The 57,671-nt window shown below is 40.8% G+C and carries 57 protein-coding genes (2 of these 57 running past the window's edge); 21 read left to right on the forward strand and 36 right to left on the reverse strand.

Going from position 1 to position 57,671, the window contains the following annotated elements; genetic code table 11:
* Positions 1-43: the end of a DNA internalization-related competence protein ComEC/Rec2 gene (locus AY606_RS01535; RefSeq protein ID WP_067863653.1), read on the forward strand. The gene continues 2,384 nt to the left of window position 1, outside the view; the window shows 43 of its 2,427 coding nt (coding positions 2,385-2,427); the start codon falls outside the window, past its left edge; it ends in the stop codon at positions 41-43.
* On the opposite strand, the gene AY606_RS01540 is transcribed toward AY606_RS01535, so the two are convergent.
* Positions 40-996: a lysophospholipid acyltransferase family protein gene (locus tag AY606_RS01540; protein WP_067863656.1), complete on the reverse strand. Its 957-nt coding sequence runs from the start codon at positions 994-996 to the stop codon at positions 40-42. The genes AY606_RS01535 and AY606_RS01540 overlap by 4 nt on opposite strands.
* Positions 997-1,126: 130 nt before the next feature.
* On the opposite strand from AY606_RS01540, the gene sppA reads away from it, so the two are divergent.
* Complete coding sequence (gene sppA / locus AY606_RS01545; protein ID WP_067863659.1) at positions 1,127-2,152, forward strand: signal peptide peptidase SppA; 1,026 nt, start codon at positions 1,127-1,129, stop codon at positions 2,150-2,152.
* Entirely contained in the window at positions 2,149-2,955 is an 807-nt protein-coding gene (locus AY606_RS01550) for an alpha/beta fold hydrolase (RefSeq protein WP_067863662.1), read from the forward strand. Before sppA ends, AY606_RS01550 begins: the two co-directional genes overlap by 4 nt.
* A 117-nt stretch (positions 2,956-3,072) precedes the next feature.
* Here AY606_RS01550 and purN read toward each other — a convergent pair whose 3' ends face one another.
* Positions 3,073-3,702 (reverse strand): phosphoribosylglycinamide formyltransferase, encoded by a 630-nt coding sequence (gene purN / locus AY606_RS01555; protein ID WP_067863665.1) that lies wholly within the window; start codon positions 3,700-3,702, stop codon positions 3,073-3,075.
* A 10-nt stretch (positions 3,703-3,712) separates the two neighbouring features.
* Positions 3,713-4,780, reverse strand: coding sequence for a phosphoribosylformylglycinamidine cyclo-ligase (gene purM, locus AY606_RS01560; RefSeq protein ID WP_067863668.1), 1,068 nt, complete (start codon positions 4,778-4,780; stop codon positions 3,713-3,715).
* A 134-nt stretch (positions 4,781-4,914) separates the two neighbouring features.
* Here purM and cxpE point away from each other — a divergent pair, with 134 nt between their 5' ends.
* From cxpE to AY606_RS01580, 4 genes are all read left to right on the forward strand, one after another.
* Entirely contained in the window at positions 4,915-6,135 is a 1,221-nt protein-coding gene (gene cxpE, locus AY606_RS01565) for a chloramphenicol efflux transporter CxpE (protein WP_067863671.1), read from the forward strand.
* 15 nt (positions 6,136-6,150) lie between these two features.
* Positions 6,151-6,855, forward strand: a complete 705-nt coding sequence (gene hda / locus AY606_RS01570; RefSeq protein WP_067863674.1) for a DnaA regulatory inactivator Hda — start codon at positions 6,151-6,153, stop codon at positions 6,853-6,855.
* Between the two features lie 119 nt (positions 6,856-6,974).
* Complete coding sequence (gene rbtA, locus AY606_RS01575) at positions 6,975-8,774, forward strand: rhombotarget A (RefSeq protein WP_067863677.1); 1,800 nt, start codon at positions 6,975-6,977, stop codon at positions 8,772-8,774.
* 16 nt (positions 8,775-8,790) lie between these two features.
* Positions 8,791-11,220: a CSLREA domain-containing protein gene (locus AY606_RS01580; protein WP_067863680.1), complete on the forward strand. Its 2,430-nt coding sequence runs from the start codon at positions 8,791-8,793 to the stop codon at positions 11,218-11,220.
* A 58-nt stretch (positions 11,221-11,278) separates the two neighbouring features.
* On the opposite strand, the gene AY606_RS01585 is transcribed toward AY606_RS01580, so the two are convergent.
* The 5 genes from AY606_RS01585 to AY606_RS01605 all read right to left on the reverse strand — a co-directional run bounded on the left by AY606_RS01585 (position 11,279) and on the right by AY606_RS01605 (position 14,579).
* Positions 11,279-11,686 (reverse strand): DUF3106 domain-containing protein, encoded by a 408-nt coding sequence (locus AY606_RS01585; protein ID WP_067863683.1) that lies wholly within the window; start codon positions 11,684-11,686, stop codon positions 11,279-11,281.
* Positions 11,676-11,996 carry a hypothetical protein gene (locus tag AY606_RS01590; RefSeq protein WP_067863685.1) on the reverse strand — a complete coding sequence of 107 codons (321 nt, stop codon included), beginning with the start codon at positions 11,994-11,996 and terminating at the stop codon, positions 11,676-11,678. The genes AY606_RS01585 and AY606_RS01590 overlap by 11 nt, the downstream gene beginning before the upstream one ends.
* Positions 11,993-12,607, reverse strand: a complete 615-nt coding sequence (locus AY606_RS01595) for an RNA polymerase sigma factor (RefSeq protein ID WP_067863688.1) — start codon at positions 12,605-12,607, stop codon at positions 11,993-11,995. Before AY606_RS01595 ends, AY606_RS01590 begins: the two co-directional genes overlap by 4 nt.
* 167 nt (positions 12,608-12,774) lie before the next feature.
* Complete coding sequence (locus AY606_RS01600) at positions 12,775-13,551, reverse strand: TrmH family RNA methyltransferase (protein ID WP_067863691.1); 777 nt, start codon at positions 13,549-13,551, stop codon at positions 12,775-12,777.
* Between the two features lie 53 nt (positions 13,552-13,604).
* Positions 13,605-14,579 carry a class 1 fructose-bisphosphatase gene (locus AY606_RS01605; RefSeq protein WP_067863694.1) on the reverse strand — a complete coding sequence of 325 codons (975 nt, stop codon included), beginning with the start codon at positions 14,577-14,579 and terminating at the stop codon, positions 13,605-13,607.
* A 187-nt stretch (positions 14,580-14,766) separates the two neighbouring features.
* Here AY606_RS01605 and AY606_RS01610 point away from each other — a divergent pair, with 187 nt between their 5' ends.
* Complete coding sequence (locus tag AY606_RS01610) at positions 14,767-14,961, forward strand: NF038105 family protein (protein ID WP_067863697.1); 195 nt, start codon at positions 14,767-14,769, stop codon at positions 14,959-14,961.
* A gap of 53 nt (positions 14,962-15,014) precedes the next feature.
* Here the strand turns inward: AY606_RS01610 and pal are convergent, their stop codons facing one another.
* The 7 genes from pal to AY606_RS01645 all read right to left on the reverse strand — a co-directional run bounded on the left by pal (position 15,015) and on the right by AY606_RS01645 (position 21,735).
* Entirely contained in the window at positions 15,015-15,584 is a 570-nt protein-coding gene (pal, locus tag AY606_RS01615) for a peptidoglycan-associated lipoprotein Pal (protein ID WP_067863700.1), read from the reverse strand.
* A gap of 38 nt (positions 15,585-15,622) precedes the next feature.
* Positions 15,623-16,906, reverse strand: coding sequence for a Tol-Pal system beta propeller repeat protein TolB (gene tolB, locus AY606_RS01620; protein WP_171255335.1), 1,284 nt, complete (start codon positions 16,904-16,906; stop codon positions 15,623-15,625).
* Between the two features lie 206 nt (positions 16,907-17,112).
* Positions 17,113-18,552, reverse strand: a complete 1,440-nt coding sequence (gene tolA / locus AY606_RS01625) for a cell envelope integrity protein TolA (RefSeq protein ID WP_067863707.1) — start codon at positions 18,550-18,552, stop codon at positions 17,113-17,115.
* Between the two features lie 3 nt (positions 18,553-18,555).
* The gene (gene tolR / locus AY606_RS01630) at positions 18,556-19,005 is read right to left on the reverse strand and encodes a protein TolR (RefSeq protein ID WP_067863710.1); all 450 of its coding nucleotides are present in this window, start codon (positions 19,003-19,005) and stop codon (positions 18,556-18,558) included.
* The gene (gene tolQ / locus AY606_RS01635) at positions 19,005-19,703 is read right to left on the reverse strand and encodes a protein TolQ (RefSeq protein ID WP_067863712.1); all 699 of its coding nucleotides are present in this window, start codon (positions 19,701-19,703) and stop codon (positions 19,005-19,007) included. Before tolQ ends, tolR begins: the two co-directional genes overlap by 1 nt.
* A gap of 23 nt (positions 19,704-19,726) precedes the next feature.
* Positions 19,727-20,134 (reverse strand): tol-pal system-associated acyl-CoA thioesterase, encoded by a 408-nt coding sequence (gene ybgC, locus AY606_RS01640; RefSeq protein ID WP_067863715.1) that lies wholly within the window; start codon positions 20,132-20,134, stop codon positions 19,727-19,729.
* 245 nt (positions 20,135-20,379) lie between these two features.
* Positions 20,380-21,735, reverse strand: coding sequence for an amidohydrolase (locus AY606_RS01645; protein ID WP_067863718.1), 1,356 nt, complete (start codon positions 21,733-21,735; stop codon positions 20,380-20,382).
* A 303-nt stretch (positions 21,736-22,038) separates the two neighbouring features.
* Here AY606_RS01645 and AY606_RS01650 point away from each other — a divergent pair, with 303 nt between their 5' ends.
* Together AY606_RS01650 and AY606_RS16355 are read left to right on the forward strand one after the other, a co-directional pair.
* Complete coding sequence (locus AY606_RS01650) at positions 22,039-22,620, forward strand: hypothetical protein (protein ID WP_067863721.1); 582 nt, start codon at positions 22,039-22,041, stop codon at positions 22,618-22,620.
* A 79-nt stretch (positions 22,621-22,699) separates the two neighbouring features.
* Entirely contained in the window at positions 22,700-23,455 is a 756-nt protein-coding gene (locus tag AY606_RS16355; protein ID WP_067863724.1) for a hypothetical protein, read from the forward strand.
* A gap of 14 nt (positions 23,456-23,469) precedes the next feature.
* Here the strand turns inward: AY606_RS16355 and ruvB are convergent, their stop codons facing one another.
* The 3 genes from ruvB to AY606_RS01670 all read right to left on the reverse strand — a co-directional run bounded on the left by ruvB (position 23,470) and on the right by AY606_RS01670 (position 26,759).
* Complete coding sequence (gene ruvB / locus AY606_RS01660; protein WP_067863727.1) at positions 23,470-24,477, reverse strand: Holliday junction branch migration DNA helicase RuvB; 1,008 nt, start codon at positions 24,475-24,477, stop codon at positions 23,470-23,472.
* A 218-nt stretch (positions 24,478-24,695) separates the two neighbouring features.
* Complete coding sequence (gene ruvA, locus AY606_RS01665) at positions 24,696-25,298, reverse strand: Holliday junction branch migration protein RuvA (RefSeq protein WP_067863730.1); 603 nt, start codon at positions 25,296-25,298, stop codon at positions 24,696-24,698.
* Positions 25,299-25,418: 120 nt separating this feature from the next.
* Entirely contained in the window at positions 25,419-26,759 is a 1,341-nt protein-coding gene (locus AY606_RS01670) for a deoxyguanosinetriphosphate triphosphohydrolase (RefSeq protein ID WP_067863733.1), read from the reverse strand.
* Between the two features lie 580 nt (positions 26,760-27,339).
* Here AY606_RS01670 and purL point away from each other — a divergent pair.
* Both purL and AY606_RS16735 read left to right on the forward strand, forming a co-directional pair.
* On the forward strand, positions 27,340-31,173 hold the full coding sequence (gene purL, locus AY606_RS01675; RefSeq protein ID WP_067863736.1) for a phosphoribosylformylglycinamidine synthase: 3,834 nt from the start codon (positions 27,340-27,342) through the stop codon (positions 31,171-31,173).
* A 221-nt stretch (positions 31,174-31,394) separates the two neighbouring features.
* On the forward strand, positions 31,395-31,526 hold the full coding sequence (locus AY606_RS16735) for a KGW motif small protein (RefSeq protein WP_283234607.1): 132 nt from the start codon (positions 31,395-31,397) through the stop codon (positions 31,524-31,526).
* A 51-nt stretch (positions 31,527-31,577) separates the two neighbouring features.
* Here the strand turns inward: AY606_RS16735 and AY606_RS01680 are convergent, their stop codons facing one another.
* Positions 31,578-32,390 carry a hypothetical protein gene (locus AY606_RS01680; protein ID WP_067863739.1) on the reverse strand — a complete coding sequence of 271 codons (813 nt, stop codon included), beginning with the start codon at positions 32,388-32,390 and terminating at the stop codon, positions 31,578-31,580.
* A 102-nt stretch (positions 32,391-32,492) separates the two neighbouring features.
* Positions 32,493-34,997 (reverse strand): acyl-CoA dehydrogenase, encoded by a 2,505-nt coding sequence (locus tag AY606_RS01685; protein ID WP_067863742.1) that lies wholly within the window; start codon positions 34,995-34,997, stop codon positions 32,493-32,495.
* 370 nt (positions 34,998-35,367) lie between these two features.
* On the opposite strand from AY606_RS01685, the gene AY606_RS01690 reads away from it, so the two are divergent.
* Positions 35,368-35,685: a YqfO family protein gene (locus tag AY606_RS01690; RefSeq protein WP_067863745.1), complete on the forward strand. Its 318-nt coding sequence runs from the start codon at positions 35,368-35,370 to the stop codon at positions 35,683-35,685.
* 217 nt (positions 35,686-35,902) lie between these two features.
* Here the strand turns inward: AY606_RS01690 and AY606_RS01695 are convergent, their stop codons facing one another.
* Both AY606_RS01695 and AY606_RS01700 read right to left on the reverse strand, forming a co-directional pair.
* Positions 35,903-36,670: a nitroreductase family protein gene (locus tag AY606_RS01695; protein ID WP_067863748.1), complete on the reverse strand. Its 768-nt coding sequence runs from the start codon at positions 36,668-36,670 to the stop codon at positions 35,903-35,905.
* 106 nt (positions 36,671-36,776) lie between these two features.
* Positions 36,777-37,577 (reverse strand): enoyl-CoA hydratase, encoded by an 801-nt coding sequence (locus AY606_RS01700; protein ID WP_067863751.1) that lies wholly within the window; start codon positions 37,575-37,577, stop codon positions 36,777-36,779.
* Positions 37,578-37,682: 105 nt separating this feature from the next.
* On the opposite strand from AY606_RS01700, the gene AY606_RS01705 reads away from it, so the two are divergent.
* The 3 genes from AY606_RS01705 to AY606_RS01715 all read left to right on the forward strand — a co-directional run bounded on the left by AY606_RS01705 (position 37,683) and on the right by AY606_RS01715 (position 39,852).
* Positions 37,683-38,252 (forward strand): nicotinate-nicotinamide nucleotide adenylyltransferase, encoded by a 570-nt coding sequence (locus AY606_RS01705; protein WP_067863754.1) that lies wholly within the window; start codon positions 37,683-37,685, stop codon positions 38,250-38,252.
* Between the two features lie 57 nt (positions 38,253-38,309).
* On the forward strand, positions 38,310-38,879 hold the full coding sequence (locus AY606_RS01710) for a YceI family protein (RefSeq protein WP_067863757.1): 570 nt from the start codon (positions 38,310-38,312) through the stop codon (positions 38,877-38,879).
* A 409-nt stretch (positions 38,880-39,288) separates the two neighbouring features.
* On the forward strand, positions 39,289-39,852 hold the full coding sequence (locus AY606_RS01715; RefSeq protein ID WP_067864501.1) for a YceI family protein: 564 nt from the start codon (positions 39,289-39,291) through the stop codon (positions 39,850-39,852).
* Between the two features lie 199 nt (positions 39,853-40,051).
* Here AY606_RS01715 and AY606_RS01720 read toward each other — a convergent pair whose 3' ends face one another.
* From AY606_RS01720 to dapD, 5 genes are all read right to left on the reverse strand, one after another.
* Positions 40,052-40,510, reverse strand: a complete 459-nt coding sequence (locus AY606_RS01720; RefSeq protein WP_067863760.1) for a peroxiredoxin — start codon at positions 40,508-40,510, stop codon at positions 40,052-40,054.
* 154 nt (positions 40,511-40,664) lie between these two features.
* The gene (locus tag AY606_RS01725; protein ID WP_067863763.1) at positions 40,665-41,078 is read right to left on the reverse strand and encodes a hypothetical protein; all 414 of its coding nucleotides are present in this window, start codon (positions 41,076-41,078) and stop codon (positions 40,665-40,667) included.
* A gap of 14 nt (positions 41,079-41,092) precedes the next feature.
* On the reverse strand, positions 41,093-41,764 hold the full coding sequence (queC, locus tag AY606_RS01730; RefSeq protein WP_067863766.1) for a 7-cyano-7-deazaguanine synthase QueC: 672 nt from the start codon (positions 41,762-41,764) through the stop codon (positions 41,093-41,095).
* 45 nt (positions 41,765-41,809) lie between these two features.
* Positions 41,810-42,520: a 7-carboxy-7-deazaguanine synthase QueE gene (gene queE / locus AY606_RS01735; RefSeq protein ID WP_067863769.1), complete on the reverse strand. Its 711-nt coding sequence runs from the start codon at positions 42,518-42,520 to the stop codon at positions 41,810-41,812.
* Positions 42,521-42,648: 128 nt separating this feature from the next.
* Positions 42,649-43,470, reverse strand: coding sequence for a 2,3,4,5-tetrahydropyridine-2,6-dicarboxylate N-succinyltransferase (gene dapD, locus AY606_RS01740; protein WP_067863772.1), 822 nt, complete (start codon positions 43,468-43,470; stop codon positions 42,649-42,651).
* Positions 43,471-43,877: 407 nt separating this feature from the next.
* Between dapD and carO the strand changes: the two genes are divergently transcribed.
* On the forward strand, positions 43,878-44,630 hold the full coding sequence (gene carO, locus AY606_RS01745) for an ornithine uptake porin CarO (protein ID WP_067863775.1): 753 nt from the start codon (positions 43,878-43,880) through the stop codon (positions 44,628-44,630).
* A gap of 73 nt (positions 44,631-44,703) precedes the next feature.
* Here carO and AY606_RS01750 read toward each other — a convergent pair whose 3' ends face one another.
* From AY606_RS01750 to AY606_RS01785, 8 genes are all read right to left on the reverse strand, one after another.
* The gene (locus AY606_RS01750; RefSeq protein WP_067863778.1) at positions 44,704-45,900 is read right to left on the reverse strand and encodes an OmpP1/FadL family transporter; all 1,197 of its coding nucleotides are present in this window, start codon (positions 45,898-45,900) and stop codon (positions 44,704-44,706) included.
* A gap of 268 nt (positions 45,901-46,168) precedes the next feature.
* Entirely contained in the window at positions 46,169-47,092 is a 924-nt protein-coding gene (locus AY606_RS01755) for a CysB family HTH-type transcriptional regulator (RefSeq protein WP_067863781.1), read from the reverse strand.
* Between the two features lie 53 nt (positions 47,093-47,145).
* Positions 47,146-48,207: a sulfate/molybdate ABC transporter ATP-binding protein gene (locus AY606_RS01760; protein ID WP_067863783.1), complete on the reverse strand. Its 1,062-nt coding sequence runs from the start codon at positions 48,205-48,207 to the stop codon at positions 47,146-47,148.
* Between the two features lie 11 nt (positions 48,208-48,218).
* Positions 48,219-49,112 (reverse strand): sulfate ABC transporter permease subunit CysW, encoded by an 894-nt coding sequence (gene cysW, locus AY606_RS01765; protein WP_067863798.1) that lies wholly within the window; start codon positions 49,110-49,112, stop codon positions 48,219-48,221.
* Positions 49,109-49,942 carry a sulfate ABC transporter permease subunit CysT gene (cysT, locus tag AY606_RS01770; protein ID WP_067863800.1) on the reverse strand — a complete coding sequence of 278 codons (834 nt, stop codon included), beginning with the start codon at positions 49,940-49,942 and terminating at the stop codon, positions 49,109-49,111. The genes cysW and cysT overlap by 4 nt, the downstream gene beginning before the upstream one ends.
* 84 nt (positions 49,943-50,026) lie before the next feature.
* A complete protein-coding gene (locus AY606_RS01775) occupies positions 50,027-50,632 on the reverse strand; it encodes an alpha/beta hydrolase (RefSeq protein WP_067863802.1) in 606 nt (201 codons plus the stop codon).
* Positions 50,633-50,661: 29 nt separating this feature from the next.
* Positions 50,662-51,675: a sulfate ABC transporter substrate-binding protein gene (locus AY606_RS01780; RefSeq protein WP_067863805.1), complete on the reverse strand. Its 1,014-nt coding sequence runs from the start codon at positions 51,673-51,675 to the stop codon at positions 50,662-50,664.
* A gap of 177 nt (positions 51,676-51,852) precedes the next feature.
* Entirely contained in the window at positions 51,853-52,857 is a 1,005-nt protein-coding gene (locus AY606_RS01785) for a sulfate ABC transporter substrate-binding protein (RefSeq protein ID WP_067863808.1), read from the reverse strand.
* Positions 52,858-53,023: 166 nt separating this feature from the next.
* Between AY606_RS01785 and pabC the strand changes: the two genes are divergently transcribed.
* The 4 genes from pabC (at position 53,024) to AY606_RS01805 (ending at position 56,001) form a co-directional block, all read left to right on the forward strand.
* The gene (gene pabC, locus AY606_RS01790) at positions 53,024-53,836 is read left to right on the forward strand and encodes an aminodeoxychorismate lyase (protein ID WP_067863811.1); all 813 of its coding nucleotides are present in this window, start codon (positions 53,024-53,026) and stop codon (positions 53,834-53,836) included.
* 1 nt (position 53,837) lies between these two features.
* On the forward strand, positions 53,838-54,887 hold the full coding sequence (gene mltG / locus AY606_RS01795) for an endolytic transglycosylase MltG (RefSeq protein ID WP_067863814.1): 1,050 nt from the start codon (positions 53,838-53,840) through the stop codon (positions 54,885-54,887).
* A 3-nt stretch (positions 54,888-54,890) separates the two neighbouring features.
* Positions 54,891-55,490 carry a dTMP kinase gene (tmk, locus tag AY606_RS01800; protein WP_067863817.1) on the forward strand — a complete coding sequence of 200 codons (600 nt, stop codon included), beginning with the start codon at positions 54,891-54,893 and terminating at the stop codon, positions 55,488-55,490.
* Between the two features lie 94 nt (positions 55,491-55,584).
* Positions 55,585-56,001 carry a PaaI family thioesterase gene (locus AY606_RS01805; protein WP_067863820.1) on the forward strand — a complete coding sequence of 139 codons (417 nt, stop codon included), beginning with the start codon at positions 55,585-55,587 and terminating at the stop codon, positions 55,999-56,001.
* 78 nt (positions 56,002-56,079) lie between these two features.
* On the opposite strand, the gene nadB is transcribed toward AY606_RS01805, so the two are convergent.
* A protein-coding gene (gene nadB, locus AY606_RS01810) for an L-aspartate oxidase (RefSeq protein ID WP_171255336.1) crosses the window boundary here: on the reverse strand, positions 56,080-57,671 show its 3' portion. Its footprint extends 46 nt past the window's final position; 1,592 of the gene's 1,638 nt are visible here — the last part of the coding sequence; the start codon falls outside the window, past its right edge; the stop codon is at positions 56,080-56,082.

Consider the following 57,671-nt stretch of genomic DNA (forward strand, 5'->3'; position numbering starts at 1 on the left):
TATTGAATTTGAACGTGATTCCCAGCAATGGTTAAGACCCTAAACGATTTCGGCCGGAATTGCTTTGGCTCGAATTTCTGTAACCAGTTTTAGTGCATCATCTGTATTTAAATGATAAACCTGATCTAGTTCAGGATTGGCTTTAAAACGCTTATAACTCCAGTGATAATGTTCCGGATAACGACGAATTAAATTCTCGATGGCTTCGAAAATGACACCAGTACCCTCATTGGCATTGCCCTGATAAATACGCTCGTCAAGCGCCTCAATGTGCATATCAAAACCTTGATTTTCATTACGCAGCGCATATAAAAATAAAGTTTTGGCCTTGGTTTTTTGAATCAGTTTGGCACTCAAATTACTGCTGGCCAGCGGAATTCCAAAATAAGGAATCATCTCACCGCCCACATTCGGGGTATGGTCTGGCAGAATCACCGTGGTACCGCCTTGTTTTAAGGCCTTAAAAATTTGCCTTACCCCGGATTCATCGGTAGGCACTAAATTGGCTTGTTCACGGCTGCGGGCTGCACGAACAAATTGATTGGCAGATTCATTTTTGACCGGTTTATATAGGATGGTCATTTGGGTGAATTGAGCCAGATAGGCATTCATGATTTCCCATGTGCCAAAATGCGGGACAATCAGTACCAAACCTTCAGGTGCTTTCAACGCATCATGAAGTATGTGTTCACCGCTAATGGAGTGAATACGTGCAATATTCTTTTTGTTATCTGCACCCCAGATGCTAAAAAATTCGAAATATGAAGTCAGCTCATTATGAATCGCTTTTGGAATAATCTTCTCATGTTGTTGGGCGGTCAATTCTGGCAAAGCAATTTGAAGATTAAGACGAATCGTATTTGAGGTTTTTGACATTTTTAAAAAATTGACGAACCCAGCTAACATTCGAGCGATAAATCTGGAAATTTGAATCGGTTGTCGACTTAGGAATTTCAGTAAGCGGTATGTTGTATCCGTTGGGGTATGATCAGTCATTGCCTATCGTCAATGTATGTAAAGAGTCAAAAAGAGCAAATATTATAGGCGAAAATAGATGGTTTAGGCAGATTTCTCTGATGCAGTGTATATAATGAGTTCAATTTAACTGATCCTTGGATTATTTTGTATGTCCGATTGGCCACCAAAACCAGAAAATGAAATTCAAAATACGCCACATAATTCGCAAAATATCACGGGCAAAGAATGGCATATTTTAGAAAAAGCCGTTTTAGCTTCTGTAGAAGAACAACGACGTGCACGCCGTTGGGGCATCTTTTTTAAATTTTTAACTTTTGCTTATATCCTGTTTGTTTTAGTGGTGTTGGGGAAAAGTTGCAGCACATCTTCTACAGATCCAACGGCAACAACCAGTTCGCATATTGCTGTAGTGGATATTATCGGAACCATTGCTGCAGACAAGCAAAGTGTCAATAGCACCGATACGGTTAAAGCGCTAAAGAAAGCTTTTGAAAACAAACAAAGTAAAGCTGTGGTTTTAAATATTAACTCACCTGGCGGATCGCCGGTTCAGTCTGATGAAATCTGGCAAGAAATTCAGTATTTGAAAAAAGCCCATGCCGATAAAAAACTGTACGCCGTAATTGGTGATACAGGTGCTTCAGGTGCGTATTACATCGCTTCTGCTGCCGATGAAATTATTGTCAATCCATCTAGCTTGGTCGGGTCTATTGGCGTGATCATGCCAAACTATGGTGTGACGGGCTTAATGCAAAAGTTAGGCGTAGAAGACCGCACCATGACTTCCGGTGAAAATAAGGCTTTGCTTTCAATGACCCAACCAGTTGATGCTGCCCAAAAAGCCCATGTACAAGCTGTACTTGATAATGTACATGATCATTTTATCAATGCAGTCAAACAGGGACGTGGGAAGAAGCTGAAATCTCAAGATCCGGCAATATTCTCTGGTTTATTCTGGACAGGTGATCAGGCAGTGAAATTGGGTATTGCAGATCGTACCGGTAGCTTGAATACGCTGAAGCGTGAATTGAAACTGGAAAAAGCAGTGAATTACACCATTGAATATAGTCCTTTTGATTCTGTACTTGGCCGTATGGGAAGTTCTATTGGGCAGGGTTTCGCAAGCTCACTTTCACAACAAGTGCAATCTGAACAAACGACCAAATTACAATGAAGCCGATAATCCATTTTGCGCATGCCAATGGCGTGCCATCAAAAGTCTATCAAAAGCTGTTTGATTTGCTGAAAGATGAATATGACGTTATTTATGTACCCTTGCTGGGGCCAGACAAGCGTTATCCAATTGATAATCATTGGCAAAGCCTAACCCAGCAAGTGATTGATAGTATCATCCGTCAAGCGAAAGGCCGTCCTGTAATCGGTTTGGGACACTCTTTGGGTTCTGTACTGACCTTTCAGGCGGCATTAAAGCGCCCTGAATTATTTAGTCAGGTCATTATGCTTGATCCGCCACTGATCATGGGTAAAGAGGCTCTTGCATTACATATCGCGAAACTGTTTAAGCTCAAAGCACTGGACAAAATGTCTCCGGCCGGTTTGTCCAAGCGCCGTCGCGATCATTGGCAATCTCGTGAACAGGCTGCCGAGTTATTAAGACCTAAAGGTTTCTATCAACATTTTGAGGCAGACTGTTTTCAGGCCTATATTGATCATGCCTTGATGGATGATCCATTACGTGGTGGCGTAGAGCTAACCATTCCGAAAATGGACGAGGTGGAGATTTTTAGAACCAATCCATCTCTGTGGTGGTTGCCACAAACCAAACCTAAAATGCCAATCCATTTGGTGGTTGCTGAGCAGAGTCCTTTTTTACCCCATCAATTTCCACAGCAGGTGAAGAAGAAGTTTGGAATTCCTTTTACTGTCACACCCGGTGGTCACATGTTCCCGTTAGAGCATCCGGTTGAAGTGGTGAAATTGGTTAAACAGCTTATTAAGTCACAACAGTTTAATTAAAAGGCTTTTGGTTGATACCTACATCTTCAATTTCTTGCTGAAAAAGCAATAATCACAGTCTGATAGCCATAAAAAAACGCATCCTGAGATGCGTTTTTTTATGGTATTAAATTCGGTTTAAAACTTACAAAATTGAACAGGTTGCTGCATCGCTTGACCACGGTACAACACACCTTGTTCAGTATGTTGAACTGTTGCTGTACAGATCCATTCCACCACTTGCGGGTAAATGACATGTTCAAGTACATGGACGCGATTCGCTAAAGAACTTAAATCATCATGCTCATTGACTTTGAGCACGCCTTGAGCAAGCGCCTGACCGGCATCCAGCTCAGCAGTCACATAGTGAACGGTACAGCCATGCAAAATATCGCCCGTGTTAAGTACACGTTGATGAGTATGCATGCCTTTGTAATTCGGCAACAGAGAAGGGTGGATGTTGAGCATTTTCCCTTCCCAGGCTTTGACAAACTTGGCACTTAAAATGCGCATAAAGCCTGCAAGAACCACCAAATCCACATTCCAATCCAGCAATTGTTGATGCATCACATCATCAAAGGCCTCACGGTTTGGATACTGTTTATGTTCAATAATAGCAGTTTGAATATCTGCTTTTTTAGCACGTTCCAAAGCATAAGCTTCAGGCTTATTGGAAATGACCCCAACAATTTGACCTGACAGATTGGCATCAATCAGGGCTTGCAAGTTACTTCCACTGCCTGAAACAAGGACAGCAATTTTGATCATGGGCTGTTCTTTATGCAAAAATTACGCGAATTTTTTCATCAGCACCGGCAACAGATTCAGCATTGTCTTGGATATGACCCATCGTCCATGCTTTTTCGCCAAGGCTTGTCAACAATTCAACAGTTTTGTCAGCATCCTGAGCATCAACAACAATCACCATGCCTACGCCACAGTTAAATGTACGATACATTTCATGTTGTTCAACACCGCCTTCACGTTGAAGAAGTTTGAACAATTCTGGCCATTCCCAAGAAGACTCATTAACCACTGCTTGAGCACCATTTGGCAATACGCGAGGTAAGTTACCAGGTAAGCCGCCACCCGTAATGTGTGCCATCGCATGAACATCAACTTGTTTGCAAAGTTCAAGTAACGGTTTTACGTAAATGCGTGTAGGTTCCATTGCAACATCTGCAAGTGGGCGACCGTCTACGATTTGGGTAAGATCGACGTTTTTCACGTCTAAAATTTTACGAAGTAAAGAGTAACCGTTTGAATGAGCACCTGAAGATGCAACACCAATCAAAACGTCACCCGCTTTAACTTTGGTTCCATCAATAATTTTGCTTTGCTCAACCACACCTACGCAGAAGCCTGCAAGGTCGTAATCTTCACCTTCATACATGCCTGGCATCTCAGCAGTTTCACCGCCAACCAATGCACAGCCTGCAAGCTCACAACCTGCACCAATACCTGTCACGACATTTGCTGCAACGTCGACATTTAAGTGTCCAGTTGCATAATAGTCGAGGAAGAATAATGGTTCAGCACCACATACAATAAGATCGTTTACACACATTGCAACCAAGTCTTGACCAATCGTGTCATGACGGTTCAAATTGAGTGCTAAACGTAATTTTGTACCAACACCATCTGTGCCAGATACGAGAACAGGTTCTTCATAACCTTTAGGGATTTTACAAAGAGCGCCGAAGCCGCCTAATCCGCCCATAACTTCAGGACGTGAGGTACGCTTAGCCACAGATTTGATTCGATCGACAAGTGCGTCGCCCGCTTCAATGTCGACACCCGCATCTTTATAGCTTAAACCAGTGTTTGGGGAAGTTGAGTTGCTCATAATGAAGTCTCCGCATTCGCGCGGCGATTATACCCGAATATACGAAACTCTTATGCTATTTATGCGCTAAAATGCTATCTTTATTGAAATATTTTACTTTCTATAACGAATAAACCGAAAAAAGGCGAATTTGCATGGTGGATCGTACCTTACGTCGCATTTTTATATTCTCAGGAATTGCATTCATTCTTTGGGTTTTGTATCTGCTTAAACCTGTGGTATTGCCTTTTGTGGCCGCATTCTTGGTGGCTTATTTATTTAGCCCGTTAGTGGATAAACTTCATAAGATCGGTTTGCCGCGTTGGGTGGCTATTAGTCTTGTTTTTATTGGCATTGGTGTGGTTCTCACCTTGGCGATGTGGTATTTGGTACCACTGGTCTGGCAGCAGCTGATGTATGCGCGGGACAGTATTCCAGCAGGAATTCATTGGTTAAATTACACCTTTTTACCTTGGGTATCGCAAACTTTTAGTGTCGAGCCGATGGAGATCGATACGCAGCAAATGTCGACTGTGGTCATGGAATATATTCAGACCAATTATAGTGCTGATAGTATTCAGGCCATGGTGTTAAAAGTCGCTCAATCGGGTCTGAATTTCATCCAAATTGGCGGAACAGTTGTTCTGATTCCGATTATTGCGTTCTATTTCCTGTTAGATTGGGATCGTATGCTCGACAGTTTTCGTCGTTTAATTCCTCGTCCTTATGAGAAAAGTACTTTACATATTGTCGGTGAATGTCACAGCGTATTAGGGGCCTTTGTGAAAGGTCAATTTTTGGTGATGTTCCTACTCGGTACGGTTTACGCAGTCGGCTTGCAAGTTATTGGTCTTGAAGTTGGACTCATTATTGGGATGGTTGCGGGACTGGCCAGTATTATTCCCTATTTAGGATTTGCGGTTGGGATTATTGCAGCTGTCATTGCAACGCTATTTCAGTTTGGTATTGATTGGATGCAACTGGTTTTGGTGGGTGTTGTCTTCATGATTGGTCAGGCAATTGAAGGTTATGTTCTGCAACCTTTCTTGCTCGGTGATAAAATTGGTTTGTCCCCTGTAGCTGTGGTATTTGCCGTATTGGCAGGTGCACAACTTGCTGGTTTCTTGGGCATGTTGATTGCTTTGCCAGTTGCAGCAGTTATTGTGGTGCTGCTACGTCATGCGCGAGATTGTTACGAGAAGAGTCGCATATATAGGCACTCGGCTATAGTCATACAAGAGACAGGATCAGGATCAATTTCAATTGAATCGGATCAAGTAGATGTAGATATCGAATTGAGAAATACAGAGTCAAAAAATCTGCAAGATACTGAAAAATCGAGTAAGATTGATTTGATACAAAATAAAGAACCCTAAGGGCAAAACATATATATGCGTCAACTGCAATTAGATATAGAGCCTCAACTGGATGCCCGGATTAGTGATTTTTCGGGTCCAAGTTGGGGGCATGTTATTGATGCAGTTCGACAACTTCATGCCGGTTTAATAAACCGTTTCTATATATATGGTGGTGCAGGTTCAGGTAAGAGTCACTTGCTTTCTGCTATTTGCGATTCTTATTTAGAAGTCGGCAAGTCTGCAATTCAAGTCTCATTACTGGAATTGCTTGATGCGCCCACTGAAGCGATTACGTCATTAGATCAATATGATCTGGTTGCTTTGGATGATATCGAAGCCATTAGCGGTGTTCCACATTGGCAAAAAGCAGTATTCCATTTAATTAATTATAATAACGAAGGTGGAGGACAGCTAGTTTTCTCTTCTCGGGTTGCACCCATTGAATTGAAACTTGAACTTCCGGATTTACAATCACGTTTGACTCAGGCGGTGAGCGTTAGAGTGCCGACGGGAAGTTTGTATGCAGACCGCTATGCGCTAGTAACGTCGGTATTAACACGTCGGGGAATTCACATTGATCAACAAATTATCGATTATTTGTTGCTACATGGGCCTCATCAGACCTCTATTTTATTACAAACTTTAGAACAATTAATTCAGTTGTTAAAAGGTGAAAAAACAAAAATAAGTCATGCGAATTTAAGACAAATTTATGCATTAATTGATGAATATCGGTAAACAATAAAAAATCTTGAGAAATTATTCAAGCTGTGACAAAGTACAGCAAAATAGTTCAATGTTGCAGGGAATTTGCAACTATAGAATAAAAATATATAGAAGAATACAAGGAGAAATGTATGCTCAAACGGAGCATAGGCATAGGGATGCTGTGTCTAGCAGGACATGCTTATAGTGCACCAATCACTGTCACTATTACAGATGATATTACCAAAGATGATCGTGAATGTTCATTGCGTGAAGCCATTGAATATGTCAATAAAGGCATGCCTGAAGCAGGCTACATGGGCTGCGGTGGTAAAGATGCTTTTTCGACGATTTTGTTAGATAAACAAAAAACCTATATCCTCAACACTAAAATTGATGTGAAAGCAAGTCTTGCCCTAAAAACCTATTATGACATCGCAGTGACTGATGAAGCTATTCCCGGCTTGAATAATGCTGTAATCAAAATGGCGGGCAAAGATCAAATTTTCAATATTGATAATGATCCTAGTGATTTAGCTTTGATTACCATCAGAGAAGTCAGTTTTGAAGGCTGTAATAAAAATGTTTGTGCCGACAAAGGCGGGATTTTCTATAACAATGAAAGTTTAGTCTTGCAATATGTCAAACTCTCTGGCGGTAACGCACGTTTAGGTGGGGCAATTTATAATGTAGGTGAGAGTAGTGCAACGCAAAACTATATTAGCCAAGTTTCTATCACTGACAGTATTGTAGAAAACAATACCGCCATGACTGGCGCTGTTTTGTATGGTCAACGACCAGCATTTACACTGAGGAGTGTTGTCCTTAAAAATAATAATACGACCTCGGGTGCGGCTAATATTTTTAGTGAAAAAGCCATTCAAGATGTCAGTCTGCTGACCAATAAAAATATGAATAAGCTTAGCAATAGTACATTCTTAAATAACAGCGGATATGCCATTAATATTCGTGATGGGGTTGCAGTCAATAACGTTACGATTGTAGGCAATAATGCGGGTGTGCAATTTGATTCTGCAGAAGGCTATGGCTATCTTACCAATAGTATCGTGGTGGGGAATGGAACGGGTACCAGTAATTGCCAATTTAGTGCAGATGATAAGACACTGATGCAAAACAATTTGGTCAGTACTGAATGTAAGAGTGGCGATGCTAAATATCCAAATGAATTTTGGACGGGCACAAAACTATTTGCTGGGAATAGTAGTGAAGGCACTTGTAAATCGTTGGTGGAAGATCCAGATGCTTTACTGTGTCCATACAGCACGCCGAAAAATACGTTCTTGGGTTATATCCGCCCGCGTATTTTACTTAGCGCTAAAAATATGTTTGATACCTTGATCTTGAATAAAGGTCGTGTGGATTTGTCATCCGACAGTACACAATTGATTTGTGAAACCATGGATCAGCGTAATAAGAATCGAACTACGGATAATAGATGGTGTGACCGTGGCGCGATTGAGATTGTTGTACCGAGCTCTAAATCGCGTATTGGACAAGATTTAAAAGTGGGTGAAGTTGCTAAGCTAAACATTTTAGAATATTTAGGTGACAGTGATCTGTATCCGAAAGAACAATGTGAAAGCTTATTAAAAATGAAAAACCCTGCGGGCGGTGAGTGGCAAGACGGTTGTGCTTATATCGATCAAACGCTGACAAAGTCGAAAGGAACATTGACTTTGGATATAGATGGTAATTTGGTTTATACCCCAAATGGCAATTGGCATGGTGCAGATATTTTTAACCTTCAAATTGTTACCTCATCGACACATTTCAATGAAAATAAAAAATATATGGTACTTGAAGCCTATATGGTGCAAGAACCAAATAATGAATTTGAAGATAAATCTGTAAAAACATCAGGTGGGGCGTTCGGATTCTTCGGCTTATTTGCTGTATTAGGACTGGTGGGTATACGCCGCTTTAAAAAATAAGAAAAAGGGAAATGTGATGCACACTTATAAAAAAGGATTGCTCTGTGTCATGGTTTTGTCTGCCATGTCGCTCATGGCAGCAGAAGATAGAACCATTTATGTCACGACATTTACAGATGAAAATGGCGAAAATGCTAATGCTTGTTCATTACGTGAAGCTATTATCACTGCAAAGAAAAATATAGCCTATGGTGGCTGTACGCCCGGTAATACGGTTTTTGGACAAACCGATTATATTCAACTAGAAACCGGTACCTATGAGTTAAATTCAGAGTTGGCGCCAGAATCGACCGTCATTATTAGTGGTGCAAAGCGTCTTAATTATGCTGAAAAAAACAAGCTAACTCAGAAATATCCAGCTTTGGAGGACATTAAAACCATCATTAGTGGAAAAGATCGTTCACGTATTTTTAACACCAGTAAAACAGAAAGCAGTTTAACCCTGAATGATATTCAGCTTGAAAAGGGCTATGCGGAAAATCAGGGGGGGCAAAATGGACGTGGCGGTGCGCTACTCATTGGCGGTGATTTTGAGCTAAATAGAGGGGCTATTCTGAAGTCTAAAGCAGATGTGGCTGGCGGTGCAATTTATAATATTGCCTTAAATACCGAAAAGAAAATATCGATAAATGGTAGCTTAATTCAAGATAATAATGCTGTAAAAGGCAGCGTGATTGCCATGGATTGCTTTGGCAACCTAGATGATAGTAAACCGGCGGTTAATATAGAACAAAGCAGTATCATTAATAATGGGTCAAGCAGCAGCTTAAGTACCTTAGATTTTTGTGGTGCCGCAAAGGTTAATTTAATGACCAATACCATTGCACAAAACATAGCCAGCACAACCAATGGTAGTATTTTGCGCGCAGTCACAGATGGTTTAAATCGTTTGAGTCCTGATTCAGATATAACAATAACCAGTAATACCATCGTAGAGAATGAAGCGCATAGTACGTTGCTATACGATGAGAATGGCAGAAAATATCTAGCATTTAATGTTCTAGCATTTAACCAAGGTGGTAAATCTTGTCGTTATTATTCTGATACAGGGATACCCAAGGAAAATATCCGCTTTACTCTTGCGAAGAATGCATTAAAGTTAGGTATAGGTGCAGACCAATGTGATTTACCTGAAAGCAGTTTAAAATCAACAGCAGAAGTGGCGAATAATATCGATGTTTCGACTAGTAGTTTTTCTACATTGCTTTCTGAGCTGACAGTGGCATCTGCATATAACAAATTCCTGCCTTTATACTATCCACGAAATAATCAGACAGCGACTGACTTGGTAGATGTAAATAGCAGGGGGTGTAGTGATTATGACCAACGTGGATTGGAACGTGTGACCGATGCGGTTTTACAATTAACCCCAAGCTTGCAAAACAGTTGTGAAATTGGCTCTGTTGAACAAATTAACTTAGCAGCGGCTGATGTAACTGATCTTAAAAATTCATCTTTAGTAACCCTGTTAGACTACTACCAGACCAACATTGACGCTCTTAAAAAGCTGATTGCGGATAGTCCTAAAAATAAAGAAGATGTGGCTGATTTTAAAGAAGAGTTAACGAACTACCAAGACCTTCTCAAATATACCAAGCAGTATCAGAAATATCGTGCGATTTATTTTGATCCTTTTACTCTAGCCGTTGCTGCAGAAGAGCGTGTTCCAGATAGTACAGGTGAAGATTACCGTATTAAGGCTTTGGATACTGAGCATTACAGTATTTCAGTAGAAACTTTCGGCATTGGTTCGCTAAAAGTCATAGATGGCACTCCGGTATTAACGGGTTCATTGGATGACTTGAAATGTGAATGGAAAGAAGATTTAAAACGTGTGTTGATCTACCGTACAAGCGGTGAATTACTTAAAAATGGTGACTATGCATTCTGCAAATACACCATCAAAGAAAAAGCTGGTAAAGGTCAAGAATCATCGGGAATTTTACAAACCAGCTTTACTAATATCGTACCTGTTGCTGTAGATGATGTTTATGTCTTAGAGGCAAGTCAGAATTTAACCGTAAGTGTGAATCCTCTAGAAAATGATCATGATGATGGTGATGGGCCTATTTCTACACTTGCTAAAAATAAAGCGCTGTATCATCAAAATGATGCAGGTCAAGATATTCCGATTCGATTTACTACATTGCCAGCGGGTTTAATTATGAAAGCTGAACACGAAGGTCCCTGCCCAGAGGCCTATATTCGTGATACCTGTTACGGTGGTAAGATTCAATTTACGGTGAAAAATAGTTTCAGTCAGTTCGACTACCCAATTGAATATACGATTTTTGATTCTGATAACGGTATGTCAAATATTGCTAAAATTACATTGAAAAATACAGCGAAGGATACAAACTCAAGCAGTGGTGGTGGTTCACTCGGTCTTTATAGCCTATTGGCTGTTGCTGGACTTGGCTTATATCGACGTTATAAAATGAAATAAATATCAAAAAAGCCTCATAAGAGGCTTTTTTAATGAGGAGTATTTACTATTTCGAGCATTAATGATTGGTAATATTGGTCTGCTGCAAATATTTAGTGATGTATTCCTCGCGAATAGCAGGTCTTTCTTCAGCTGTCGCTTTTTGCATACGGTTGCCTAAATCTTTACGTTCTTGGCTACTCATTTTTTGCCAAGTTTCTCGCATTTTTTGCTTTTCTTGCTCGGGTAATTGGGTAAACCAATCCATACGCTGATGCAAAGCTGTACTTTGCGCTTCAGGTAATTCTTTTAGCGATTGATAACGTTGAATAAGTGCACGTTGTTCAGCATCTGACAGAGTTTCCCAGGTTTCTGCCACTTGAGTGTCCGCATCTTTGGAAAAAATCCAAAAACGTTCAAAACCAGCGAAACTGGTTTGTAGAAATGCGAGTGCACAAAAAGCAAATGCTAATCTTTTAGCTGCCATGTGGAACTTTGTCCTCACCTAAAACCATTAACATCTCCAAATCTTCAACCATTTGTGGTGATAATTTTGGAGTAACTATGACCTGATTCTGAGGCTTCGCAGCCATTTCAATAGAATTTGGGAAGACCACAAAACCTGCAATTGCAGCAGCAAGTGCAAATCCTGACATTTTCCACAGTCCGTAACGGGAAGTTTCTCGATCTTGAATTTCTTCAATGACCAGATTCATCACAACAGGTTTATCTTTATGATGTTGTGCGAGTCCATCGAGTTTGGAAGTAACTTGTTTTAAGAAATCATCTTGTTTCATTCGGATGACCCTCCAGAATATGGATTCAAATGTGCCAGCGAGTTCCTAAGACCTTGAATAGCACGGTGATAATGCGTTTTCACACTACCTTCACTGCATTCCATGATTTGTGCAGTGGTGTGTGTATCAAAACCTTCCCAAGCACGTAGCATAAAAGCTTGTTGCTGACGAACGGGAAGTTGAGAAATGGCTTCCTGTATTTCTTCGGCAGTTACAGCTTGATCAAGAAAATCGAATGGGCTAGGGGTATTTTCATCAACAATATCATTCAGTTCAATATCATCGTCATCTAGGCTAACTTTTTTAAAAAAAGAAAAAGGTTGCGCTCGACGGACTTCTTTCCTGCGCCAGTCTTGTAGCTTATGGTTCAAAATGGTGTAAAACAGGGGATACCATTCATCAGTCGGCTTTTCGGCATATGCTTTATGTAAGGAAATAAATGCTTCTTGCACCAAATCCATTGCAATGCCTTGTTGACCTTGAGTAGCACTTTCCATCATCACTAAAGCACGCCCTGTCACATCCTGCATGAAAATTTTTAGGCGCTGTTCAGCCGTACTCTTCAGAATACTCAAATTTTCCGCTTGAGACTGTTTTGGTGCTGAATCCATAGATATGGAAAATCCTGTCATTGGACACCCACCATTATTCCTATTTTCATACATATATAACGCTAGGAATAATGGTTTGGTTGACAACAAATTTATTATTTTTCTAGTGTAGTCTATTTTTAAACATCAGCAGGTGATGTTTAAAATAAAGTAACGAAACAACAGGCTTATAAACGTTGACGAACCATCTCAAAGAAACAAATCGAACCTGCAACGGCAACATTTAATGATTCTTGTCCACCAGGCTGTGGAATAGAAACAGCTTCGGCATGCTTAAGTGCATAATCAGAGACACCTTGACCTTCATTGCCCAGAATCCAGACACACTGTTTTCTTAAGTTCTTTGAGTAAAGGCTTTCAGACTGGTGCGAGCTGGTAACATAGACTGGTATGGTGAATTTTTCTAACAGATCTTCTAATACAATATTTTCATAGGTGTGTAGAGAAAAATGCGCCCCCATACCTGCACGCAAAACGCGCGGTGACCAGATTGAGGCTGAACCTTTAGTGCATACAACTTGCTCAATGCCGGCAGCGGCAGCGGAACGGAGCAAAGTTCCGACATTACCCGGATCCTGGATATTGTCCAGAATTAGAGTATCTTCCTTAAAGTTCAAGGCTTGACTTGAACTAGGTAAATCAACAATTGCCAAACATGCCAAAGAAGTGCCTAGGGTACTTAAGTCGTTGTATAAAGCTTCACTCAGTACAAAAACATTACCGTCGTATAAGGATACGATTTTTTCTAAATCAGGATGACTATAGGCAGCTTCGGTAGTGAATATAGAATTAATGCTTCGACCCTGTTCTAACCAGGCAAGGCTTAAATGGGTACCTTCGAGTACCGTTTGACGATTCTTTTTACGGAATGAGCTTTGTTCAATCAATCCACGTAGGTGTTTGATTTTTGTATTGTCTTTTGATTCGAGAAAAAAAGCTGGCATGGGAGAATTATCCGTGGAAGTAAGCGACAAAACACTTACTTCCATTTTTTAAATTAATGGTGGTAGTGAGTAACTAGGTCAACTTCGTTTTTAGATCCAATCACGACAGGAACCCGTTGATGTAATTCAGTCGGTTGAATTTCTAAGATACGAACACGGCCCGTGGTAGATGCACCACCCGCTTGTTCCATCAGCATACTCATCGGATTTGCTTCATACATCAAGCGAAGACGACCAGCTTTTTGAGGATCTTTGGTGTCATATGGATATAGGAAAATACCGCTGCGGCAAAGAATACGGTGGATATCACCTACCATACACGCCACCCAGCGCATGTTGAAGTCTTTACCACGTACTGACGTTTTACCATCTTGAAGTTCAGCAATATAGCGTTTTACCGGTTCTTCCCAATGACGTTGATTGGATGCATTGATGGCATATTCTTTGGTATCGGCAGCAACTTGAATATTTTCAGAAGTTAATAAAAATTCTTGAGTTTCAGGATCGAAAGTGAAGAATGCAACCCCTGCACCTACGGTAAGCGCCATCATAGTAGATGGGCCATATAATACATAACCTGCAGCAGCCTGGTTTGTACCTGGCTGCATGAAATCCTCAGCTTTGGTCACGGCATTTTTAGCCGGCAAAATAGAGAAAATTGTGCCGACACACATATTGATGTCGATATTGCTGGAACCATCAAGTGGATCGAACAATACTAGGAATTCACCATTTTCTTGTGCAGGGGTAAATTCATCGAGTTCTTCAGAAGCCAAACCGCCGACATGGGGATGAACTTTTAAGGCATCGATCAAGTAATCATTCGAAATAACATCAAGTTTCTTTTGTTCTTCGCCTTGTACGTTTTCGTGTTGTGCACTACCCAATACACCTGCCAAGGCTCCTTTTTGTAATAACTGATCAATGGCTTTACATGTATTACCAATTGTTTCAATTACTTGAGCAAGTTCAGGTGTTAAGTTCCCTGATTTTTGTTCTAGAAATTGGGAAAGGGTGAGGTATGACATGTCAGGAAAACTCCAATTAGAAAATGATAAAAAATTATCAAAAGAATATAGGCAGTCATTTTAGATGAGAACGCGGCAAAAGAACAATTAAACTCGACTATTTGTCGTGATTTTACTCTTGTAAGTTCTGTGGAAAATGCTATGTTGAGGAACGAAGGGTATTAAAAATCGTGATAGGAGCCCAGTTATGACAACGCAAAAGTTTGATGCGACTCCAACGCCAAATGAAGCTATGAATTTAGATGATATTTCTGCGGAAAAAGTGAAAGAAGCCTGGAAGGCTTATGAAGCAAAACCAGAATATAAAAAATTCAATAAGCATGATTTAATCGAATCCATGCAAAGCTCCACTGATGAAGTTGAAAACTCTGAACAAGCTTAAAATATAAAAAAGCGCTCAATCAAAAGATTAAGCGCTTTTCTTTATTTAAGCCATTATTTTAATAAGGGCGGAACAGCTTCGTAGTTCAGTTCTACGCGGCGGTTTTCTTTCCATGCATTTTCATCATGGCCAGCATTAATGGGCATTTCTTTACCATAGCTTACGGCTTCTAATTGCGTAGCAGCAACACCATTGGTAATCAGGAAGCTTTCTACCGCTTTCGCACGACGCTCACCCAAAGCGATGTTGTATTCACGTGTACCACGTTCATCGGTATGGCCGGTTAAAGCCACTTTCGAATTTGCATTGGCCATAAGGAATTGTGCATGTGCTTGAAGGGTTTGATAGTCTTCGTTAGAAAGATCGCTGCTGTCATAGTCAAAGTGAACTACACGTTTTGCCAAGAATGCTTTATTTGCTGCAGTCACACCTTTAGAAGAAGCACCTGCCAGGTTTTGCGCATTTAGGGCAGCATCTTCACTTAAGCCTTCAGTATTTACTGTACCTGCTTGAGATGGGTTTTGTCCTGCTTGAATTTCAGCTGCAGGTTTACGGCTGGCACAACCGGTCATTACTAACGCTGTTGCAAGAACAGGAAGGACCAATAGTTTAATTGCTTTCATCTTTATCTCCATAATCATCATTGATTTAAATTAAATTCTTATTTCGGTGCCCAAGCAGGTTCACGAACCTCACCTTGTTCACTGGGTAAATTCATGCGGAAACGCCCATCAAGCGACATGATGGACAATAATCCACGATTCCCTTCACGTGTTGCATAAACCACCATTTGTCCATTTGGCGAAAAACTTGGTGATTCATCCAGACTGGTTGGGGTCAGAATATTGGTAATGCCGGTATTGATATCCTGAATAGCCACTTTGTAATTGCTGCCACTTGGACGATGGACTAAAGCAATTTTTTTACCATCTGCACTTAAACTACCGCGTGCATTAAATGCCCCACGGAAAGTTAGGCGCTTAGTTGAAGTATTGGCAAAATCATAAGTATAAATTTGTGGTGAACCGCCGCGGTCCGAGGTGAAAATAAATGATTTACCGTCTGGGGCATACCGTGCTTCTGTATCAATGGCACTATCATTGGTCATACGCTGTAACTGACGTGTTTCCAGATTCATTTGATAGATTTCAGGGTTGCCATGCAGAGATGCAGTAAACAGCATGCTTTTACCATCTGGCGAGAAGCTGGGTGCACCATTTAAACCACGGAAGCTTGCCAGTTTTTCACGTTGACCTGTCCCCAAGTCTTGTACATAAATGGCAGGACGTTTGGTTTCAAATGAAACATAGGCAATTTTTTTCGCGTCCGGTGTCCAGGCAGGGGACAAAATGGGATCACGGGAGGTGAGAATTGTTTTTGGCTGTTCGCCATCCGTGTCGGCAATTTGCAGGGTATAACGCTGTTCAGGTGTAGCGGGGTTGCGCAGTACATAGGCAATGCGTCCGCTAAAGTCACCTGCAATACCCGTTAATGCCTGATAAATTGCATCACTGATGGTGTGTCCCGCTTGGCGAATACGTGAAGCAGGAACCGTCAGTAATTCATTTAATAAGTATTGCTGTTTTTCTACATCATAGAGCTGATAATGAACTTCATACGCACCATTTTCTAATGTTTTTACTGTGCCTGTCACCACATACGGAACACCTGCAGATTTCCATGCCTCTGCATTCGGGGTATTCATACTCGCTGTTGCAGGCAGGTTTTTTGAAGCACTTGAAAATTTGCCAGAGCGATTTAAGTCATTTTCGACAATCGGATAAAGATTTTGATCATTATTGAACGGAATAATCGCAATTTTCGGTGCTTCTTCTGGTGCCTTAGCAATTTCTAAATGCAGTTGTGCATAAGACTGGGTCGCTAAAACAGGACTTAAAGCTGTCAAAATGGTTAGGCAAAGTAGATGTTTACGCGTCATTTTCATCATCCGCTACTTACTCTAAAAAATGTAAATTATTGTGAATTCGGTTGTGTCACATCATGGCATGATTTTGCTTTATTGAAACCACCTCATGATAACTTAACTGTTATAAGACTGTGAAAAGTGAATAAAATATAAGCTATTTTTTAACAATAGCCCAATACCCCCGTCAAAAAAAACCTCAATTAAATTTGATGTGGCCGTTTGTTTTATTTCGCAGTAAAGCTTGAGGTAAAGGTTCTTGCTTCATGTCGTGCATCTGGATCGGAAGGCATAGGATAAGGCGCTGCTGCACGAACTGCAGCTTCTACACTTGCTTTCATGTCCGGATCACTTGAATTGACGATAACCGATTGAACTGCACCACTATCACTTAAAGTCACACGAGCAGTGGCTTTTTGACCGGATGAGCCGCTCGGAATATCCCAAGCCCGTTTAACTTTATTTTCAAAGTCACGTTTTGCAGTTGAGGCGATTTTCTTTGCTTCCGCTTTTTTAGTCGCGGCTTCTTCAGCAGCTTGTTTAGCTGATGATGCTTTGGCTTCTTCAGCTGCACGCTCACGGGCTTCAGCGTCCGCTTTAGCTTTATTGGCTGCGTCCGCTTTAGCTTTATTGGCTGCGTCTGCTTTGGCTTTTTCAGCCGCATCAGATTTGGCTTTATTGGCAGCATCTGCTTTGGCTTTATTCGCTGCATCCGCTTTGGCTTTATTTGCTGCATCCGCTTTGGCTTTATTCGCTGCATCAGCTTTGGCTTTTTCAGCTGCATCAGCCTTGGCTTTATTCGCAGCATCAGCCTTGGCTTTATTCGCAGCATCAGCTTTGGCTTTTTCAGCTGCATCAGCCTTGGCTTTATTCGCAGCATCAGCCTTGGCTTTATTCGCAGCATCAGCTTTGGCTTTATTTGCTGCATCCGCTTTGGCTTTATTCGCTTCATCGGCTTTAGCTTTATTCGCAGCATCAGCTTTGGCTTTATTGGCTGCATTGGCTTTATTCGCAGCATCCGCTTTGGCTTTGTTTACTGCATCCGCTTTGGCTTTTTCGGCCACTTCTGCCTTAGCTTTATTCAAAGCATCAGCTTTAGCTTTAGCCGCCGTATCTGCTTTGGCTTTTTCAGCAGCATCAGCTTTAGCTTTTTCAGCCTTATCTACTTTTGCCTTAGCTTGAGCATCAGCTTGGGCCTTTAGTTTACTGGCTTCATTTGCTTTTTCCTGTTCGGAAGCTTGTTGTTCAGCTTTTTTCAGAGCTTCTGCCGCAGCTTTTGCTTGCTGAGCAGCTTTATTGGCATCAGGCTTTGCTGGTGCTGGTGCTGGTGCTGGTGCTGGTGCTGGTGCTGGTGCTGGAGTAGAAGGAGTAGGCTGCGCAACTGGAATTACCGGAGCAGGTTCAGCACTCGGTTTTGCTATTTGTTGAACGTGTTCTGCAACTTTTTCATGCGCTGTTTCAGCCGAGTCTGTCTGTTCTAAAGGCACAGGCTCGGGTGGGAGTAAATCTTCAGGCTTGACCAAAACCATTTTAATTTGTTTAGGCTGCTCGACAGGTTTACTCATGCCTAAAAAAAGTAAGCCAGTGATTGCCACAGCATGGATCCCGAGGGTAAATCCAAGTGCAATTGTTTTTTCTTTGGATTGTGGCTTTATCAAATCTTTCATACTTTATTCTAGAGGCTTAGTTAGTAGACTAACTTGTGTTAAACCCGCATCTTGAAGACCTGACATTAAAGCCATGACATCTCCATAAGGACGTGTGGTAGCACCATTAATGACAACATTCATTTCCTTGTTATCATTTTTGGCTTGAGTTTGTGCCTCAATTAAAACACTGGTCAATTGAGTTAGATCAACAGGTCCAGTTTTTTGACCTTTATACTCCAGATAATACAGACCGTCTTTATCCAGTGTCACGATTGTCGGTGCATCTTTAGATTCGATGGGATTGCCATTGGCTTGAGGTAAATCGACTTTAATCCCACTGGTAATCATGGGTGCTGTGACCATAAAAATCACCAAAAGCACCAGCATGACGTCAATATAAGGGACGACATTCATATCACTTTTTAGTGGTTTTTTAACCCGTTCAAAGCGTCCAGAACGCTGAATTGCCATTAGTCATTTTCCTGTGCAGAACTCACAGTTTGACGTTGCAATAGCGCAACCATTTCTTCAGCAAATAATGCACGATCTGAATAGACCGTTTCACCTTTTGCCGTGTAATGGTTAAATGCCAATACCGCAGGAATTGCTGCAAAAAGACCAATCGCGGTGGCAATCAGGGCTTCGGCAATACCTGGAGCTACGGTTGCTAAAGTGACTTGATCTACATCTGCCAGACCAATAAAGGCATTCATGATGCCCCAAACTGTACCGAATAGACCCACATAAGGGGCAACAGAACCAATGCTGGCAAGTGCACCTAAACCTTGTTCAAGCAAACCTTGGTCACGACTTAGACCGACACGTAAAATACGTTCAGTACCTTCAATCGTTTGCGTATTTGGCGCTTGAAGTTTTTGGAGTTTAAAAAACTCGCCTATACCGTGATAGAAAATATCTTCCAGACCGGTACGTTTGGAATTGAGCTGGGCATTGTTGTATAGCGTATTGAGTTCAGCGCCAGACCAGAAGATTTTTTGAAAATGTTCATCATCTGCCTGGGCTTTTTTATAACTCATATGTAACTTGGCAATCAGATACCAACTGTATAAAGATGCGAGCAGGAGCACGAGCATTACCAGTTGAACGATGGGACTTGCTTGTAAAATAAGATCTGATATGTGTAAAGATGATTCTAGTTCTGTTGCCATAGTTACATGTGCCAATAAATTTTTTAGTCTTGTTCTAACTCTTTAAGAATTAGTTCACGAATTTCGTCTGGAAGTCTACGAGGTTTCATTTCGGCACTTATACATGCCAACTCGACCTCGCCAGATGCAAGCATGATTTCACCACGATAAATATTTTGTTGCAATACAAATGATGTCGCTTTACACGAAACTACACTTGCAGTCACGGTAATTAAATCATCCATCAGGATTGGGCGTGAATATTTCACGTTAATTTTATGCACCACAAAGTTGTAATCTTTTTGGTGCCAATAATGGTCCACACCCGATGCACGCAGCCATTCGGTACGAGTACGTTCCATAAAACGAATATGATTCGCGTGATAGACAATGCCACCTGCATCAGTGTCTTCAATATATACACGAATATTGAATTCGAATTTATTCGCCATGATTGTGTCCCATTTTTCAATTCGGTTTTATGGAGTTGGCAGTACTTTTAGCGTAATAAAAACCATTGGAAAATGACATTTCTTTCGCTAAGAGTCAAGCTGTGTAAAGCATTGCAGTTTATCATCATAAGTTTTTAGTCCAATGGCACAAGGTTTCAAATGAAATCTATTCTGTATTAAATTAGCAAAATCTTTAGATATAAAAAAAGTGAGCAAAGAATGCTCACTTTTTAAGGAAATGTACTTTATTTTTTTGCAGCTTGCATCTTTTTCCAGTCTGCCTGTACCTGCTCGGCAACTTTTGGATAATCCAGGATGAAGCGCACATGACTTTCAACCCCAGTTTTTAAGGTTGCATCATCAACAATAAACATTGGGTTATGGTTTGGTGCAGCGGTTGCCATATCTTGATTTGGCGGTGTAGCACCAACAAATACGAATAGGGACGGCATAATTTGACCATAGTATGCAAAGTCTTCACTTGCACTGGCATTGTTGTCGAGTAACTGTAATTTGGCTTCGCCATTTACTTTGGCGAGGGTGGGTTGCATCAATTGGGTAATCACTTTGCCATTTGAAGTCACAGGTGCATAAGATGAAATATCTACTTTTGCAGTAACATCATTGGCAAGTGCATTGTGTTCAATCATTATGGGTAAGTCTTTTAAAATGCTTTGGCGAATTTTTTCACTGTTCGAGCGAATAGTACCGACCATATTCACCTTATCAGGAATGACGTTGCCTGCTGTACCGCCGTGAATACTACCAATACTCACTACACCCATACCTTGAGTCAAGTCGGCACGACGACTGATTAAACTTTGTAAATTATTTACGATTTGAGATGAGGCATAAATCGGATCACGTCCTAGCCACGGCATAGAACCATGTGCTTGTTGACCTTGAACTTCAATATTTAATAAATCAGCGCTGTTTAAAATCGCACCATCTTTATATAAAATGTTGCCGCTTGGCATACCTGCCATCACGTGCATTCCAAAAATCACTTCCGGTTTAGGATTATTCAAGGCACCATCGGAAATCATTTTACGTGCGCCAACTAACTGACCCTCTTTAAAGTTATCAATATCCGCACCACCTTCTTCAGCAGGTTGAAAAACGAAAACCACTGTCCCTGCAATTTTATCTTTGTTGGCAGCTAAAGTTTTTGCTGCACCGAGTAACATCGCGGTATGGGCATCATGTCCACAGGCATGCATAACCGGTGTTTCTTGACCTTGATAGACGCCTTTTGCTTTACTTGCAAAAGAGAGTCCTGTTTTTTCTTCAACAGGCAATGCATCCATATCGGCACGTAATGCCATGACTGGACCCGGTTTGCCACCTTTTAAAATACCAATAACACCTGTTTTGGCATAACCTGTTTTTACTTCGATGCCATAAGATTTAAGCTCTTTTTGAACCAAGGCCGAAGTTTTAAATTCCATATTACCCAGTTCAGGGTTCTGATGAATATATTGGCGCAGTTTAATCGTATGAGTTTCTACATTTTTCACGGATTCATCAACCCAATCTGCAAGGCTTAATTGGCTACAGAACAGGAGCGGAAGGCAAAGCGAGATCTGCTTATACTTGTTCATATCTTCTGAAACTCCTTAAGAGCGTGAAATGATAGAAAGATTTTTGAATATTGCATGTGAGCGCAGGCTAAGCAAAACCTTTAAAGTATGGTTTTTATATCTTTAAGGTATATTGTGGTTTAGTGTTTGGAATATAAGGTTTTTATTTACAATTTCACTTTGTAAAATTCTGTATTTTAATTTGGAATCAGCTTCTATAAATTGTGATTGTAACTGTTAATTTTCGGGTCTGTGGCCCACAGATTTAATTCGCTTCAATTTATTATTTGTTCATTACTGCATTGATCAGCCTTAGAGTTTTAAATGAGTCGCTTTTTGAAATATATAATTATTTTCGCCTTGGGGTTTGCACTGTGGAATTATTGGCTGAAACCGGATAAAGGCATTTCCGATGCTGCTGATTATCAAACCATAGAGGGAGTGCAGCAGTTCAATGGTTACAGCATGACGAATTTGCAGCCTTATACGGGAGAGTTTAGGGTTTTATCAAGAGAAGACTATAGTTTCGGTCGAGAGGCCGAACTCAGTCCAGTTGATTTTGCCTTGGGATGGGGCAGCATGACCAATCCTGCTGTTTATAAGCAGTTGTCGATTAGTCAGAGCAACCGCTGGTATTACTGGCGTTATGAAAATGCACCGCCCATTCCAGTACGTGAAATTGAAACGCAAAGTGCCAATACGCATTTGATTCCCGCAACTAAAGCAATCGCCAAACAACTGTCTGAAATTGATCAAGACAATTTGATTTATTTGAAAGGGCAGTTGGTGGAAGTAAAAGCACAAGATGGATGGACATGGCGTAGTTCTTTAAGCCGTGAAGATACAGGTGGTGGTGCGTGTGAGTTGATGCTGGTGGAAGAAGTACATGTTATCTCTAATTTATAAGTATGTAATTAATTAAAATAAAAAGAAAAAACCTTTAAGATATCCTCCAGAAGATATTGAAAAAATAAGTTGGGAAAAGATGGCAGAACAAGAAAACAAACAAGCGTTAATGATTCAGCTTCCGTGGACAGTACCGCAACAGCCAAATGTACAAACGATTGTTTTACAACAACCTGCTAAAACACATATGGAGCTAAATGCATCTACAGATAAAACAGCCATTTCCTCTTTTGCACTTTCAGTAATGATTGCTCTGATTTTAGGAGCAATGGCAACATGGTTAGCCTATTGGTACGGACGTAAAAGCTTTGAGTTAACGAAGCAATCTTTTGATGCTCTTGTAAAACAGATTGAAAGTTCCGAACTTGTTACATTGGAGTCTAATAGAAGTATTTATGGACAGAACAGAAAAATTGAAATAATAAAACAAGAATTCGAACTCAAATATAGAAGGTTAGAAAGGTTAAAGGAAAATTTTTCAAATTTCATTGTCAATGCTGAAAATTTAAATATTGAAATATTCAAGTTAAATTTTGATGCTTTAAATGAAAAAATAGCGAATAAGGAAATTCAAATTAGAAGAAATACAATAAACGAAAATCAAAAAAAATTAGATTTACAGTCAAAAATTATTAAATTTGAATTCGATGATTCTTGTGAACAAGAAATAGAATTAGAAATTATACTTATAAAAATTATATTAGAGTTAACATGGTTAGAAGGGAATGCGTTGTTAAAGAAAAATAATGACCGATGTTTAGAGCTTGAAACCATTATAAAAAAAGCGGAATTTTTAATGAAAAACATAATATTTCAAAATAAAAAAGCAGCCTAAGCTGCTTTTTTAAATCATTTATCTTTCGGTTCAGGCGGTGTCATGCCAAACTGCAAATACGCCATATTGGTGGCAATACGACCACGCGCAGTACGCATCGCATAACCTTGCTGAATCAAATATGGTTCAATTACATCTTCCAATGTACCTGAGTCTTCCGCCATTGCAGCAGCCAAAGCTTCTACACCGGCAGGACCACCATCAAATCGCTCAAGCAACATGCTTAAGTAACGGCGGTCTAACGTGTCCAAACCATCCTTATCGACTTTCAACATATCCAGTGCACGTTGCGCCATATCCTGATTGACTTCACCGTTGCCTTTGACTTGAGCATAATCACGCACACGACGCAATAAACGATTGGCAATACGCGGTGTACCACGTGCACGACGGGCAATTTCTATGGCACCATCGCCAGTCATGGGAACGTCCATTAAAGATGCTGAACGTTTCACGATATGGGTTAAATCTTCAACCGAATAAAACTCTAAACGCTGCACAATACCAAAGCGGTCACGTAGCGGAGAGGTGAGCAAGCCAGCACGTGTTGTTGCTGCAACCAAAGTAAATGGTGGTAAATCCAGTTTAATTGAACGTGCACCTGGTCCTTCACCAATCATGATATCGAGTTGGTAATCTTCCATTGCAGGATACAAAATTTCTTCAATCACTGGAGAAAGACGATGGATTTCATCAATAAATAAAACGTCACCTTCTTCCAGATTGGTCAGCATGGCGGCCAAATCGCCGGCACGTTCGAGTACAGGGCCAGAAGTCGATTTTAAGTTACCACCCATTTCCCGCGCAATAATATTGGCAAGCGTGGTTTTGCCCAAACCTGGTGGGCCAAAAATCAAGGTATGGTCAAGTGCCTCACCACGGCCACGTGCTGCACCAATAAAGATTTCCATTTGCTCACGTACCACTGGCTGACCAACATAGTCTTCCAGAGAAGTGGGGCGAATGGCACGATCAAAATGATCTTCAGGTTTTTCAGAACCACTGATTAAACGGTCTTGCATCTTTATTGAATCTATCCCTATATGGTTGCTTTGAGGTGGATAAATTCACAACCTCAAAAAATCTCTATGACTCGTTTTGCCTTTGCGTAAGCAATATTTACTTTTGACCGGGCAAAAGTAACAAAACCCTTGGTAGAAATAATGACATATTCATATGCCATATTTCTGCGGCAGCGTGGATATTGCCTTTCATTGCATCTATAGCTTTATATAATGAGTTATTTATTCATCGATTTAAGCGCAGCACGGATAATATCACCGGCTTCGGTGTAATCACCTTTCACAGCATTAATCAGTTTTTGAGTTTCAGCCGGTTTATAGCCCAGTGATTGCAACGCTGCTTCTGCTTCAGCAACTGCCGAATTGCCCATAAACTGAATTTGTGGCGCAGTTGAATTGGTTGGGACATTACCAGAAGACATGGCTTTAAAGCGGTCACGAAGTTCAATCATCAAACGTTCAGCAGTTTTTTTACCCACCCCCGGAACTTTAACCAGTGTGTTTAGGTCTTCATTCTCAACGGTATGAATAAGCAGTTCGATACTTAAAGTGGATAAAATGCCAAGCGCCATTTTAGGACCAACGCCGTTTACTTTAAGGAGGGTACGGAAAATGGTTTTCTCTTGTGCATCTAAAAAACCGTAAAGTAACTGTGCATCTTCACGAACGGTTAAATGCGTCCACAAAGTCACTTTTTGCCCTTTTTGTAATTGGCAAAATGTAGAAAGCGGTGTATCCACTTCATAGCCCACGCCATTTACATTGAGTAAGACGGTTGGTGCTTCTAAAGCAAATACTTCACCAATGAGACATCCAATCATTTTAATTTTTCACTTATCTATCGTTGGTTGCATAGTAGTGAGCATTTGCACGAAAGGCAAAATGCGCACGCATGTTTTTTAAATTGAACAAAGCTTTTGATCCAAATTTATGCAAAGTCTTTAGATCAAACCGGCTTTATTACCTTGCAATTCTTGCGACAGGTTGTAGGCCTGATGGTCTGAAAATTTAGAAATAATGTCCAAGACTTGCATAATATTTTCATAATGATTGCTTTGAAAATTGACCCCGGCACGTTGCAGCATAGACATTAGACGCTGTTCCTTAAAACTTAAAGTTTTATCTGGTGTGGTGAGAGGAATAAAGGCATCCAAAATATTTTGCAGACTTTGATGCGCGATAATTTCCAGACCGGCTTTTTGCGGATGTTCAAAAATTTTGTCACGCGCCAAGTTCTTCGCTCGATCAATGCCACGTTCAATATCTTCAGAACAATATTGCAACAAGCTGCCTTTGAGTTGCCCAGACAAAATTTCATAGTGATGTTTGGCAAATGCTGTGGTGACTTCATCCACCAGACGCTTCATCACACGGCCACGTAAAGCGGCAATTTTTTGCTGCCACGTGGTGGTGGGTATAGACAGTTCTTGCGGTGTTCCATAATCTGCAATTAAGTCGAGGAAAATCGGTTCCACTTCTTCATAAGACAGCATGTTTAAAATAATGCCATCTTCAAGGTCAATCAGCGCATAGCAAATATCATCTGCCGCTTCTAATAAATAAGTCAGTGGATGACGGCAATAGTGATATTCACCCAGCTGAATTAAACCGAGCTGTTCGGCAATCTGCTTCAAAATCTCTTTTTCGGATTGATAACACCCAAACTTTGCCCGTTGACTGGCAGGGCGATCACCTTGAGAAGCAATGGTTTTGGACAGCCACGGATACTTTAAGTAAGCCCCTAAGGTTGCATAAGTTAGACGCATACCCCCATCATTGGGATGATAGTCAATTTTGGTCAGTAAGCGTAAACCTTGGGCATTACCTTCAAACTGGCGTACATCGGCTTGTTCCTCAGGCGAGAGCTTTGCTAAAAAGTTGCCATGTGAAGCATCATCAAACCATTCGCGAATGGCATATTCACCGGCATGTCCAAAAGGCGGATTACCAATATCATGTGCGAGGCAAGCTGCCTGAATAATCGCACCGACATCGGCAGGGGAAATCCACACTGGCAGTTGGTCTTTAATTTTTTCAGCCGCCAGCATGCCGAGTGAGCGACCAATACAGGACACTTCTAAAGAATGGGTTAAACGGGTATGAATACCGTCATGCTGTGTCAGCGGATGAACTTGGGTTTTTCGGTTCAGTTGTCGAAAACTTTGCGAGAAAATAATCCGGTCATAATCTTTATGGAATGGGCTACGTGCCTGTTCTGTACTTTGCTTTTTGCTACCAATACGAACTGTTGAAAGTAGTTCTAACCAACGCATTTGTTCCATTTATCATTATTCAGTGATGACCTGAAATCATCATGCCAAAAAAAAGCCAAACAGACTAGAGTTGTGCGACACGATTTGTCTTTTGAATAGAGCATATAAACAGACAGGGGATACTTCGTGTTTCCTGAATGTTTTTAAATCGCATTGATCGTATTAGCTCAAACTCTAAAATGTTGCGAGCTTAAACCTCGATTATTCTATTTAATGAACAAATAAAAAGTGATGCGCTTGAGTTTTCGTCGTGTTATCTCAGTGCTGGTGACAGCCTTAATCAGGTTGATCCGCAATCAGTTAAAATTGTAGCAGAGGCGGTGGTTCATCTGCTGAAAACCCTTGATGAGCAATCATTCTACGAATTATAAATCACATTTAGAAACAAGATACTAAAGAATCCGATAGTGACAGAATTCAAAATTTTTATCTGAAAATTAAACTATTCTTCAGTGTTGTTGCATGAATTGATGGCACATTCGTGAATTTCTATCTAGCTGATTTGGTCAATACGAAGTAGAATATGCGCTCTCTCTAAGTCACATTGGCGGTATGGTCCCAAAGACCTGCCCGTGGAGCCAAAATCAGCATGTTTATCGTGGCCGGTGCACCAGCACACTCTTCTTTTAAGAAAACTCAACTCTTAAACCGTTTAACGTCAATGAGTTCTGTTCAATCAATTGAAAGTCAATGGATTTATCTGTTTGATCAAACGCTCAACGAGCAGCAGCATCAATCTGCATTACAACTATTAAATGACGGTGCGTCTTTTGAAGTTCGCCAGGCGGCAAGTGATGAAATTCAAGTTCTTGTAACACCGCGTTTAGGGACAATCTCTCCGTGGTCTTCTAAAGCGACTGATATTTTTGCCAATTGTAATACCCCCATACACCGCCTTGAACGCGGTGTTTTGTTTACTTTAAAGGGTATTTCTGAAATATCGAATGAAGTGAAACTGGCATTGCATGACCGCATGACTGAAAGCGTTTTCAATCAAATTGATGATGCAGTTGCCTTGTTTAACGAGACTGAACCAAAACCTTTAAATAGCATTGATATTTTAGGTCAAGGCAAAGAAGCACTGGTTAAAGCCAACTCTGAATTTGGGTTTGCATTGTCTGATGAAGAAATTGATTACTTAACCGAAGCATTTATCAAGATGGGTCGTAACCCGCACGACATCGAGCTGATGATGTTTGCACAAGCAAACTCTGAGCATTGCCGTCATAAAATCTTCGGTTCAGAATGGACGATTGATGGTGAAAAACAACCATTGTCATTGTTCCAGATGATTAAAAATACTTATAAAGAATCTCCTGCAGATGTATTGTCAGCATATAAAGACAATGCTTCTGTAATTGTGGGTTATGACACACAACGTTTCTATCCAAAACCGGATGAAAACGGTCACCACGTTTATAAATACAAGAGCCAGGCCGCTCATATCCTCATGAAAGTGGAAACCCATAACCATCCAACAGCGATTGCACCATTTGCAGGTGCTGCGACGGGGTCAGGCGGTGAAATTCGTGACGAAGGCGCAACAGGTCGTGGCGGTAAACCAAAAGCAGGTTTAACTGGCTTTACCGTGTCTAACCTTAATATTCCTGGTTTTGAACAGCCTTGGGAAGAAAACTACGGCAAACCATCGCGAATGGCGTCTCCACTCCAGATCATGATCGATGGTCCTTTAGGTGGGGCTGCGTTTAATAATGAATTTGGTCGTCCTGCCTTAAACGGTTACTTCCGTACTTTTGAACAAAACGTCAATGGTGATGTAAAGGGTTTCCACAAACCCATTATGATTGCCGGCGGTTACGGTAACATCCGTCCTGACCATGTTGAAAAAGATCCAATCCAGCCGGGCGATTTACTTATCGTTCTTGGCGGTCCTGCAATGCTGATTGGTTTGGGTGGCGGTGCAGCATCTTCAGTCGACAGCGGTAAACTTGGTGAAAACCTGGATTTCGCATCTGTACAGCGTGAAAACCCAGAAATGGAGCGCCGTTGCCAAGAAGTGATTGATACTTGCTGGCGTATGGAAGATTACAACCCAATCGTATCTGTACATGATGTCGGTGCGGGCGGTGTATCTAATGCCATGCCTGAGCTGGTGAACGATCACGAATTGGGTGCAGTACTAGATCTTCGTAAGATTCCATCATTAGAGCCAGGAATGTCTCCAATGGAGATCTGGTCAAACGAAGCGCAAGAACGTTATGTATTAGCGATTCGTCCAAGTTCTTTAGAATTGTTTGAATCGATTTGTGCGCGTGAACGCTGTCCGTTTGCTGTACTCGGTGAAGCGACAGAAGCGCGTCACTTAACCGTTGAAGATCCATTGTTTGAAAACAAAGCTGTGGATATGCCAATGCAAGTGATGCTTGGCGGTACACCGCGTATGAGCCGTTCTTTTGAGACCATTGAGCGTCAAGGCGATGAATTCACAGCAGAAACAGTGACTGATTTAAAAGATGCAATCTACCGCGTTCTTAAAAATCCAACGGTTGCATCTAAATCATTCTTGATTACCATTGGCGACCGTTCGATTACCGGTATGGTTGCACGTGATCAAATGGTAGGCCCTTGGCAAGTTCCTGTCGCAGATGCTGCAGTAACCACCACAAGCCTTGTAGGTTATACAGGTGAAGCAATGGCGATGGGTGAGCGTCCTCCTGTTGCATTGCTTAACCCTGCTGCGTCTGCACGTTTGGCTGTGGCTGAATCCATTTCAAACATCATGTGTGCCAATATCGAACAGATCAGCGACATTAAATTGTCTGCGAACTGGATGGCGGCTGCTGGTCAACAAGGTGAAGACCAAGCGCTATTTGAAGGTGTGAAAGCCATTGGTATGGAAATGTGTCCAGCCTTGGGTATCGCCATTCCAGTGGGTAAAGACTCATTGTCTATGCGTACCACCTGGAATGACGAAGGTGAAGACAAAGCAGTGACTTCACCAATGACCGGTGTGATTACCGCATTTGCACCAGTTGGTGATGTGCGTAAAACATTAACACCTGAATTGAAAAATGTGGATTCAGTACTGGTGCGCATTGACTTGTCTAAAGGTCAGTTCCGTTTGGGCGGTTCGATCCTTTCTCAGGTTTACAAAGCCATTGGTTCTGTAACCCCGGATGTCGACAGCTTCGATGACTTCAAAGCATTCTTTGCCTTGGTTCAAGACTGGAACAACCGCGGTTTAGTGAAAGCTTACCATGACATCGGTGATGGTGGTTTACTCGCAACTGTTGCAGAAATGATGTTTGCTTCACGTTTAGGTGTAGCACTTGAAGATCAATCGACTGAAGCTTTATTTGCTGAAGAAATTGGTGCGGTACTTCAAATCTCGACAAGCGATTGGGAAGCCCTTCAAGCTGAAGTTGCCGAATCCGCATTGAAAGATGCAATTAGCGTCGTGGGTCGTGTAAACAATACCGATCAATTGTCTATCAATGGTCTGGTGCTTGAACGTAGCGACTTGCAAGTGGCTTGGACTGAAGTGTCGTATCAGATTCAGCGTCTACGTGACAACGTGGAAACTGCGGATTCTGAGTTTGCTTTAATCACCGACAAGAATCACAAAGGTATCATTGCACAGCCGACATTCGACTTGAATGAACCTGTTGAAGCGCCGTTTATTAATTCACGTCGTCCAAACATGGTGATTTTACGTGAACAAGGCGTAAACGGTCATATTGAAATGGCTGCTGCATTTGACAAAGTTGGCTTCAACACTGTCGATGTTCACATGAGTGATCTTATCGCGGGTCGTATTGATCTGGATGACTTTGAAGGTTTAGTGACTTGTGGTGGTTTCTCTTATGGTGACGTCATGGGCGCAGGTGGTGGTTGGGCTAAATCGGTTCTATTCAACCCTAAACTTCGCGACCAATTTGAGAAATTCTTTAATCGTCAAGAAACCTTTTCTCTAGGGATCTGTAACGGTTGTCAAATGTTGTCTCAATTGGCTCCATTGATTCCGGGTGCTGATGCTTGGCCACGTTTCCACCGCAATACTTCTGAGATGTTTGAAGCGCGTGCTGTGAACGTACGTGTTGAAAAGTCTCACTCGATCTTGTTAGACGGTATGGAAGGTTCGATTTTACCAATCGCGGTTGCGCATGGTGAAGGTCGTGTAGTTGCAACTGAGGACAAAATTGCTGCGTTAAATGCAGGCAATCAAGTCAGCTTACGTTATGTAGACAGCTTGGGTAATGCGACTCAGCAATATCCATTGAACCCGAACGGTTCACCGGAAGCGATTACAGGTGTGACCTCGAAAGATGGCCGTGCAACGATTATGATGCCGCACCCTGAACGTAACTTCCGTGCAGTTCAACATTCTTGGAAACCTGAAGAATGGACTGAAGACGGTGCATGGTTACGTATGTTCCGTAATGCACGTAAGTTCATTGGCTAACCTTCTCTAAGATACTGAAAAAGCCACCTTCGGGTGGCTTTTTTATTTTGTAGATATTTTTAATTTATTTTTTATTTCTCCCGCTGGACTTGGTTTAGATTTTGCTTTTATATTGGAGTGGAAATTATTTGTGTGTTTTGTGCACAATCACGATGTAGTATAGAGGAAATACGATTCACTAAATATAAGTTCAGGATTGAATCTCGAAGTGAGGTGACACAATGCCAAAAACTGTGACATATACAAGGCTTGATAAAGCGACTTTACGTAAGAAAGGCTGGATGTTTTTTATGGCAGTCGTTGGGCTGCAAATGTTGTTCTTGATCGGTAGCTATTTGCTTCAAAGCTTTTGATTTTTAGGTTGAGAAAGCCACCGAGAGGTGGTTTTTATAACTAAATTCACTTTAGGAGATTTTTTCATAATCTTTAAGAAGTTCTTCACAAGTTTCATCAATTTTCTTTATAAATCCATGAATTTTTTTAGTTAATTGAGGATCAACGGAAGATATGTCATTTGTGAAGGATGTATCAATTTGCCCTTTTAATGCATTATTCACTTCACGATGTACAGATATTTTATATGTAATTTCTTTATATTCATCAGAGGATAAAGCGAGCTTCACTTCGGATTCATCTTTTCGATAAATATTAATAAAGTTAGTGTAATCGATAGTAAAACCATCTATTTCACAACTAATATTATCAATAAGTTTAATTAGCTGATTGTAATACAGTAATAATTCTTTATTGTGGGTATAAGTATCTGTTTTAATAATACTTAAAGTTTTTGATACTTCATATTTTAACTGCTTGGCAGTATTGATCTCACAAATTTTTTGATCAAATAATTTACTTAAGTTATTTAGATAATCCTCCTCATTATTTTTAAATTTTGATCTTCTATAGGGGAAAATAACTCTTTGTCTTAAACTTTTTAGGGCTGCAATATAACTATGTAGTTCTTTTTGTAATTCAATAATGTTGTTAGTAACGCGATTAAATTTTGTTTGGGACTTCCAACTGTCATATAGTAAATATGCAGCTATAGGAGCATAAAATGTCGCGCCAAGGCTTAATAATGAAATAAAAATAGGTATTGTTTCTTTATTGCTAAGTTCTTTAGCTGGAGTAACAAATAGTAAATAACAACCAATCGATACTCCAAGACTAATTAATCCACTAACAATTAATTTAAAAGCTAATAGGTTTTTATTCATATTTTCAAATGGTTGTGATGCTTTAAAATTTATTATAGCAATATATTAAAAAACCATTAAATAAAAAACGGCCTCACAGGCCGTTTTTTATTGTTGAAATTTTTATGGTGCTAACGGTTCTTGCTGCTTCGGATCAGGCATTGGCGCGGATTCTTCCTCATCATTATAAGGATTTTCCAGTGCCAGAGCCTGATCAAGTTCCGAGTCAAAAACATCGGTCAGCATACTGTCGTAACGTTTTGCATTATAGCTAAGTAGACGAGAGGCTTCATGTTGAGTAATGAAACCTGTCTCTACCGCATCACTAATACGTTCATCAAAAGTTAAACCTTTAAACTGTCCTTTAGATTCGGCTTTTTTGAACTTGTCCCAAAGCGGTTCCAGCTCAAGCAACATGTTAAAAGTCGATTCCATACGGCCCGTAACATCGTCTTCGGCTGTGTTATAGAACACATGCTTTTTCAATTCATCACGGAAGGCATTGTCTTGCATAATGATCTCGCCAGCCTGTTGTTTCAAAGCATCGCTTGGTTTTTGAATAGGGCGACCGAGCGGGAAACAAATGAATTTGACTAAACCAGCCGCAATGCCGACAGGGAAGTTAGCAAACAAACCATAAAAGGCTTCTTGTGCATTAAACAGTGATTTTTCTAGCGCCAGTTTTGCATGAACTTGTTCGGCTTCGGTCTTTTTGCCATGTTCATAATATTTAAGAATCGCGGTGCTGATAAACAGGTTGGCATGAATATCTGCCAAGCGTCCGGAAAGCATTTCTTTACGTTTAATGTCACCTGCAAGTAAACCCAAGCACATATCGGCAGTCAGGGAAAAATTAGTACTTAAACGGTTAATGATTTTAAAATAGGGAAGGGTAAAATCATCGGCACTTTTTGGTACATCGGACGAGCCACCCACATAGCCATAAGCAAATGCTCGTGCAGTGCGGTTAAAGGTATAGCCTAAGTGTTTAAACAGCATTTCGTTAAAGGTATTCAGGGCTGTGGTTTTATCTTCCGCTTGCAGCAGTTGTAATTCTTCAAACAGATAAGGATGGCAACGCATCGAACCCTGACCAAAAATCATTAATGAACGACTGAGGATATTTGCACCTTCAACGGTAATCGAGACGGGAATAGCTTGATAATAAAGAGCAAGAAAATTACGTGATCCCATTTGCACGGCACGACCGCCAACCACATCCATGCCGTGATTGACTACGTGGCGCATGGTTTCAGTAGCATAGTATTTGGCCATTGCTGTCATCACAGCAGGTTTGCCGCCTTGGTTCAGACCACAGGTGACCAAATAACGGAAGGCTTCCAGCATGTAAGTATCACTGGCAATATCACTAGTAGCTTCCTGCACACCTTCAAATTTCCCCACGGAAATTTTGAATTGCTGACGAATTTTGGCAAAAGCCCCCACTGTTAAATACGTCATTTCGCTGGCTGCAGTGGATAGGGCCGGCAGGGAAATACCACGACCGACTGCCAGACATTCCATCAACATCCGCCAGCCTTTGCCAATATTTTTTGAACCGCCAATAATCCAGTCAAGTGGAATGAAGACATCTTGACCATCAACCGTCCCGTTCATAAATGGAGATCCCGGATTATGGCGTGCACCGATTTTGACGCCGTGATGTTTGGCAGGAATCAGGGCACAGGTAATGCCATATTCAGTTTTGTTTTTATCACCTAATAGTCCATCAGGATCATACAGTTTAAATGCCAAACCGATAACGGTTGCAATAGGCGCAAGGGTAATCCAGCGTTTGGAGAAATTCATGCGTAAGCCAAGCACCTGCTGACCCTCAAACTCTCCATAACACACCACACCGGTATCCGGAATGGCACCTGCATCAGAACCGGCTTCCGGACTGGTTAAACCAAAACAGGGAATCTCTTCACCACTGGCCAAACCGGGTAAGTAGCGGTTTTTTTGTTCTTCGGTTCCGTAATGAAGCAGTAGCTCACCCGGTCCTAAAGAGTTGGGCACCATACAACTTACGGCAGCCGTTAATGAACGAGAAGCAATCTTGCTCATAATGCGACTTTGGGCAAATGAGCTAAATGCACGTCCGCCATATTCCTTGGGAATAATCAGCCCTAAAAAGCCATTATTTCGAATATAGCTCCAGGCTTCAGGTGGCAAATCTTTAAAGTGATGATGGATATCCCAGTCATTCAGCATCAAGCATAATTGTTCGACTTCATTATCTAAAAAAGACTGTTCTTCTGCCGAAAGCGTAGGATAAGGATAGCTCTCAAATTTTGACCAGTCCGGTGCTCCCATAAACAGGTCTTTTTCCCACCAGCTGGTACCTGCATCCAGGGCTTCTCTTTCCGTAGGACTCATACTGGGCATGGCGTTGGCAAGGGTTTTATAAGCAGGCTTGGTAATCAACGCCATTCGTAAGGACTCAATCATCACAATTAAGCTAATGAGAATGAGGGGGATACCAAATATAAGCGACCAAGGGCTGATAAATGCGGTAACGATTGCAACAATAATGGCGGTGATTGCACCTGCATTACGGCTGAGTGCAAAAAAGAAAATTGCCCATACGGCGAAGAATTGAATAAGCAGACTGATGATGAATAGCATTTATTTTCTCCAGTTGCTTACACCAGATGAAAGTCACAGAAACAGTAAATGGCATGGATATACCTAAAGCTGAGTAACTGTTTTATTAGAATGACTATTGGTGTAATGAAAATATTGTTGTAATGACCGAAATGAACATTCAAAAAGTTTCATCCCGAAGTTATAAAATTAAATCTTGTTTTTAAAATAGAGTGTTTTTCGATCAGTGTAAAAGATTGAACTGTAAGAGAAATGTCACGAAAAGTAATGGATACTTGTATCTGCCTCTATTTTGAATTTTATTATTTTTAAAGAAGTAATAAGCCATTTGCAGCGATGTATGTAGGTGTAATATTACGATAACAGTAAATTAATTTAGAGGATCACCCAGATGCTTAAACTGATCTATTACGTTGCTGAATCTCATCTGGAAGCCACTAAACTGGCAGTGTTCAAAGCAGGTGCAGGTGGAATAGGCAACTATGAGCATTGTGCCTGGCAGGTTTTGGGTACAGGCCAATTTAAGCCAGTGAAAGGTGCCAATCCATTTATTGGGGAGTTAGATATTTTGGAACAAATTCCTGAATGGCGGGTAGAAACCATTGTGCCTGAAGATAAAGCCGCTGAGGTCGCAAAAGCACTCAAGGCAAGTCATCCTTATGAAGAGCCTGCTTTTGAATTTATACAAATATTAGATATTGACGGATAAAGATAATTTATACACCTCATGACCTCACTTTATGGTGAGCTGATGAGGTGTCATTGCGTAACTGATGTCTAACTTTTCAAAGGCGAAAAGTGACAAAAGCCCTTTGTTAGACTGATGACACATCCATGTACCACAGTCTAAGTGGCGACATTCCTGCCGCCTTGACGCCGATCCAATTATTTTTAGATCAACAATGAATAGGCTACAAAAAAAGTCCTTAAACTTTCTGAATAAACAAATCACGCTCAAAACGGTATTGCGGGAAGAATACCCCATCCGCTGCACGTTCACCTGCACCAATGACCATGACAGGATATTGCTGATCATTCAGATTCAAGATTTTATTGACCATGGGTTCATCAAAACCTTCCATCATGCAACTGTCAAAACCATAGGCACGTAAAGCCAGAACCAGATTTTCGCATGCCAAAGCTGTGGTTTTACTTGCCCAAAGTTTTGCATCTGCCGGGTTAAAGGCAGTCACGGGCAATTGCTTATCCAGCGTACGTGCAACTTTGAAAGCAACTTTCTTAAAGTTACCCAGAGCATTGAAATAACCCGTTTTATAATTATACGGAATAAATTTGTAGTACTGCTTTACTGCTTTTGGCGCTTCAGGGAAAGGAAAATCACTGATGTTCTTTTTCGCCATTTCATCAATACGGTCGGTACGTGCCACACAAACAATCAGCTCGGAAGCCGTTTTTGCTGCCAATTGGCCTAAACAGGCTTTTATCAGCTGTTTCTTTTTGGTAGGGTTTTGCACGACATAAAAGGTCCACGGCTGCAGATTCGATGAGTTTGGTGCAAGCAATGCAAGGTCTAGACAATCATCCAGCACTTCAGCAGGAATAGGTTTTTGAGTAAATTTACGTACAGAACGACGGCTTTGTACCACTTTCTTAAAGTTTTCGACATCAATGTCTGTAGGGGCAGGTTCAAAATAACGTTTTTTTTCAGTGTTGGTTTCGCTTGAATCAGTCATCTTTATTTACTCAAATTTTAAAGCTTGAAATTTAGATCTATTAAAATACATAAAGCCACTGAACAATGTCATGATTCAGTGGCTTTTCATTTAACAATAAAACCAATTAATTAAATTGCGCAAAATCTGGTTTGCGCTTTTGCATAAATGCAGCCACTGCTTCAGCCATTTCTGGTGAAGAGACACGCTTCATAAAAATTTCAGCTTCGTCATCTACACAGTCCAGAATTTCCTGCAAGTTATGTTTCATTAACGCTTTGGTTTGCTTAATTGAAGCCAATGGCAGGGCAGCTAAAGTTTGCGCCTGTTTCAATGCAGTTGCATAAACATCTTCTTCGATGCTATTCACCAAACCTGCACTTAGTGCTTTTTCACTGTTAAATTTTTGCGCAGTAAATAGCAGCTCAGCCGCTTTATGATAACCGGCTTGTTGAATAAGAAGCTTGCTTGAAGCCCCTTCCGGAGAAAGACCCAAGCTTACAAATGGAATCTGGAATAGGGCAGTGTTATCACTATAGACAAGGTCAGCATGAAGTAAAAGCGTAACACCAATACCAATTGCGACACCACGAACCGCTGCAATTAACGGCTTGGAAAATTTTGCTGCAGATTTTAGCACCACAAATGGAGGGGCATCTCCAGCTTTGCCTGCAAGTGGCGTTTGAATAAACTTCATGAAGTCCTGCATGTCATTGCCCGCGCTGAAATCCGCATCAGCACCGCGTAAAATGACCACACGCACATCTTTATCTTGATCGGCTTCATCTAAAGCTTGGGCAATCCAGAGATACAATTCGCCATATAATGCATTTTTTGCTTTTGGTCGATTAATGGCTAAAGTTAGTACACCATTTTCTAAATTTGCATCCAAATGTTCATGCGCTTGTTGAATACAGCTCAGTGTCATCGTACTATCCTTGCTTTAAATACTTAATTTAGTTTTATGGCGTTTATTATGTCGCATATTTATTGGGGCGGCACAACTCACGAGTCATAAAAAATATGATCTGTTATGAACTATACATTTGATTATCTGGTTTTCATTGGTCGCTTTCAGCCTTTTCATCTGGCACATATGCAAACGATTAAAATTGCTTTAGAGCAAAGCCAAAATGTGATTTTGGCACTCGGATCTGCACAAAATGAACGTAATATTAAAAATCCGTTTAGTGCTGCTGAACGTGAACAGATGATTTTGTCCAACTTTTCAGCAATAGATCAACAGCGAATTAAGTTTGTACATGTGGTTGATGTTTATGATGATAAAAAATGGCAAAATCTGGTTACTTCTCTGGTAGCAGAAATAGTGGAGCCTTCAAATAAAGTTGGTTTAATTGGTCATTTTAAGGATGAATCTTCTTATTATCTGCAGCTTTTCCCTGAGTGGGAAATGGTGGAACTTGAAAGCCTGAAAGGTGCAATTTCAGCAACGCCGCTGCGTGAAGCCTATTATCGTGGAGAAATTATTGAATCTGCTTTTCCACTTGGAACCCGTGAATTTTTACAGAAATTTCAGAATACGCCTACTTACCAACAATTGCAGCACAAATACCTGACACAAGATAAAACCAATCTGGAATAATTTTAAGTAAGCTTTTCAGTCGGGGCAAGAAATTGCAACGATCTAGGAGTGGATAAGATGAATATCCCGAGCATAATCAAAAGTCTCATAATTGCTGGAACAGTAAGTTTAAATATCTTGGCTCAGTCAAATGCACAGGAATGGATACTGACCCCTCAGACTCATGTCAGTTTTGATATCAGGTCGATGGGTTTTTCGATCGTGAAAGGGAAATTTGAGCAGGTTCAATCCAGTATGAGCTTTGATCCCAAAGTGCCAAAAAATGCCTCGGCACAATTTGTGTTGGATATAAGTAGCCTAAGCTTGAGCCGACCTTCACTCAGAGAGATGATTTTAGGTGAAGATTTATTTTATGCAGAAAAATATCCAACCGCGACTTTTAATAGTCATGAATTTATAGCTTTAGGCAAGAATCATTACAGTATAAAAGGTGATTTGACATTGCGCGGTATCAGTCAGCCCATAACCTTTGATACGGTTTTAAAACCAAATACCGCCGATCCACAACTTTTGGATGTCGAATCTAAAGCCGTGGTGAATCGTAGTGATTTTGGTATGAAAAAAGCATTTGGTGGGATAGGGGAAAAAGTGAATATTGTAGTAAATGGACAATGGCAAACAAGATAGTTTATGCCTTCAAACAAACGCTTAAAGTACTTTAAAATTTCGAGTGTTTTACGTTTCTGGGTAATCGTTTAATTGTTATAGTGATATCGACTTCTCTACTTTCAAGTTGCTGACAGCGTTTAAACTTCTTGATGAGCTTAAAATCAGACAGTTTTTTAGAGTTAAAATATTAAAAAATAAAAATTTTATAAAGTGCTACTAGCTTAACCATACTATATTAAGCCAATTCTTATAGAAGAATTATATCGAGTATTTTTTCCATTAGTCATTAATGGTTTTACAAAAACCTCAATAAACTGATATAAAAATAACTAAAATGAGAATTCGAAAATTTAAAACAAATTTAATCTAAGGATGGACCGCATGTCTAAATCCGATCAATAAGCAATCAGAAAAGGTGGATTTAAATTTGAACACAACAATAAAAAATGGACTTATTATCGTCGCAATGGGTTTAGCGGTAAGCAGTCAGGCCTTTGCGAAATCATGGATTTTAACACCCCAAAGTAATGTGGGTTTTGAGATCAAGTCGATGGGACTCACGGTGGTGAAAGCTAAATTTAATCAAGTTCAATCGAGCATGGAGTTTGATAGTAACGCACCGCAAAATGCATCGACACATATTATTATGGATGTCGATAGTCTGAGTTTCAATAAACCCTTGCTAAAACATATGATTCTGGGTGAAGACCTATTTTATGCAGCAAAATACAAAACTGTAAGATTTAAAAGTATCCAATTTAAAGACTTGGGAAATGGAAAATATAATGTTTTAGGAAATTTAACCCTGCGTGGTGTGACCAAACCAGTGATTTTTGTCACGACCTTTAAACCCAGTCAATCGAATGTCAACATGCTCGATGTCCAAGCTTCTGCCGTGATTAACCGTAGCGATTTTGGTATGCGAAAAGGTATTGGAGGAGTGGGGGAAAAAGTTAATCTTCAGCTTTCGGGGCAATGTGAACTTAACTGAAAATTATATTGGCTGGCATTTTAACAAGATCTTTTTCTAGGTTTTTTTAATTTATCTCGTGTGTTGTACGCTGGTTATTATCTGTATTTAAAAATCCAAGCAAAGAGAAATTAAGATTTTTGGTTGCATAAAAGAACTCTCAAAAAAAGCAGGATAAAAGCCCAAAGGTTTGGCTTTTATCCATTCAGTACAAGTGCGATCAAACTGACTGGAGGGCTTTTAAGTCTTCCAATACTTGCTCTGCATGACCTGCAGCTTTGACTTTACGGTATTCTTTGACTAATTTGCCATTACGGAAAATAAAGGTTGAGCGTTCAATACCCATTACCAGTTTGCCATACATGTTTTTTTCTTTAATCACATCAAAGTGCTTGCACAGTATTTCTTCTTTGTCACTGATCAGATTAATGGTCAGATTCTGCTTTTCGGTAAAGTTCTGATGCGCTTTAACCGAGTCGCGTGAAATACCCAGAATAGTGGTATGTAAAGCATCAAATTGATCTTTTAGACATGAAAAACCTATCGCTTGCGTGGTACAGCCCGGGGTTGAATCTTTCGGATAAAAATACACAATAAGCCATTCAGTCTGAATTTCGGTCAGATTAATTTCACCCGTGGTGGTAGGGAAGGTTTGATTGAGGAGGCTAATATCAGACATGTCTTGATCCTTGTAAAGTCGAATTTGTCATATTAATCTTGAGTTTATACTGACATGATAGCGAATTTATTCACACTTATACTGAAGTCCGCCAAGTAAATTTTCAATAATAAAAAGCCTGCAATTGCAGGCTTTTTATTGAATCTAAATCAACTTATTTTTTAGGTTGTTGAGCAGATTTCATTGCTTCTTCAGTTAAGCTTTTAAGCTTGCCTGTAAGTTGTGGACCAAAACAAGCTTGAAGATCTTTATTTTGTTTTTGAACAAAAGCTAAAGTAGCCGGGCTTTTCTTTTGGTTAACGGTACTTTGAATTTCCCATTTTTGAGCATTGGTTAATTTACCGTCCGCCTCAACCGCACAAGTACAATATTTACTTACTTCTGCAGCTGATAATTTTTTGCTTTTACCTGTTTCATCTTTACAAACATTAATTAAAGCAGATTTTACATTAGTGCTTTTATAAGCTTCTTGGAGCTTGTTTGTTTCTGCCGCATTTGAAGAAGTTGCCATGAATGCTGCAACAGAAACTAATGTAGAAAGAATAATGTTTGACTTCAAATTTTTCATGTATTGTTACCCTGTTATGACGGTATATAACGTGTTGGATCTGCGATACCTGCATCAGCAAAACCTTGTTTGCGTAAACGGCAACTATCGCATGTGCCACAAGCACGTCCTTGGTCGTCTGCTTGGTAGCAAGACACCGTTTGACTGTAGTCTACGCCATGTTCTATACCTAAGCGAATAATATTTGCTTTGGATAAATGTAACAGAGGTGTTTCAAATTTTAGAGGTTTACCTTCCACGCCAACCTTGGTAGCAAGGCGGGCCATGCGTTCAAAAGCATCAATAAATTCAGGGCGACAGTCAGGATATCCTGAATAATCAACGGCATTAATTCCAATCACAATCGCTTCTGCACCAAACACTTCTGCGGCAGCGAGCGCATAAGACAGAAATATCGTGTTACGTGCTGGAACATAAGTTACAGGAATACCTTCCTGTTCATAATCTGGAACATCAATAGTGTGGTCTGTTAATGCAGAGCCACCGAGGTTACCTAAATCGATATTAATGACGCGATGTTCTACTCCAGCACGCTGTGTTAATGCTGTAGCAGCATCAAGTTCAGTGGTAGAACGTTGACCATACATAAAACTGATGGCAATACATTCATAACGTGCTTGCGCCCAAGCCAAACAAGTTGTTGAGTCTAAGCCGCCAGATAACAAAACTATGGCACGAGAGCGCATATTCAAATCTCCAAACAAATATAGGTATTCAAAAACAGAAATAAATTAACGACCAGTTTCATCATTCCAGAGCAATTTATGCAACTGGAGCTGGAAACGAACAGGGAGATGGTCTTCTAAAATCCATTGTGCTAAATCACGCGCAAGTTGAGGCAACCGAACTACACCTTTTTCAACTGCAAATGCAGGAGAGAACCACACCGTGCTTACTTTGTCGGTAAGTTGGTACTGTTCAACTTGTTGTTTTGACCATTCATAGTCTGCACGATTACAAATCACAAACTTGATTTGGTCGTGCTGAGTCAGGTGATCAAGATTACTCATTAAATTTCGTGAAACTTCACCAGAAGTGGGAGTTTTTAAATCGAGCACTTTAGAAATACGCGGATCAACTTTAGAGACATCTAAAGCACCACTGGTCTCAAGTGAGACTTCACAGCCCAGATCGGCTAAACGTTGCATTAGAGGCAGGGCATTTGGCTGAGCCAGCGGCTCACCACCCGTCACGCAAATATAAGGTGTTTTAAAATCAAGTGTAGTTTTAATAATATCGTCTAGTGATTGGCGTTCACCGCCTTCAAAAGAATAAGTGGTATCACAATAAGTGCAGCGTAAAGGACAGCCGGTTAAACGAATAAACACCGTTGGCAAACCGGCAGCGTTGGCTTCACCTTGTAATGAATAGAAAATCTCCGTGATGCGTAAACCCGCAGACGGATCAGAAACAGGAATAGCAGAAGAGCGAAGAGTATTCATAACAAAAAATTACCACACCAGAAAACATAAGAGTACAAAAACAAAAATCTCTACGCTCATGTCTGAGCGTAGAGACGAGGAGCGGTTAAAGCTCCGAGGAACACAAATGTTCCGTGTAAATTAAAGACTTAGTCTTCGCGTAATAAATCGTTCAAGCTGGTTTTAGCACGCGTTTTCGCATCAACTTTTTTCACGATGATTGCAGCATATAAGTTGCAAGTACCATCTTTAGAAGGAAGGCTGCCAGCAACGACTACAGAACCTGCAGGAACGCGACCGTAATGGATTTCGCCAGTTGCGCGGTCAAAGATTTTAGTCGATTGACCAATGAATACGCCCATTGAAATTACAGAACCTTCTTCAACGATTACACCTTCAACAATCTCAGAACGTGCACCGATAAAGCAGTTGTCTTCAATAATAGTTGGATTTGCTTGAAGTGGTTCAAGTACGCCACCAATACCAACACCACCCGACAAATGCACATTTTTACCAATTTGTGCACATGAACCAACAGTTGCCCAGGTATCAACCATGGTGCCTTCGTCAATATATGCACCAATGTTCACATAAGATGGCATCAATACGACATTTTTTGCCTGGAATGAACCTTTACGAGCCACAGCAGGTGGCACAACACGCACGCCAGCAGCTTTAAACTGTTCTTCAGTCCAATCGCCAAACTTGGTATCTACCTTGTCGTAGAAACGAAGATCACCAGACTCAATGGTTTTGTTATCATTTAGTTTAAAAGATAACAAAACTGCTTTTTTAAGCCATTGGTGAACAATCCATTCACCATCGATTTTTTCAGCTACACGAAGTGTACCGTTATCTAGGCCAGCAATAGCTTCTTCTACAGCGCTACGAACTTCGGCAGGGCAATCAGCCGCTGTGAAATTAGCACGATCTTCAAAAGCCTGTTCAATGATTGTTGAAAGCTGAGACATGATCTTCCATTTCCAAAAAATTTCCCAAGATTTTACACTATATTGAGACAAAAATAGATGAAAAAGTGGCTTTAGATCGGAATTAATTATTAAACCTCGATGAAAGACTTTAAGCACTAGAATGGGAGAGATTCATTTGAGATGTTTGTAAAGTATTAATGCGTTAACACAACGCAAACAATACAGTGATTAATACAATAGCTTATTAAGCTAGGTAGATAAATTTCATCCCATAATATAAAAGTATCCATATAAAAAATTATTATTAATCAATGATAAATAGTATTTGTATCAAAATTTAACAAAAGTAAGCAATTTTTGAATAAAACATAACCTCTTTATATTTTATAGTTCAAATACGAAAAAAACATTAATGATTAAATAAGCCCATTTTGAGGAGAAACACGATGAAAACTTTAAGTACGATTTTAGCAGCAGCTGTATTGACTGCTATGGCCGGAACAGCGATGGCTGACGATGCAGTAGTACAAGACGGTTATGCATTTGATCGCAATCAACTTATCCCAACGGGCGTTCGAGCGGAAGTAGGTACTACGGGGTATGGTGGTGCATTGCTTTGGACTGCTAATCCATATGTAGGTTTAGCGCTTGGTTATAACGGTGGTGACATTTCTTGGACTGATGATGTATCAGTAAATGGTACAAAATATGACCTGGATATGGAAAACAAACTCGCTTATTTAAATGCAGAAATTCGTCCTTGGGGTGCAAGTGCAAACCGTTGGGCACAAGGCGTATATATGGCAGCTGGTGTAGGTTATCTTGATAATGACTATGACTTAAATAAACGTATTGGTAACGGTGGCACGTTGTCGATTGATGGTAATGACTATCAACTAGCTGTGCCAGGTCAAGAAGGTTATGTACGCGGTAAAATGTCTTATAAGAATGACATCGCACCGTATGTAGGTCTAGGTTTTGCACCTAAAATCAATAAAAACTGGGGTGTATTTGGCGAAGTCGGTGCTTATTACACGGGTAATCCAGAAGTTCAATTAACTCAATATAATTTAGCGCCTGTGACTGGGAATCCTGTGTCAGCTCAAGATGCAGTAAATAAAGAAGCCAATGAAATTCGTAATGATGATAAATATCAATGGCTACCAGTAGCTAAACTTGGTGTAAGCTATCACTGGTAATTTAAAGTTATCATTTTAAAAAAACGAGCTTCGGCTCGTTTTTTTTTCGAAGGTGAGGTTTTAAATATTTTGATTAAAAGCGATAACCGACTTTGAGACCATAAGCAAGCGCATCATTATTATTTACTGTAGATAAAGGGCCAAATAAACTGCCTGAACCATTCTGATCCTGCTGAATTTTTGCTTTATTGAACTTTAAATATTTTATGCCACTGGCAATAAATAAATTAGGCTGAATATTATAAAAACCACCGATCCCAAAACTATAGAAACCATCTGAAGGGCTTAAGGTAGAAGCAGGATTATCGTTACCGCTATCTCGTCCTATATCGGTCATCAATATCCATTTGTCATTCAGTATATGGGCGAGACCTAAAGTTGTAGTCCACTGATCTGTCTGATAATCCACTAAAGGGACAGGGGTATCGCTAACTGAACTGATCAAAGGTGAAACAATTTTGAAATTTTGCCAATTGACCCAGCGCACTGATGCATAAATTAAATTATTGGCTGTTATGCCGGATTGAAATTCAAGGTTGACTGATTGAGGTATTTCTATGTTGGTGTTCTGGTCTGATGCTAAATTGAGTAAAGGGATATCTGGAACTGTGCTGACTTTTTCCTGAAATTTTTGCTTATGTCGGATTTTAGAGCGGTAAGTGAGTGAGGTCTGAAGAGCATATTCAGGTCGTTGATAGCTCATCCCAGTGAGCCAACCAGTTGATGAATCTTTTTTTATTTCCCCAATATAATCGACTCGTAGGCCCATCGATTGAGCTGAAATATTCAAATGTGTTTTTAAGCTTTGATAACTTAAGCCTGTATAGACATTCCAAGATTGATTTGGCTGATAGCCGACTAGGGTGGTGAGATTGTTAGTATCCAATTTAAAGTGCACCGCATTGACTAAATTATCCGCACTAGTGGCAACGGGATCCAACGCATAACCAACATTGGTTCCAAAAGGTTGATCATAAATAAAACCTAGAGACCAATTGGGATCGAGTTGTAATTTTAATGCCATGCTAGATAGATAAAAGTGATTAACAAAATTTTGTGTAGAGCTTTCTGCATATATCGATGGATTATTGGCTGCAGGTCGGTAGCTATTCCCTGAAATATTGGCATCAACAAATATGGTTGAAAATTCAGCGTAATTCTCGGGCTGTAAAAATATTGCAATACTTTGGTTGGAAGTTTCAAGTGCTGCGGAAAAAACCTGTGTAGGCAAAAAAATGCAAACACTGATGCCAAAGGCCGTAGCTTTCATGAATAACCCCAAATTGAATATTGAAATATAGCTATAAAGTCATGGTTTAAATTATGAGTACACAGGATGTGCTTGAATGCTTTTTATACATATGTACTACTTTATGCGGTTTTATCCAAAATGAGCAAGTCTAGATTTCAAATTATTTATACTGTAATGATCCAAGGGGGATTTTTTTTATATTATTGATAAGTAAATAATTGAAATTATGAATGAGGATTAAAAAAGGGATATTGTGATATCCCTGATCTAAAAAATAATGTGATTTTTAATCTTCTGGATAAGCCACCCGTTTCAGTGCCTTGATGTCTGCTTCGGGTGAGCAGAGTGAAACAAACTCATAACCATATCCGCGCAGTAAATGTCCTTTACGCACCGCAATCCAGGTGGTATTCACCCCAAAAATATCGGTAGGAATTTGTTTCAAACGGTAGTCACGTTCTGCATCGTAAGCGACATTATTGACAATACCGACGCCCATATTCAGTTCAACATAGGTCTTGATGACATCAGCATCAAGCGCTGACATCACAATATCAATATCAATTCCTGCCTCTTCAAAGGCCTTATCAATTTTTGAACGACCGGTGAAGCCGCCGTGATAAGTAATCAGCGGATATTGCGACAAATCTTCTAAACTAATATCAGTTTTGCTGGCCAGTGGATGATTTTGTGGCGTAATAATACTGTGTTGCCAAGTATAAAAAGGCACACTCGCGAGGTTGTCTTCAGTGGTTAAAGACTCGGTCGCAATACCGATATCGGCTTCGCCTTGAAGTAGCATTTCAGTAATTTCAACCGGACTGGCCTGTTGCAAAATCAGATGGACTTTTGGAAATTCTTTTTTAAATTGGTTCACAATCGGCGGCAATACATAACGCGCTTGAGTATGGGTGGTTGCAATCGTGAGCGTGCCTTCATCAACGCGGTTAAAGTCATCTGCCAGACGTTTAATGTTGTCTGCATCGACCAGCATGCGCTCAACAATACCCAGTAAAGACTGACCCGGCTCAGTTAAACCCAGCAGACGTTTCCCTTTGCGGATAAACAGTTGTACGCCCAGTTCATCTTCCAAATCTTTGATGTGTTTACTTACCCCCGATTGCGAGGTGTAAAGTGCTGCTGAAGCTTCAGTTAAATTAAAGTTTTGTCTAACGGTTTCTCGAATAATTCTTAATTGTTGGAAATTCATGATTCTGCATACCTTAAAAGGGGATGGGGCTTTTTTGCCCCATCTATTTGTTTTTAAGCGACGTCATTGGCAAATAAATGCAATGCAGATGGGCTTAACCACACAGTTTGATTTGGTTTGAATTGATGTAATTTGGCTTCTTCAGAGCTAAGCGAAATTTCAATCAAATTACCTTGGCGATCTTGAAGTTCGGCAAGCACTTTACCGGCAATCCAGATTTCACGTAAAAAAGTGGCTTGAATGGCATTTTCTTGCGGAGTTGCATGAATACTGAGTTCGTTTGGACGCGCAAATGCAATGATTTCACCTTGGGGTGCATCTTTCACTTGTGGCAACTGAATACGGTCTTCACCCAGATGAATAATACCTTGCTGATTTTGACCTTCGAAACGATTGGCCTGACCGAGGAAGTCAAAAACAAATGGCGTTGCCGGTTGTTCATAGACTTCACGCGGTGAACCAATTTGCTCTACATTACCTTTGTTCATAACGATAATCTGGTCAGCTACTTCCAAAGCTTCTTCCTGATCGTGGGTGACGAAAATAGAAGTGATATGCAATTCATCATGCAAAGTACGTAACCAGCGACGCAGTTCTTTACGCACTTTGGCATCGAGTGCACCAAAAGGTTCATCCAGTAACAGTACGCGAGGCTCAACAGCGAGTGCTCGCGCCAATGCAATACGTTGACGCTGACCGCCTGATAACTGAGCCGGGAAACGATCTGCCAAGAAACCGAGCTGAACCAAATCGAGTAAACGGGTGACACGCTTTTTGATTTCAGCTTCAGAAGGGCGGGTCGAGCGCGGACGAACACGTAAACCAAAAGCAATGTTTTCAAATACGGTCATGTGACGGAACAAGGCATAGTGCTGAAAAACGAAGCCCACTTGACGTTCGCGAACGTGAACATCGGTTGCATCTTCACCTTCAAGAATCACCTGACCGCCATCGGCTGATTCCAGGCCTGCAATAATGCGCAGCAAGGTGGTTTTTCCGCAGCCTGATGGCCCAAGTAATGCCACCAGTTGCCCATCCGGAAAATCCAGTGAAATATTATTAAGTGCATGGAATGCACCAAAGTGTTTTTCAATATTTTTAACTTGAATACTCATGATGTCATTCCTTAAGAAACTGTTGAATCTTCATTACGTTTGTTTTGGTTCTCTTGGCGAATCTCAACCCAGGCTTTTAAAATCAGGGTCACAATAGCAAGTAAGGCCAACAAAGAGGACACTGCAAACGCAGCACTAAAGGTATATTCGTTATAGAGAATTTCTACATGTAACGGTAGAGTATTGGTTTCGCCGCGGATATGTCCAGACACCACCGATACCGCACCGAATTCACCCATGGCACGGGCATTACACAGAATCACACCATAAATCAGACCCCACTTAATATTCGGCAAGGTCACTTTATAGAAGGTTTGCCAACCGGAAGCACCGAGTACAATTGCCGCTTCTTCTTCTTCAGTGCCTTGTGCTTCCATTAAAGGAATCAGTTCACGCGCCACAAAAGGAACGGTAATAAAGATGGTTGCAAGTACAATGGCAGGCACGGCATACAATACTTTGATGTCGTGATCCATCAGCCAGCTGCCCATCCAGCCTTGAGTACCAAAAATCAGCACCAGCATCATGCCTGCAATGACCGGGGATACCGAGAATGGAATGTCAATAATGGTGGTTAAAAGAGATTTACCACGGAAGTTGAATTTCGCAACAGACCATGCAGCAGCAACACCAAACACCACATTTAAGGGTACGGCAATCGCAGCGGTCAATAAAGTCAGTTTTACTGCAGATAAAGTGTCTGGATTGATCAAGGCTTGGAAATAAACCGCAACCCCTTGCTTAAAGGCTTCCACAAAAACCAAAACTAACGGCAGAATCAGGCAGCTCAAGAAAAAGATCAGCGCAATGGTGATCAGAACATTACGTACCCAGGTCGGTTCGCGGGTTGCATCACGAGATTGCAATTTTTCTGCTAAAGCATTGCTATTGGTCGTTAAGCTCATCGGGCTGTTCTCCCTGTACGGCGGCTTGCCCATGCTTGTAGCAAGTTAATCAGGAATAAAATCGTAAAAGAAATTAACAACATCACCACCGCAATCGTGGTTGCACCTGCGTAATCATATTCTTCTAAACGCGAAATAATCATCAATGGCGCGATTTCAGTTTCATAGGGCTGGTTACCGGCAATAAAGATCACTGAACCGTATTCACCGACACCACGTGCAAATGCCAAGGCAAAACCAGTCAATAGTGCAGGGAACAGAATCGGCATAATGATTTTGGTTATAATCTGAAAACGGTTGGCGCCGAGTGCTGACGCAGCTTCTTCCAGTTCGGTTTCCATATCACTTAAAACAGGTTGTACCGTACGAACAACGAAAGGTAAGCCAATAAAAATCAGCGCAAGCGTGATCCCGATCGGAGTATAAGCCACTTTAATGCCCATCGGTTCCAGGTACTGACCAATCCAGCCGGTAGGTGCATATAAAGAGGTCAGGGCGATACCGGCAACTGCGGTTGGCAAAGCAAAGGGTAAGTCGACTAAAGCATCAATAATTCGTTTGCCAGGAAAGCTGTAACGAACCAGACACCATGCCAGTAACAGACCAAAGATCACATTGACTAAGGCAGCAATAAGTGCGGCACTAAAACTTAACTGCAAAGATTTTAGGATACGTTCTGAACTTAAAATTTCCCATAAACCGTCCCAACCAATTCCCAGTGATTTAATAAACACTGCAGAGAGTGGAATAAGAACAATTAATGACAAATACGCTAGGGTAAAGCCTAGAGAAAGACCAAATCCTGGCAGCACTCGGGATCGCTGCGACATGATTACTCCTCAAAAGAGAAAATGCTGACCAATTAAGTCAGCAAAAATAAAAGTTTAATTCGGCACAAGCATAATTTGCATACTCTAAATTGCAAATTTAAAATAATACTTGCTCTCATCAGAAAAATTGATATGTTGCAGTACATTCTCTGAAATCAAATAATCATAAATTTCAGGAAACGGACCAAAACCGGAAGCCACATTAATATGTCCGACCTGGCCCAGATTAATCGGATTGAGCTTCCATGCTTGGGCTAAGCATTGGGCATCTTCAAAACTTAACCACGGGTCGTTTTCACTGATCAGTAAAGTAGTAGGAACGACAGTTTTTAACTGATGAAAATAACGTTGATAATCTTGTTGGCTATCACGTGCAAAGCCGGCTTCACCAAAACGTGCAGGATTGGCTGGAGCAACCAAAATCAAATTTTTAATTTTTTGATTGAGTTCAGGGTGCTGCGCCAGTGCTGCAACAGTGGTGAGGCAACCAAAGCTATGTGCAACAATTTGGATAGAGCCTTGAATTGGAGACACGGTATTTACAAATTCGCTTATCCAGGTTTCAAGTACCGGTTTATGCCAGTCCTGTTGTTGCACACGAGAGCATGACATAAGTTGTCGTTGTAACCAAGACTGCCAGTGAGCAGGTTCACTGCCACCTACACCTGGAACAATTACGGTATGAATCATGTCGATGCTCCTCTATCTTTCCAGCGCGATTATTTTGCGTTATTGGCTTTTACGATTTGGTCAAAGATGCCACCATTCTCAAAGTGAGCTTTTTGAACTTTATCCCAACCGCCAAATTCCTGATCAATGGTGACAAGTTTAAGTGGCTTGAATACATTGCTATATTTTGCTAACACTTTTGCGTTACGTGGACGGTAGAAGTTACGTGCTGAAATTTCTTGACCCAATGGAGAGTACAAGAAGTTCAAGTAACCTTGTGCCAGGTATTTGTTGCCTTTTTTCTCGGCATTCTTTTCTACAATCGCCACGGGTGGCTCAGCCAGAATAGACAGGCTAGGGGTGACGATTTCGAATTTACCCGGCTGTTCACGAATCGCCAAGTAAGCTTCATTTTCCCAAGCCAGTAATACGTCACCCATGCCGCGTTCAGCAAATGTTGTTGTTGCACCACGTGCGCCAGAGTCAAGCACTTTGGTGTTTTTATAGATTTTACGCACGAATTCTTGAGCCGTTTTATCGTTACCACCGGCTTGGTGTTTCGCCCATGCCCAAGCGGCTAAATAGTTCCAGCGCGCACCGCCAGAAGTTTTAGGATTTGGCGTGATGATCCCGACACCTGGTTTAACTAAGTCGCCCCAGTCTTTTAGACCTTTCGGGTTGCCTTTACGTACCAAAAAAACAATTGTAGAGGTATAGGGTGTTGAGTTATGAGGAAGTTTCTTTTGCCAGTCAGCTGGAAGAAGTTTGGTTTTTTGTTCAATCACGTCAATATCCGCAGCAAGCGCAAGCGTCACCACATCAGCATCTAAACCATCAATCACTGCACGTGCTTGTTTGCCAGAACCACCATGAGATTGCTTGAAGTTAATTTTTTGACCGGTACGGCTTTCCCAGTATTTGCCGAACTGTTTATTGACATCTTCATAAAGTTCACGGGTTGGGTCATAAGAGACATTTAAAAAGTCTTTTGCGAGTGCGCTAAAAGAGGTAGCAGAGATAACTGCTGCTAAAACCCCTAACTTTAATTTTGCTGAAATGCTCATGCCAACCTCAATATTCTTAACTGTTTTGTAACATGAATGCAGAATAGCGCCATACTTTATGCATAAAAAATAATAAAAAATGAATTTAATATGAAAAAAAGAGATAAAAGAAGCCTGTTCCGTATCCAAAGCACTGGCCTTATCAATAAAGCCAGTACTGTTCTTAATTTTCCCAAATTATTTGGTGCTATTTGCTTTTACGATTTGGTCGAAAATACCGCCATTATCAAAATGTTGTTTTTGAACCTTAGTCCAGCCACCAAATTCTTTATCAATGGTCACCAGCTTTAATGGTTTGAATACGGATTTGTATTTTGCCAATACAGCCGCATTGCGCGGACGATAAAAGTTGTTGGCAGCCACAGTCTGGCCTGCAGGTGAGTACAGATAGTTTAAGTAAGCTTTCGCTATGTTCAGATTGCCATCTTTCTGTGCATTCTTTTCAACAATCGCTACAGGCGGTTCTGCCAAAATAGACAATGACGGTGTGATAATTTCAAACTTGCCCGGCTGTTCACGAATTGCCAAGTGAGCTTCATTTTCCCAAGCCAGTAATACATCGCCAATACCGCGTTCAGCAAATGTGGTGGTTGCACCACGTGCGCCAGAATCAAGAACTTTGGTATTTTTATAGATTTTGCGTACAAATTCTTGGGCTTTGGTATCGTTGCCACCCGGTTGGTGTTTTGCCCACGCCCATGCTGCTAAATAGTTCCAGCGTGCACCGCCAGAGGTTTTAGGATTAGGTGTGATAATTCCGATGTCGGGTTTAACCAAATCGCCCCAATCTTTAATGCCTTTCGGATTGCCTTTATGTACCAGAAATACGATGGTTGAGGTATAAGGGGTCGAGTTATTGGGAAACTTTTTCTGCCAGTCTTTTGGCAGCAGATTTGTATTTTCAGCAATGGCATCAATATCTGCAGCCAGCGCTAAAGTCACAACGTCTGCATCAAGACCATCAATGACGGAACGTGCCTGTTTGCCTGAACCGCCGTGTGATTGTTTGAAGTTAATTTCTTGGCCTGTGGTTTTCTTCCAATATGCACCAAACTCTTTATTATAGTTTTCATACAGTTCACGAGTTGGATCGTAAGAAACGTTTAAAAAGTCTTTTGCAAGCGCACTAAAAGATGTTGCCGAAATAACTGCTGCTAAAACCCCGATTTTTAATGAGCGCATTTTTGCTATCCTTTACATTTAAATTATTTATGTTTTGTACAATGCGGAGAATAGCGTCATCTTTTTTATTAAAAAAATAATAAGAAATGAATTTGATATGAATAAAAAAGCTATAAATCTAAGACTGCTGTTTTAAACTAAGTCATCATTCACAGGACGCTTTGTTATGCCATGTTTTAAGAATGCAGAGGAAATAAACGAAATTTCATTATTGGATCGCGCTTTCCATTATGGTGATGGCTGTTTTACGACAGCGCGTGTGCGGCATGGCAAAATAGAGCTTGAAAACCTGCATATGGCACGGCTGCATTTAGGTTGTGAACGACTGCTGTTAAAAGCTGATTTGAGTGTGATTCAAAAAAGCTTGGTTTTACTGCAAAAGAAATTTTTAGCAGTGAATGGTACGTTTAAAATCATTATTAGTCGTGGTGAAGGACAGCGCGGATACAGCTTGCCTGAGCATTCAGCGGATGTATGGGTGTTTTTTTATCCTCAGGTTGTTGATGATTTTCAAATTGAAAAAATTAAATCGGGTGTACTGCAGCAAGCCTTAGGTCTAACCATGCCAAGTCTGGTTGGAGTAAAAAGCCTGAATCGTTTGGAACAGGTGTTGTTAAAAAGTGAGGCCGATCAAAAAGGATGGGCGGAAGCACTGGTAACCGATGTGCAAGGCACTGTTGTTGAAGGAGTAAGCAGTAATTGTTTCATTCGTTTAAACAATACATGGATTACGCCAGAACTTCGTTATAATGGCGTCCATGGTGTGATGCGCGCGGAGATATTATCTCGTATGCAACAACAAGGTATTCATTGCCAACAGCGCTTTATTGATATGGAAGAAATTTCAAAATTTGAAAGTCTGTTTTTCTGTAATGCCTTAAGTCCAATGAAAGTTGTGACTGAACTTAATCAGCAAACTTTGAATGTTCAAGCCTGTATTGAACTGTTTAATATCCTTCAACTGAATCAGATTCGTTAATATGTCCAGCACACAGAAAAATTCAAAAAAGAAAGCCAGAAAAGCATTTCCATTGAAAGGTTTGATCATTCTATTCCTGGGTTTTGTGGTGATGGCTTCAGTCATCTTATGGTCAAGCTTATTTAAGGCTTACCCCGTCCAAGGTCAAAAGCAGATGCTGGCGATTGGAACTGGTGATACCTATTCAGGTTTTATTGATCGCTTAGCCAAAGAAGATAAAGTCAGTTTTCCCATTATATTAAAGCTTTATCAAAAAATTATGATTCATGACACCATGAAAGCCGGTGTGTATGAAGTGCGTCAGGGCATGACTATTCGTCAAGTGATGGATATGGTAGCGAATTCTGAAAATGCGCAAATGAACCGTATTTTAGTGATTGAAGGAACGACCTTTAAACAGTTAGTTGAACTTCTAAAGAAAGATGATCTAGTCACCAAAGAAGTGCTGAATCTTCCGCAGGAGCAGATGCTGCAAGCGTTGAATATTCCGTTTACGCATCCTGAAGGTCTGTTTGCGCCGGATACCTATTTCTTTGCCAAAGGCGAAACAGATAAAAAGATTCTGACGGATTTGTATAATCGTCAAATGAAATCTTTAGATGCCGCATGGACAAATCGCGCCTCGGATTTACCTTATAAAGATAAATATGAAGCCTTGATTATGGCTTCAATTGTTGAAAAAGAAACCAGTCTCGACCGTGAACTTGAACAGGTTTCCGGTGTGTTTGTGCGCCGTTTAAAAATGGGCATGCGTCTGCAAACTGACCCTACTGTGATTTATGGCATGGGAGATAATTATAAAGGCAATATCACCCGCACTGATTTACGTACACCGACTTCTTATAACACTTATACCAATAATGGTTTGCCGCCCACACCGATTGCGTTACCTAGTCAAAAAGCCATTGAAGCTGCAATGCATCCCGATGCATCAAACAATATCTATTTTGTGGCAACAGGTAATGGTGGACATAAATTTACGGCAAGTTTAGATGAGCATAATCGTGCAGTGCAAGATTACTTGTCAGTTTTAAAATCGAAGCAGGAGTGAGGGATGTTTATTAGTTTTGAAGGCACTGAAGGTGTCGGGAAAACCACACTCATTCGTAAAATGTATGACTATTTGGAACAGCAAGGTCGGCAAGTCGTGCTTACTCGTGAGCCGGGTGGCACACCGATGGCAGAACAGATCCGTTCACTACTGTTGTCGGTTAATCATGAAGAAAGTATGGCCCATGATACCGAGCTGCTTTTAATGTATGCAGCACGTGCACAACATTTACAGCAAGTCATTGTACCGGCCTTGACTGCGGGTAAAACCGTACTCTGTGATCGTTTTACCGATGCCAGTTTCGCTTATCAGTGTGCGGGGCGTGGTTTAAGCAAAGAAAAATTGCAGTTATTGAATGCAAATTTTGTCTCACATATGCCAAATATCACTTTTTGGCTGGATGCACCGACAGAACTGGGCATGTCACGCGCACGTGAGCGCGGTGCACTGGATCGGTTTGAACAAGAAAAAGCCACTTTCTTTGAGAAAGTACGTTCAGGTTATCAGGAACTTTGGGGGCAACAAGGTAAACGAATTAAGCGCATAGATGCGACACAAACGCCAGATCAGGTATTTGAACAGGCAGTGGCTTATCTGAAATAACTTTTCAAGATTAAAACAAAGATCAAAAAGATCAGTGCTTAAAGTAGATTATTCTTTTATATTCGGCATGATCAAGGATGAAGATAGAATATAAATGAAAAGTACCAAAGCAGAAATCATTGCTTTTTTACAGGCTGAATTTCCACAAAGTCTGGAAAAATGTGAAATAGAAAAAGTGACTGAAAAAGGCGCATCCATTATTTATCGTGTGGGAGCTGCGGATTTAAGACCAGGTGGAACGGTGTCAGGACCGACCATGATGACTGCGGCCGATTATGCGCTTTATATTGCGATACTGGGCGAGATCGGCATTGTCGCGTTGGCAGTCACCACCAGTTTATCCATCAATTTTTTAAGAAAACCTACAGCAGAACAGAATATTCGTGCGGTTTGCAAATTAATGAAAGTCGGCAAGGCACTGATAGTTGGAGATGTATGGTTGTATTCAATTGATTCGGAAGAACCGATTGCGCATGCTGTAAGCACCTATTCCATACCGCCTCAGCGATAAATAGAGGTGATGCAGCGATAAAAAGCCGAACAAACATGTTCGGCTTTTTACTGATTTGATCATTATTAAAATTTAAGGCTAAGCATTAACCAAAGGCGTTTCGACTTTAAAATTAGGTGGCATCAGTACAGTTTTACGCAGTTCATCCGAGAGTTCAGGATAATCCAAAGTAAAGTGCAGACCGCGTGATTCTTTACGCTCCATCGCACAGCGTACAATCATCTCAGACACCAGAACCAGATTGCGCAGTTCAATCAGGTTTTTACTGACTTGATAATCGTGATAATACTCGTTGATTTCCCGTTTCAGCATTTCAATACGGTGTAGGGCACGTTCCAAACGTTTGGTAGTTCGTACAATACCGACATAGTTCCACATGGTCTGACGCAGTTCATCCCAGTTTTGTAGAATCACTACATCTTCATCCGGATTCATCGCCTGAGAATCATCCCAAGCGGGCACATGGGGAGATTTATATTGGGTATCAAACTGACTTTCAATATGTTTTGCAGCGCTCATGCCATACACAAAACATTCTAAAAGTGAGTTGCTGGCCATTCGGTTAGCACCATGCAATCCGGTATACGAGGTTTCCCCAATCGCATAGAGTCCTTCAATATCGGTCTGGCTGTGTTCATCGACCACCACACCGCCGCAAGTATAGTGTGCAGCAGGAACCACCGGAATCATTTCTGTGGTGATGTCGATGCCCAGTTCCAATAGACGGGCATATAAGGTAGGGAAATGTTCCTTCACAAACTTGGCCGGCTTATGGGTGATATCCAGCCACACATGACGAATCCCTAAACGCTTAATTTCATAGTCAATGGCACGTGCCACAATATCACGTGGTGCAAGTTCAGCACGTTCGTCAAAACGCAACATGAAGCGTTCACCATCGGGCAGACGTAAATAGGCACCTTCACCACGCATGGCTTCAGTAATCAAAAATGAACGTGCTTGAGGGTGATAAAGACAGGTTGGATGGAACTGGTTAAACTCCATATTGGCTACACGACAGCCAGCACGATAGGCCATGGCAATACCATCACCAGTCGCTATATCCGGATTAGAAGTATAGAGATAGGCTTTCATGGCTCCACCACATGCCAAAGCGGTAGAGGGTGCTAAGAAGGTATGAACTTTTTCAGTTTTTTCATCTAAAGCGTATAAACCCAGAGCGCGATTGCCTTGATCTTTCAGCCCTAATTTTTGGGATGTAATCAGATCAATGGCAATGTAGTTTTCAAAAATAGTGATGTTCTGTTTTTCTTGAGCGCGTTCAACTAAAGTGGTTGAAATGGCACGACCGGTTGCATCTGCGGCATGAATAATACGGCGCTGTGAATGACCACCTTCACGAGTTAAATGCAGTTGTTCTTGTTCGTCTAAGGTGAATTGGACACCATGTTTTAAAAGGAAATCAACCGATGGTTTGCCGCCTTCAACCGTTTGTTTGACCGCCTCAATTTCACATAACTGTGCACCTGCAATCATGGTGTCATCAATGTGCTGTTCAATTGAATCGGTTTCATCTAGAACAGCCGCGACACCACCTTGTGCATAAAAAGTACTTGCATCTGTTAAAGTCGATTTTGCCAAAACTGCAATATTGAAATGATCGGGTAGCGATAAAGCCAGACTTAAACCAGCACCGCCACTTCCCACAA

Source organism: Acinetobacter sp. SFB, assembly GCF_001647545.1.
Lineage (GTDB): Bacteria > Pseudomonadota > Gammaproteobacteria > Pseudomonadales > Moraxellaceae > Acinetobacter.

What these genes read in the sequence shown, in the direction of transcription:
- AY606_RS01540 (WP_067863656.1), bottom strand. Translation starts at nt 996, where the DNA reads ATGACTGATCATACCCCAACGGATACAACATACCGCTTACTGAAATTC.
- sppA (WP_067863659.1), top strand. Translation starts at nt 1,127, where the DNA reads ATGTCCGATTGGCCACCAAAACCAGAAAATGAAATTCAAAATACGCCA.
- AY606_RS01550 (WP_067863662.1), top strand. Translation starts at nt 2,149, where the DNA reads ATGAAGCCGATAATCCATTTTGCGCATGCCAATGGCGTGCCATCAAAA.
- purN (WP_067863665.1), bottom strand. Translation starts at nt 3,702, where the DNA reads ATGATCAAAATTGCTGTCCTTGTTTCAGGCAGTGGAAGTAACTTGCAA.
- purM (WP_067863668.1), bottom strand. Translation starts at nt 4,780, where the DNA reads ATGAGCAACTCAACTTCCCCAAACACTGGTTTAAGCTATAAAGATGCG.
- cxpE (WP_067863671.1), top strand. Translation starts at nt 4,915, where the DNA reads ATGGTGGATCGTACCTTACGTCGCATTTTTATATTCTCAGGAATTGCA.
- hda (WP_067863674.1), top strand. Translation starts at nt 6,151, where the DNA reads ATGCGTCAACTGCAATTAGATATAGAGCCTCAACTGGATGCCCGGATT.
- rbtA (WP_067863677.1), top strand. Translation starts at nt 6,975, where the DNA reads ATGCTCAAACGGAGCATAGGCATAGGGATGCTGTGTCTAGCAGGACAT.
- AY606_RS01580 (WP_067863680.1), top strand. Translation starts at nt 8,791, where the DNA reads ATGCACACTTATAAAAAAGGATTGCTCTGTGTCATGGTTTTGTCTGCC.
- AY606_RS01585 (WP_067863683.1), bottom strand. Translation starts at nt 11,686, where the DNA reads ATGGCAGCTAAAAGATTAGCATTTGCTTTTTGTGCACTCGCATTTCTA.
- AY606_RS01590 (WP_067863685.1), bottom strand. Translation starts at nt 11,996, where the DNA reads ATGAAACAAGATGATTTCTTAAAACAAGTTACTTCCAAACTCGATGGA.
- AY606_RS01595 (WP_067863688.1), bottom strand. Translation starts at nt 12,607, where the DNA reads ATGGATTCAGCACCAAAACAGTCTCAAGCGGAAAATTTGAGTATTCTG.
- AY606_RS01600 (WP_067863691.1), bottom strand. Translation starts at nt 13,551, where the DNA reads ATGCCAGCTTTTTTTCTCGAATCAAAAGACAATACAAAAATCAAACAC.
- AY606_RS01605 (WP_067863694.1), bottom strand. Translation starts at nt 14,579, where the DNA reads ATGTCATACCTCACCCTTTCCCAATTTCTAGAACAAAAATCAGGGAAC.
- AY606_RS01610 (WP_067863697.1), top strand. Translation starts at nt 14,767, where the DNA reads ATGACAACGCAAAAGTTTGATGCGACTCCAACGCCAAATGAAGCTATG.
- pal (WP_067863700.1), bottom strand. Translation starts at nt 15,584, where the DNA reads ATGAAAGCAATTAAACTATTGGTCCTTCCTGTTCTTGCAACAGCGTTA.
- tolB (WP_171255335.1), bottom strand. Translation starts at nt 16,906, where the DNA reads ATGAAAATGACGCGTAAACATCTACTTTGCCTAACCATTTTGACAGCT.
- tolA (WP_067863707.1), bottom strand. Translation starts at nt 18,552, where the DNA reads ATGAAAGATTTGATAAAGCCACAATCCAAAGAAAAAACAATTGCACTT.
- tolR (WP_067863710.1), bottom strand. Translation starts at nt 19,005, where the DNA reads ATGGCAATTCAGCGTTCTGGACGCTTTGAACGGGTTAAAAAACCACTA.
- tolQ (WP_067863712.1), bottom strand. Translation starts at nt 19,703, where the DNA reads ATGGCAACAGAACTAGAATCATCTTTACACATATCAGATCTTATTTTA.
- ybgC (WP_067863715.1), bottom strand. Translation starts at nt 20,134, where the DNA reads ATGGCGAATAAATTCGAATTCAATATTCGTGTATATATTGAAGACACT.
- AY606_RS01645 (WP_067863718.1), bottom strand. Translation starts at nt 21,735, where the DNA reads ATGAACAAGTATAAGCAGATCTCGCTTTGCCTTCCGCTCCTGTTCTGT.
- AY606_RS01650 (WP_067863721.1), top strand. Translation starts at nt 22,039, where the DNA reads ATGAGTCGCTTTTTGAAATATATAATTATTTTCGCCTTGGGGTTTGCA.
- AY606_RS16355 (WP_067863724.1), top strand. Translation starts at nt 22,700, where the DNA reads ATGGCAGAACAAGAAAACAAACAAGCGTTAATGATTCAGCTTCCGTGG.
- ruvB (WP_067863727.1), bottom strand. Translation starts at nt 24,477, where the DNA reads ATGCAAGACCGTTTAATCAGTGGTTCTGAAAAACCTGAAGATCATTTT.
- ruvA (WP_067863730.1), bottom strand. Translation starts at nt 25,298, where the DNA reads ATGATTGGATGTCTCATTGGTGAAGTATTTGCTTTAGAAGCACCAACC.
- AY606_RS01670 (WP_067863733.1), bottom strand. Translation starts at nt 26,759, where the DNA reads ATGGAACAAATGCGTTGGTTAGAACTACTTTCAACAGTTCGTATTGGT.
- purL (WP_067863736.1), top strand. Translation starts at nt 27,340, where the DNA reads ATGTTTATCGTGGCCGGTGCACCAGCACACTCTTCTTTTAAGAAAACT.
- AY606_RS16735 (WP_283234607.1), top strand. Translation starts at nt 31,395, where the DNA reads ATGCCAAAAACTGTGACATATACAAGGCTTGATAAAGCGACTTTACGT.
- AY606_RS01680 (WP_067863739.1), bottom strand. Translation starts at nt 32,390, where the DNA reads ATGAATAAAAACCTATTAGCTTTTAAATTAATTGTTAGTGGATTAATT.
- AY606_RS01685 (WP_067863742.1), bottom strand. Translation starts at nt 34,997, where the DNA reads ATGCTATTCATCATCAGTCTGCTTATTCAATTCTTCGCCGTATGGGCA.
- AY606_RS01690 (WP_067863745.1), top strand. Translation starts at nt 35,368, where the DNA reads ATGCTTAAACTGATCTATTACGTTGCTGAATCTCATCTGGAAGCCACT.
- AY606_RS01695 (WP_067863748.1), bottom strand. Translation starts at nt 36,670, where the DNA reads ATGACTGATTCAAGCGAAACCAACACTGAAAAAAAACGTTATTTTGAA.
- AY606_RS01700 (WP_067863751.1), bottom strand. Translation starts at nt 37,577, where the DNA reads ATGACACTGAGCTGTATTCAACAAGCGCATGAACATTTGGATGCAAAT.
- AY606_RS01705 (WP_067863754.1), top strand. Translation starts at nt 37,683, where the DNA reads ATGAACTATACATTTGATTATCTGGTTTTCATTGGTCGCTTTCAGCCT.
- AY606_RS01710 (WP_067863757.1), top strand. Translation starts at nt 38,310, where the DNA reads ATGAATATCCCGAGCATAATCAAAAGTCTCATAATTGCTGGAACAGTA.
- AY606_RS01720 (WP_067863760.1), bottom strand. Translation starts at nt 40,510, where the DNA reads ATGTCTGATATTAGCCTCCTCAATCAAACCTTCCCTACCACCACGGGT.
- AY606_RS01725 (WP_067863763.1), bottom strand. Translation starts at nt 41,078, where the DNA reads ATGAAAAATTTGAAGTCAAACATTATTCTTTCTACATTAGTTTCTGTT.
- queC (WP_067863766.1), bottom strand. Translation starts at nt 41,764, where the DNA reads ATGCGCTCTCGTGCCATAGTTTTGTTATCTGGCGGCTTAGACTCAACA.
- queE (WP_067863769.1), bottom strand. Translation starts at nt 42,520, where the DNA reads ATGAATACTCTTCGCTCTTCTGCTATTCCTGTTTCTGATCCGTCTGCG.
- dapD (WP_067863772.1), bottom strand. Translation starts at nt 43,470, where the DNA reads ATGTCTCAGCTTTCAACAATCATTGAACAGGCTTTTGAAGATCGTGCT.
- carO (WP_067863775.1), top strand. Translation starts at nt 43,878, where the DNA reads ATGAAAACTTTAAGTACGATTTTAGCAGCAGCTGTATTGACTGCTATG.
- AY606_RS01750 (WP_067863778.1), bottom strand. Translation starts at nt 45,900, where the DNA reads ATGAAAGCTACGGCCTTTGGCATCAGTGTTTGCATTTTTTTGCCTACA.
- AY606_RS01755 (WP_067863781.1), bottom strand. Translation starts at nt 47,092, where the DNA reads ATGAATTTCCAACAATTAAGAATTATTCGAGAAACCGTTAGACAAAAC.
- AY606_RS01760 (WP_067863783.1), bottom strand. Translation starts at nt 48,207, where the DNA reads ATGAGTATTCAAGTTAAAAATATTGAAAAACACTTTGGTGCATTCCAT.
- cysW (WP_067863798.1), bottom strand. Translation starts at nt 49,112, where the DNA reads ATGAGCTTAACGACCAATAGCAATGCTTTAGCAGAAAAATTGCAATCT.
- cysT (WP_067863800.1), bottom strand. Translation starts at nt 49,942, where the DNA reads ATGTCGCAGCGATCCCGAGTGCTGCCAGGATTTGGTCTTTCTCTAGGC.
- AY606_RS01775 (WP_067863802.1), bottom strand. Translation starts at nt 50,632, where the DNA reads ATGATTCATACCGTAATTGTTCCAGGTGTAGGTGGCAGTGAACCTGCT.
- AY606_RS01780 (WP_067863805.1), bottom strand. Translation starts at nt 51,675, where the DNA reads ATGAGCATTTCAGCAAAATTAAAGTTAGGGGTTTTAGCAGCAGTTATC.
- AY606_RS01785 (WP_067863808.1), bottom strand. Translation starts at nt 52,857, where the DNA reads ATGCGCTCATTAAAAATCGGGGTTTTAGCAGCAGTTATTTCGGCAACA.
- pabC (WP_067863811.1), top strand. Translation starts at nt 53,024, where the DNA reads ATGCCATGTTTTAAGAATGCAGAGGAAATAAACGAAATTTCATTATTG.
- mltG (WP_067863814.1), top strand. Translation starts at nt 53,838, where the DNA reads ATGTCCAGCACACAGAAAAATTCAAAAAAGAAAGCCAGAAAAGCATTT.
- tmk (WP_067863817.1), top strand. Translation starts at nt 54,891, where the DNA reads ATGTTTATTAGTTTTGAAGGCACTGAAGGTGTCGGGAAAACCACACTC.
- AY606_RS01805 (WP_067863820.1), top strand. Translation starts at nt 55,585, where the DNA reads ATGAAAAGTACCAAAGCAGAAATCATTGCTTTTTTACAGGCTGAATTT.